This is a genomic window from Pseudarthrobacter sp. AB1 (assembly GCF_014926485.1).
Taxonomy (GTDB): Bacteria; Actinomycetota; Actinomycetes; order Actinomycetales; family Micrococcaceae; genus Arthrobacter.
On sequence record NZ_PZKO01000015.1, the window covers coordinates 1 to 42,623 of the forward strand.

The following is a 42,623-nucleotide window of genomic DNA, read 5'->3' on the forward strand; positions in this document are numbered from 1 at the left end:
TTGACTGGTGCAACAGCGCCGGCGTCGATACCGCGTTCATCGACCCGGGATCACCCTGGCAGAACGGCTTCATCGAATCCTTCAATGCCCAATTCAGAAGGGAACAACTCACCGGCGAAATCATGGACACCATGGCCGAAGCGAAGTATTTGGCCGACGAATGGAAAGCTATCTACAATCATGAACGGCCCCACGGATCCCTGGACGGCATGACGCCGAAAGACTACTGGGAAACGTGGACCGAAAAAACCACATTAGCTATCGCATAGACGCTGGACTGCTAACGGGGGCCCAACCAGGGCGGCGACCTCCCTCACACTCCCGCAACTGCTGAGGAAGCGTCGGATACGGTTCCCGCGCTTGTAAGTCATCCGGTGCCTGCCCGGACGGAAACCGGTGCTGCGCACCGTTTCCTCCGGCCACTAATTCCCTCAATCGGGTCTGCTTGGAAGACAGGCCGGGGGCAACGATCTCTTTCACGGGCCATGACGCCCAGCCGAAAACCGGAACCACCCCGGCCCCTCCCAAGGCGGCTCTTCAAGGTTCCCGGGGAATGGTCTGCTGAGATGAACGCTTATGCTGCCATCCGGGCTGCACTTCTCAAGAGAATACGCGATTTGTAATTGCTTGGGTTGCGGTAACCGCGGGCGGTTCGTTTGATGTGTTTTATCGCGGTGTTGTTGGCTTCTACCTTGGCGGTTGTTGCGCCGGTGACGATGAGGACTTCGATCTCGGCCCACCAGCGGCACACCGTCCGGTAGAGCCTGTTGGTCTCGGGCATCGCGGCGCGTTCCACGAGGTCCGCCAGGGCGGTCTTCGCGGCGGCGGCTTCTTCGAGGGAGCCGGTCTGCAGCAGGGTGCGTAGTTGTTCCTTGACGTGCCAGGCGGCTTGGAGGCTGCCGGTCGGATCGTCGGCGGCGAACACGCCCGCCAGCCGGTGCTGTCCGCGTTCTGAGAGGTTCTCATTGGCCTTCAGCAGCAGCATTCGGTTCGCCCACGCCGGGTCCGTGGCCCTGCCCCGCCGGCCCCGGACCTGCTGGGACAGGCCCTGACGGACGGCGGTGAGCATCTCGTTGGCCAGCATCGTCACGTGGAAAAGATCCACCGAGACCGCCGTGCGCGGCAGCCACATCCGCAGCGCCTTCCGGAAGGCCGCGGACGGGTCGATCGCGACGACCTGCACCCCCAGCCGCCAGTCCAGCGGCCGGGCGAAGAGCCAGTCCCCGACACCCTTGTGGTCACGTCCGTCCACGATGCCCAGGACCTGCCCGGTGTCCAGATCCACGATGGTTGTCATCCAGGGCTCGTACCGGGTCCAGGCCTTCGTGCCGGGGTCCTGGAAGAACCGCACGGACCGGTACCGGTGCTCATCAATGCCCAGCATCCTGGGTGCCAGCAGGTCCACGTCCGGCAGGCGCAGGGCGGCGTCACCGATGACCTTCTGGACCAGCCACCACGAGATCCCGAACGCCAGGGCCGTCTCGGACACTGCCCGTCCCGAGGTGATGACCGCGTCCAGTACCGTCTGCCGCAGCCGCCGTGTCGACCGAGCCCGGCGCGGGACCTGCGGCGTCGCCTCACAGAACGATTTCCGCTCGCATAGGTACTCGTCACAGAACCAGCGCCGCTTGTCCCAGAGAAGCTCCACCCGGCCGGCGACCGGGATGTCCCGCAGCCGCTGGCACCGGCGGGAATGTGGTCTCCACCGTGATGTGGCGTGCCCCGTCCGGGAGCAGCACGGCGCCGGTGACGCGGTAATCGGGCAGGTTGAAGATCATGCTGGCAGCATCTTCGGCCGTCACAGTAGGCTCTAACAAGGCTCGTGGTTCCTGTTCAGGTTGAATGCGTAGATAACACTCATCCCAGCAGGACCACGAGTCCTCTGCTAGCTACAACACGAACCTATTTCCCCGGGAACCTTGAAGAGCCCCCAAGGCCACCGTAACCGACAGCCACCCACCTCAACAGGGGGTACTTAAGAGATACAAGCCGTGTTAACGGCAACGTTCTCCTCCGGCCACTAATTGCCTCAATCGGGTCTGCTTGGAAGACCGGACGGGGGCGACGATCTCTTTCACGAGCCATGACGCCCAGCCGAAAACCGGAACCACCCCGGCCCCTCCCAAGGCCACCGTAACCGACGACCACCCCACCTCAACAGGGGGTTCTTAAGAGATACGAGCCTCTTATGAGATACAAGCCCCCATGCCTGCTGTGACCAACGAAAGCGGCCCCAGCCAATCAGGCAGGGACCGCTTTCTCACGCTGTTGACAATCAGGCGTTACATTTCAGGAATCCTGGACGAAGGAAATTGTGCTACCACCCTGTCTTCGGCCACATATTTCTCTGCCTTTTGGCTCGGCGTCGACCTCGAGGAATCGCCAACTCCCTGTTGGACTTTGTGGCGCACTTCTCCTCGACCGTCATGGCTATAGTAGCCATATGCATATGAATCAGGGCCCTTCATTGGAAGACGATTCAGGACTACCCCGAGGACCTTTGCGCCAACCATGTCCAACGCACTCAGAGACTTTTGAAGGTCCTGTTGCCTTAGCTTGTGGGAGCCAACCACGACCACAACTCCTCCGACATGCTGTGAAAGAACGGCAGCGTCCGTCACTGGCAACAATGGAGGCGCATCGATGATCACCACGTCAAAGACCTGTTCAAGCCGCCTTAGAAGCTCATGCATCTCCACTGAACCCAACAGCTCACTTGGGTTCGGAGGAATCTGACCCGAGGTGAGCACATATAGGTTGTCCTGTCCCCAAGGCTGAAGCAAGTCATCTACATCCGCAGCACCCATTAGTGCCGTTGTTAGACCGGCGTTCCGCTCAAGACCGAGGTATTCACCAACAGTAGGGCGGCGCAAATCGGCATCAACCAAACATACGGACTCACCGGCCTCCGCTAGCGCTATGGCAAGATTTGTCGCCGTGGTGCTNTTTCCCTCTCCGGGTAGTGAAGAAGTCACCAGTACGCTGCGGGCTTCCCCGGACACATTCGTGAATCTAAGGTTTGTCCGGAGCTGTCGGAAAGATTCCGCCCTGGGGCTTTGCGGAGCCGACTGAGTCAGCAATGGTAATTTCACGGCTTCTTGATCGAATGCAATACCCCCCAGTAGTGGCGCATCCGTAACCTCACGTAGGTCAGATTCGCCACGTAGACGACTGTCCATCTTTGCGATCAGTAATGCAAGGATGCAGCCGAGTGCCAGTCCAGCACCCATTCCGAGCAAGAGGTTCATTTTCGTATTGGGAGCCGTAGGAGATGCTGGGGCCACGGCTGGCGAAATGACTGAGAGGCTAACGGGTGAGCTTCCACCGGTCTTGGGCTTTTCCAAACTCTCAACGGCGTTGATGAGGCTGTCTGCCACCGCCTGGGAAATAGCCGCCGCTTGCGCCGGGGAACCGTCGACAACCCCGATGTTAATGACTACAGTGTTCAACTCCGTCGAGGCTCGAACTCGCTGGGCTAACTCGGCCGGAGTTGTGTCTAAACCGAGACTATCAATAGCTGGCTGTAGCACTATCNGACTTCCGACTGTCTTCACGTACGACTGAACTCGGGCCTGACTGAACGTGTTCCCTTGCTGAAGTTCCGAGACGCTACCAGAGCTCTGAATCGNGACGAACAGCTGAGTATTCGCCGTGTACGTGGGCTTGACGACTATGGATACGATGCCGCCCACCAACGGGCCAATAAGAGCGGCCACCGCAATCAAGATCCAATAGCGGCGAACGATGCGCAGATAGTCGCGTAAGTCCAAACCGGGTCCCCCTGAGTCAATGACTGGAACCGCTGTTAGGTACGCCTCCAGAACGGCAATATTGCTGCAGTCGCATCAATTATACATGCATTGACCTCTCGGTCCCGCCTCGAAAATCGAGTTACAGCTGCGGATAAGGCCAATAAAAGCCAGCTTCTAGCTCAAACACATCGCTTGGGGCTCCATTAAGTGCAAGCACAATCATCCTGCAGTTGCGAGCTCCTGTCGTCTTGCCAGCCGCAGGAATCTAATCATCTCCCGTAAGTCCGCCCGCACAGTGGGTACCAAAAGAGAAAGTATATAGAGACACAACTGGATGGAAATAGTAATGCTAATTGACTGAAGCGGGTCCCCAACACTGAAATAGATCGATCCCAACAATCCGCCGCCGACTGAGACGCAACCGAGCGCTATGACGCGAAAACTCGTCCGCATTACCCCCATAAAGGAGATTTTGAACAAACGCTGGAGCCAAATCAGCAAGAAGGGCCAGGTGGCGATGAGACTCATAGAGTATGCCCAAGCGATTCCATCAATGCCCCAACGACTCCCAATGACCACGCAAATCACCGTCGCAGTTTTAGTGATCAGGTTGTATCTTAGAAGCGAGGCGGTGGCGCCGGCGGCAAGAAATGCCCAATAGCCAACAAAATTCATCGTTTGAAAAATACCGCCAAGGGCAAGAATACGTAGGACGTCGGCAGTCCGCTCCCATCCATTCCCGAGCGCGACTTCGACTATGGGCTCGCCAGCCACAATTACAATTGCAAACACCAACAATGACCCGTACGATAAGGCGAGATGAATAGACCTTATGAAACGTATGAACTTTGGATCGTGTATCTGCAACCGCGACAAAATCGGAAGAACCACGCTAGTGAGTGGGGCCAACAGCTGATTTACGGGGACCATGAGCAGCTGGAAAGCCCGGTTGTAAAATCCCAGTGATTGGGCGCCGAATCGAGCCCCAATCACCATTGAATCCGCGTTACTCGCAAAGTATCCCAGTATCTGGGAGAGAGCAAGATTCTTACCGAAGCCAACGTACTTCTTCAAACTAACGTTTCTCCGAGGTAATCCAGGGAACCATCGGGCTGCGGCAATTGTTACTGCTGTGATGGCGGCAACGATACACAGATGCTGTATGGCCAGCGCCCAATAACCCGCACCTTGCCACGCCAAGATAATAGCGACAGCCAAGCCTAGAATCTGCGCCGACGATTCAGCAATTGCAAGAAGTAGGAACCTATAATTCCGCACAAGCTGGACCCGAAATTGGGCTTGGACGCCATTTGCGACAAAAGTCACAGACATGACGACAAGGACCATCTCTAGGCGAGGGTCGTGGAATAACGATGACACTGTTCCGGCCGACAAAGTCAAAATAGCAGCAAACAAACAGCCGATGACAACATTCAGCCAAAAAAGGTTTGTCTTTTCGTTAGCAAGAAGTGTTTTTGCTTGGATTGCGGCGAAGGTAAGCCCGAAATCACGAAATAGATCGCCGAAGGCAACAACGGCGGTAATAATTGCTATTAGTCCGAAATCTTCAGGTGAAAGCAACCTGGACAATACCACAAGACCCGCCAACTGAGTGACGATTTTAATAGCTTGACTCGCCAACGTGACGAGCCCACCTCTAACCCCGGTAGATCCTAATGACATGTTGGTTCCGCCTTGCAAAGTTCATGGTTGGCTGCTGAAAGACTTCACGCATCCGCCAGTGGAAGAATACAGACACCAAGTACAACGCGAACTTGGCATTGAACAATTACGATTGCAGCGCGGGAAACTCTTCAGTTAAAGCAAAATTCTTCCGAGCATCAAGTACAACCACCTGTAGTCTACTCAGAATCTCATCACGCCTTGCTGCGTCATCGAACTGAATAAACTCAATGAGCCTAACAATATCGTCAGCCATCCCAACTCGCGGTTCGACAGCGTATTTCTCAAGTTCAAAAAATCTCAGCATTCCTTCGACTTTGCCCTGACTAGCTAACGTAATGGCTGGTGTACCCTGGCCCAACGAAAGAATCGCTAGGTGCATACGACCGGTGACGACAACGCTCGCCTTAGAAGCCAGCCACGCTACGTTCTCAGGTGACCACAATCGATCTACGAGAAAAACATCCTCCCCAGGATAAGCCTCCTTGAGTCTCACAGCGGCTGCAAGATCGTCGTCGCCCTTTCGTATCACGTGGGGAAGAATGACAACAGAATACCCGTCGCCAAGTAAAGCCTTCGTAATGTACCGATATTCAGAATCAAGATCGAATCGTCGAGCAAGGAGCCCGCTCGTGTTGATTACCGCGATTCTCCGGCCGCAACGCTCTTGACTGTCAACCCAGTCCTTGGCCTCCCCTGCGGGAAGTCTGTCTTGCAGTGCAAAGACCGTGTCCGCCGAAAGGACCGTGTTCTCACAAGCCGTTGATTGTATACGTTCGAAGGAAATGGGATCCCTAAGATTAAGGATAGTTCGCTTTGAAACTCTCTCCAGTGCGCGTTGGGCAATGGAATTAGCGCGACCGTTCCAACTGAAACCTAGGATTTGGCTGGGAACATCCAACGACCCTGCCATCATGAGAAGCTGGCTCCGGAGGACCGAGTCACGCCGCGAATATCCACCATCCATAATGTCAGCACCGACCACGCTCAGGCTGGAAGCATTCTGAAGCAGCTCCAAGAATCTCATTCTGGCGCGTATCCGCCCTAATGGCCACCCACTCAACAGACCCCTCAAAGGAACCATGGAGACCCTCGACTTGAACAAGTCGGAAATTTTCAGATCCGAATCGCTATTTACAACGGCGACTATATTTCCTGTAACGTTTGTTAAGAACGAATCAAACATGGCCTGATCACCCAAATTGCCATTCCCAATTGTTGGAACGACTATGGAGAACTCTTTCGACCGTGCACCTTTCGCTTTTATTTGTTTGAAAAACACAAGTGTCACTTCGTCTACCATTCGAGATAAGCAAAGGTAGGATCGAGATTCAAAAATGGTTATCAAAATGCCGGCTATTCTCTTTTTCACATTTACCAATATCCAAACTAGTCGAAAACTATGAACAACGCACATCCCGCTTCGGAAATCACTAACATGACATCGCGCCGAAATCGAGGAATTGCGCAGCCCCTCAGATTAGGCAACGGATCGGTCCAAGGAAATTGGACTACATATGAATCTGCATCAAATCCGGAATATTACGCCTCGGCGATCGTGCTACTCGGTAATCACCTGGTGCATAGCCAATTGCGACCATCATCACTATCTGTTCAGCGTCCTCAAGGCCAGTTGCAGAACGTACAGCAGCAGCTTGGCTGTTCAAGACAGACATGTTTAGCATGCAGGTTTGCAGACCAATGCCATGCAAGGCGTATACCAGGCTCATAGCAAAGACTCCACCCTCGATCCATGGCTGATTGCGTTCGCTGGCACCTGAGAACATGCGCGTATCAACGGTAATCAGAGCCACGCAGGGCACTTCACTCCTGAACCCCGCATTTCCATTCTGAAATGCGAGAACGCTCTGGACTCTGTCGCCCAAGTAGAACCGAACCTGCCAAGGCTGCCGATTGCAGACAGAAGGAGTCGTGGCCGCTAGACCAACCGCCCTGTTCAACACTTCAGGGCTCACAGGCCTCTTTGAGTCAAATTGCCGCACAGATTTACGGCTGTTGAAAAAAGTGTCAACGAAATTGACGTCCCAGTCCGGCTGGGGGAACGAATCTGATCGGGGTGCCACTTCACTGTCGACGCCGTGACCAGCGTTCCACTGTTTGAGCGCTTGAGAAGCCTGTTCAGCAAATCGTGCGTAAGGCGCATCCGGTTCCATCACGGTAACAACAGGGAGCAGCGTGGAAAGCCTGGCCATAACGTCAGCGCCGAACTTGGAACGCGGACTGCGAAGGGCCAAGCCCTTTTCGACACGATGGTAGTCCTTAGTCAACTGACACTCCAAGTTCCGCCCTCGGAGAGAAGTGCCAGCGTGTCCATCCTGAGGAGCAGCGTAACGAAAGTAACGCCGGGAATCCTTGTGGAACTCTGACGGCCCTTTGAGGACCGCAAGGAAATGCTTCAAACGACGAATGGAATCCTCAGAAACTAGGCTGCTAAGGACGTGTCTGGTCATTGGTGGGTCTCCTAGGGAAGTCGCGACAGTAGTCCAACTCGGACCTACTCATTACGGCGCCGGCATCGTCGCAGACTGACATATTGTATCTCGATCCTCAAGCCGTCGCCTTGAGTGTCTCCATAGAAACTGCATTACGGCACCCACCCGAAAGCGGTGAAAGAGCTGATTCAAGAGTACCGTGCTATTCTCGCAATCATTCGCTGACTGAGAAGGCGCTCGTAGACGGGTCATAAAGTCTCTGTAATTCGTTCGCGAATTGAGCGTCACCATATTTTGAGAACGCCCAACGCTGAGCCCTTGCAGAAACTGAGCGCCGTAATTCGCTGTCTTTCAGAGCACTTGATAGTGATTCCAGAAATTCGGACGTATTATCAGTGACATTCAAATAAAGATCATTAGAACCAATGCCTTCAGCGCCCACCGATGTAGATAGAATTGGCACACCCCATAGCATCGCCGTAATGTTCTTAAACTTTACCCCAGCCCCGTTCAGCATTGGCGAGATAAATACATCCGCATCTTTGTAGTAGGGCGCCAAGTCTTTGACTCGCCCGGTAACCACAATGTCGACGTGATTCTCCGTTAGTTCCACAAGATCAGGCTGCGGTCCCGCGCCGGCTATCATTAGGACGCAATTCGGAATCTCCGCCTTGAGATCTTCCCAGACTTCATTTATAAACCACACTATTGCTTCGTGGTTTTCTATTCGAGAAAGCGCCCCCGTGAACAACACTATTGGCGGCGCAGGTGTTGTCTTAGACTTAGTCTTAGTCTTAGTCCTAGACCACTCCAACATTCCACTGTCCATCAAAGGTGGATTGATAACGCGAATGTCTGCAGTCGAACAGATTTGCCGTACCAAATCAGCATCCTTCTGACTGAAAACAACAACTCTATCTACAGCTTCAAAACGCCGACGCTCTGCCAGTCTACTAAAAATAAAGCGGCCAAAATAAAAAATTCGATTACGAATTGAGGTCTCCGATTTTAACCGGCGACCCCATCGCTGCGAGAGGACATCATGGGCAACAAGAACTTGGATGGCTGCGGGAGCTATCTTGCGAAAGTATCGCGATAGACTAGCCGTTTCAGTCCACTGGAACTCTACAAACTCTACGTCTTTTACCAGAGAATGAATTTGCTGACTGCGGCGCACTCCCCGTTCTGTATCGATTCCCAGTGAAACGCCTCGAATGTATTTTACAGTAAGCAACCAAGCGAGATTCATTTTAGTTGGCCGCTGGATGGCTCGATCAATCAAAGAGATCTTGTAAGACTCATTGGAGCTTAAAAGCGACGCCTCTTCATTATCCGCATTGCGAGGTGCAATAACCTGGAGCGACGAAGTTTCCGAGAGTTGAGCATAGTGCCGATATACGTATTCACCACCGGCGTGTGGAATTCGCGCATATGGAACAAAAAGCGTAAGCGACAAAACACTCGGGCCGCAATATGTTGTGTTCATTTCAAAGGCTCCCTGGCGATTTCCTAATTCTAAGGCGCTAGTCAGTCGTTCAACGACGCTTTGGCGACTACAGTGCTACTCGTTAATGAAGACATCACGGAACTCGGCTTCCGTATGAGCGGAAATGATTTCGACTCCCGTAATCGGTCTTTGTTCTCCAAGCTTTCCAAACAAGGCAACCACCGACAGCAGGACGCACACCGCGCCTAAGTTTAGGATGTAGTAGATCAGACCACCCTTGAGTAGCCAGTTGTAGAGCCCATATGCCATCACCGCTGACAGAAGTAATGACGTCGAGGAACGATGCGTCATGTTGTGTGCAAAAGCAATCCACACCCCAACCGCTGCCAGGCAAACGACTGCTATACCGGTCCCCAATGAAAATACCAACTCTGAATAGCCTCCGATTGTTACGGGAGTTGTCCATGCAGACGAAGCTGGATCCGCACCTATTATTTCCGCGGAAATGGCCCGCTCAAAAGAATAGGAAAACGAAACGTCACCGCCCGTATACTTTCTGAAGTAGTAGGAGACGTCGTTTACTATACCGTTTGACATGTACCAAGCCGGTCTTCCCTCAAGGGCTAATTGTGCAGGTTGTGCCCCGACTACGGTCACCCTGTCTAGAAGCTGGCGCCACAAGGGTGCAGCCGAGTTTTGATAAGTAGAATAGGAACTCGCAACAAAAAGACCATAGAGGACGGGAGGTACGGAGAGCCACCAGTATTTTCGAATGAAGATCCCCAGGGGAACAGGCGATGGCCTAATCAAGAAATATACAATGAGCATTGTAAAAAGCATTGCAAGCATGCCGCTCTTGAAGCCAGAGAGAAGTGCTGACACGATGTAGAAGCCTGTCGCTAATTGCCAGGGACGGTATTCTCTCCAAGCGACACCCAAAAAATGGGCATTCACAGAGGCACACATCCAGGCAATTGGAATGCCGAAAAGAAACATCCGGCCTGGTATCCCAAATAGACCTGACGACGTGAAATCGAATCGCTCGATCTCTATCGCGCTGGAGAAAATTGGAATTCCGGATGCAACCAAATGATACAATCCCAAGGTGCCAGCGGCAAGCACGACGGCCATAACGGAAGAGTCCGAAAAAGTCACAGTTGTCGGCGACGTATGTGCGGTCAGCCGTCTTGAATAGGCATATCGGTTACAACTCAGGTAGCCAAGCAGGAGCCCGGCCACGCCTAATCCATATTGGTTGACCACTTCCCAGGAAGTCACTCCGTCGACCGCCAGAAGGCATAGACCAACGTATACAAGGGACAGGTTGTAACCCAAGAATACAATCATATTGAACTTGACCTGAAGCAGCGCAATCAATGCCACAATGGCTAACACTACGAGACAGGTAACGTTGAACAGGATATCGAAATTGTTCAATTAATAACTCCGCCTGTAGGCCTCCATCGAATTCCATCCAGTATCCCGAGGAAAACTGCGGTCCCAGACCGACGGCCATTTTTGAGCCAAGTACTTAGAGCAAAGATCAAACGGATGCCAACTATCGACGGCCACCAAAAACGCAAAATTCGATGTTTTCGAAATAGCACAATAGCGCTGCGTGTTCCGTGCCTGTACGTGATCTCGGATTTTCGTCGACCTTCCTCGCTTCCGGTCGTTAATCCGCCAGAGTGGCTGACAAATATATCACTCAGGACCTGGACTTTTGAGACGGGTTCAATCTTTCTCATCCTCAGGGTCAAGTCCGCTTCCTCTCCATACAGAAAGAAATCTGACGAAAACCCTTCCAGTCTTTCCCAGGTGCCTGCCGCAACGGCCAGGAAATGTCCGCCTGGGTAGGTCAAGCTGAACTTTGGCAACTTGGCACCTTCAGTCAATTGGCGGCTTTTCCCGGTCACGAAACTAACGGCGCCCAACCCACTGAGGTTTCTTGCGCCGTGGCGTGTTGGAGTAGCAAAAAGAGTGTCTCGGTTATCACGAACTCTTCGCATGGCACTAGACAAGTCCCCCGACAAAATGACGTCCGGGTTCGCAATCACGACAACTTCTAGGCTATGAACCTTCAGGGAGTCCCAACCGAGATTATTGCCACGACCATAGCCAGCGTTGACAGTGCTTCGTACGATTTCGAAGCCAGCCAAGCCAGGTGGCATATCCTTCAAGGAACGCTCGAGGCGGTTGAACTCTTCATTATCGCAACTATTGTCGACAACACAAACATAGGTCTCGCAACCCGAATCAACGGCGACCAAAGAATCCAGGAACTGCTTAACCTGAGAAGATGAGAAATAATTTACGACTATCACCCCGAGCCGAATCTCGTCCACCTCCAACCCCATTTCTGTTTCTAATTCCATTTGCCGGTCCATTACCGGCATCTTGCCTGCCCCATAACGAGTTCGTCCAGAACCCAGCATCGAGGATGCTACCGTCGAGAAGATTCAGCCCATCGTTGTGGGCGCAGTCAGGCGCAGGGAACGAACCGCGACTCCGAAAGTCATTAGTGGCCGACTTGTGGCACTTCCCTACTCTGGTCCCGCTGCCTGGAAAGCCGTTTGCCTTTCAACCTTCTGAATGAACTCTCCTACCCATTCGTGAAGGCTATTCTCGAAGTTACTTCGAGAGAATCGTTCTACGTGCTCAGCAATAGCTGTTCGATCCAATGCCCGCGCGCGGATAATCGCATTCAATAGCGACTGATCATCATCCGGTACGAAGTGAGCACCAGTTAGTCCTTCCAAAACCGATTCGCTCGCACCGCCTATCGAGTTTGAAACGACAGGAGTTCCTGTTGCGATGGCCTCTACAGGCATAATCCCAAAGTCCTCTACTGGCGGAAAAATGAAGACTGCTGCTCTTTGGTACAAGGCTCGGAGCAAACTGTCCGATGGACTAAGAACGAAATGGACGCTGACTCTTGCTCTGGCCGCGAGGTCCCGCAGGCGCTGCTCTTCAGGTCCCGCACCAGCGATGACTACCGGCGTGTGTGTCAGGTCGCCGGCTCGAATAGCCAAATCCAGCCGCTTGTATGCGATGAAGCGGGACGCGCCCAGCACGAACTCGGAAGGCAGACCATCTAGAAGCAATTTTTCCGCTTCGCTCAAATAGATTGACCAATCGCGTACTCCCCGAATTTCTTCCACCGCAACTGGTGGATAAATCACCCGCGCATCCCGTCCCCAGTGCTTCAGGATTCGCCGACGGACGAACTCGCTGTTGGCAGCTATCCCAGCCGCTTCCTGAGCTCGTCGACGATCCAACGGTTTGAGCATGGCCGAAGCCGCCCTCGCCAGCAAACCCTCTCCGCGCTTATCGAAGTCGGGTTCCCAGATGTAACGAGCCGGCGTGTGGACATACAAGAGCTTTGGCGTTCCCGGAGCGACTGCCACATGGTGAGCAAATAGGTGAGTGCTGACGATGGCAATATCCCAGGTCTTCGCCCGTGCCTTGGTCATGCGCCACACAATCGGCATAAGCGGAAGCGACAGAACCTTACGCCCATTGAATGGGCGTAAGGAAAGCAACGTCTCCATCACGCGGCCCTGCCCGGGCACGGCAACACTTTGATCCCGCCAGAGGCACAGGAGATCGGCTCCACCGAAGGCCTGGCGGATGGCGTTGGCCACATTCTCCGAACCACCTATCGACGCAAACCATTCATGGACCACTAGAGCCCGTAACATTTCCGGTCGTCTGTTGTCGTCGGACATGCTCACCCATCCCCTCTTGGCCGCACAGCAAGCATCTTCCGCTGTTCCCATGAATATCTCACACATCATGCCTTGGCTTCCCATCGCTCTTCGGGTCCCGAGGACTCCACACCGAAGGATTGCTGACGAATGGGCATGCAGATGTTTGTCCCCATTGTCCCAGCAGTTCTCTGGTCCGATTGTTACTTGGTGAAGCCCCTAATCGGGTGACCCACCATTTTCAGTTCTTCGACCCTCGGACTGGCCTAGTAGCATTCGAATCGGACATCGAACACTTCAGTGTGGGGGAAGAGTGGGAGCAGTGCACGAAACCATAGTGCGAAGAACGCTGGGGCGCGACGAGTGGCGACGCAAATATGCCGTACGCCTTCGGATATTCGATGGAGCGGTCATTATTTGGGCGGTAGCGGGAGCCTTCGGCGTCCGCTTCGGCTTTGCCGACATTGGGGAGGGCCAGATCCGGGATGTCGACTACTTACTCCTCTCTGTACTACTGGCATCGGCTTGGTGGATCATGCTCGGCGTTTGGGGATCTCGCGAATCCAAAGTTCTAGGATCCGGGGCTGAAGAATACAAGCGCATCGTCGCAGCCTCTGTATGGCTGTTTGGTTTCACCGCAGTGGTCTCGTACGCGCTTCGGATCGACACCGCCCGCGGATTTGTTGGACTCGCATTCCCAGCCGGCGTATTCGGCCTCGTCGTCGCCAGATGGCTGGTCCGACAACACCTAAGCCTGGAAAGGAAGCACGGTCGAAGTGCTTCTCGTGTCCTAATCATTGGCGGACCCCATTCGGCTGCCCACCTGGTTCATTCGCTCAGAAGTGCACCTTCCGCTGGGTACCTTCCGGTAGCGGCACACTTGCCCGGGGGGATCCAGTCCGGGTATTTGCACGGAACGGATGTCCCCATAACGGGTGTCGAGCCAGATTTTGAATCAATATTCTCGGTGATACTCGATAACCACGTGGACGCCGTAGCGATCTCTGCTGGGGTCAACCTGCATCCGCATGATCTTCGACGTCTTGGTTGGGAGCTAGCTGCCCGAGATATTGGAATGATTCTGGCTCCGGCACTGACAGATGTCGCAGGACCCCGCATTCACACGCAACCTGTTGCGGGGCTTCCACTAATTCATGTGTCCACGCCCAAGCTGACCGGCGGCAAAAAGGTGGCTAAGCGGGCTTTCGACATCGCCACTGCAGGAACGCTTGTATTATTGCTGAGTCCCGTATTTCTCCTACTTGCAATTCTGGTTTGGCTTACGAGCCAAGGTCCTGTTTTCTACCGGCAGGAGCGAATAGGTCTTCGTGGAACAACGTTTGGGATGCTGAAGTTCAGGTCGATGAAGGTGAATGCTGATTCTGAATTGCGCGCCTTACTTCAGGCTCAGGGATCCAGCGGCAGTCCGCTATTTAAGATTGACAACGACCCTCGTATAACGGGCATTGGGCGCGTACTCCGAAAGTACTCGTTGGACGAGCTGCCTCAGCTCCTGAATGTTTTGGGTGGCAGCATGAGTTTGGTTGGACCTCGCCCTCAACGTGAAGGTGAAGTTGCCCTCTACGACGACGATGCCCAACGTCGGCTCTACGTTAGCCCGGGCATGAGCGGACTCTGGCAGGTCAGTGGGCGCTCCAATCTCAGCTGGGAAGAGAGCATCAGGTTGGACCTTTACTACGTCGAAAACTGGTCCTTCACGGGCGATCTCGTAATCCTCATGAAGACCTTTAGAGCTGTATTCGCCAGTACCGGGGCGGTCTAAAATTCTGGGGCAGCGGAGGCCACGTATCCCGCTGACACCCCGTGAAAGCTACTGCGGGCGCGCGAAAAGCCCGGATAGAGGACTTAACAAGCTATGAACGATAGGCCCGCAATGTTCCGCGCCGCAGTAGCGACACCGCTCTCTGGCGACCGTCGTTTACGTTGGACCAAGGCCACTCAGCGAGTGATACTGGTTACGGTGATCGGTCTCGCTTTCGCGTTGGCTGGCTCAGCATGGTGGCTGGGTGCTAAGGCAACGACAGTCAAGGAGGAACTCGAACAGGCCATCGGTCTTGTTCCGCAATTGCAATCCGAAATCTTAGACGGACGTTCGGATGCAGCCGCCACCACGGCGAAGAGGCTGGGCTTACACACGGCCGCCGCAAGAAATGCAACCGAAGACCCGATCTGGACTTTGGCCTCTGCTGTCCCCTTGCTCGGAGACAACTTGTCCGCGGTTGCTGAAGTCGCTCGATCAGCCGATGACGTGTCCGTCCTAGCCGTGACACCTCTTGTGAGGGTCTCTGATTCATTGAGTTGGGACACGTTACTACTCGGAGGATCACGCGCTGACCTCAATTCCTTGCGAGAGGCGTCGCCGTCTGTGATGTCGGCGGCGCACGCGGTCCGAGTCTCCGCTCAGCGACTCAACGGGATAGACGCTAGCCTGCTGCTGCCTCAAGTGTCAGAACCGCTGGTTATCGCACGAGAGCAGCTCATGTCAGTTACGGGTGCCCTCGATGCCTCGGCGGCCGCGTCGCAGCTAGCACCTGGAATGTTGGGGGGCGAAGGCTCGCGCAACTATTTGCTCATCATTCAGAACAATGCCGAGAGTCGCGCCTCTGGCGGTATACCCGGGGCTCTCGCCGTACTAACCTTCGACAAGGGCAAGCTGGCTCTCGGCTCACAAAGCAGTGCTGCGGATGTCGGAATCATGTCGCCGATAGTTACGTTAGACCTTGAGCAGCAACAGATCTACTCCGGGCGCATGGGCAAGTTCATGCAGGACGTGAACCTAACGCCTGACTTCCCTACAGCGGCCAGCACCGCTCAGGCAATGTGGGAGAGGAAGACCGGGCAGCGTGTTGACGGCGTAATTTCGATTGACCCAGTGGCAATGGGCTACATCCTGGATGCCACGGGCCCCGTGGAGATCACGGATTCCGAGCTCGTGGCACTCGCATCCGTGGGCTTGCCCACGGAGCTGACGGGCAAGAACGTCGTCCAGACCTTGCTCTCGGACGTCTACGCCAAGATCAACCAGCCCGCCCTCCAGGACGTATATTTCGCCGGGGTCGCACAAGAGATCTTTGCTGCGCTGTCAGACAGCAAAGGAAATGCGAAGGGCCTGATCCACGGGCTCACCCGCGGTACGTCGGAGGGCCGAGTTCTGATCTGGTCCGGACTCCCAGCAGAACAGACTGTTCTAGCCAAGTACGCAGTGAGCGGATCGGTAAGCGGCCCCAGCGTTGCACCCGCGCAGTTCGGCGTCTACTTCAATGACGGAACTGGAGCCAAGATGGACTATTACGTCAAACGCACAGTCCAACTAATCAAGGAATGCGCCAGGGAGGGCTACCAACAGACTACGGTTCGCGTCACAAGCACCAATGTGGCACCGGCGGACGCGGCGACTTCCTTGCCGGCCTACGTCACGGGTGGAGGGGTCTTTGGGGTGCCTGCCGGATCAGTACAAACCAACATCGTGGCGTACGGGCCGGTTCAGGCGAATATGGAAACGGCTAAATTGGACGGGCAAAGAACCGATTTCGCTGCCCACCGGCACGCCAATAGGCCTGTTGGAGTACTGGCCGTCAAGCTAGCGCCCGGTGAAAGCAAAACCGTGGAGTTTACCTTCGGGAAGATTGTCCAGCACACGGAACCTAACCTGGTTGTCACACCCACGGTGCAAGCTGTCAAAGACGTGATCCTGCCGACACAAACCTTGGCGTGCGGCTAGCGGGGATGGCTGGCGCGTTAACACTATGTAAACCATCTTGATTGCATTGCTCACAGCTCAACACAAGTGGTAACGTCTTTTTGGGATATATATCCGGGATTTTCGCACAGGTCTCGTGCGGAGAGGAACCTCCTCAATCGGGTACACCAAAAACTTTACGTCTCCGGGGGGACACTAATGAAAAAAATACTCGCAGCACTCGCACTTGCCGGCTCCATCGCCTTGATCGGCTCGGCACCCGCCATGGCAACCACGTATCCGGCCCTTCCGCCGCAGGCCGCCGTTTCTGACGGCACCGTTGGTCCGGGCGAGCAGTTCGTCTTCCGCGGCCAGGGCATGTTCGCCGGCGAATCACTGACCATCACCGTGACACCGGGCAACCCGCCCGCAGCCGGCGGTGCCACGATTGGCGCCACCTCGGTTTCGGCAAAGATCCCGGTGTTCTTGGCGCCCCAGACCTTCGCCGCCACCGCTGATGCGCAGGGCGCGTTCGCGTTCCCGCTCACCATCGCCACGTCCGGAACCTACTCCGTCACGGCAACGGGTAACACCTCTGGCATCACTGTTGGCCCCGTCACGGTTGTTGTCGACCCGAGCTTCGCCAGCAACGGCGCAGCACTCGCCAACACCGGCGGCGGCGCAGCACTCGCCAACACCGGCGCCGACTCAGGCCTGATCCTGTGGACCCTGGTGGGCGCAGGCGCGCTGGCCGCCGGCGCAGCATCGGTAGTTGTAGTTCGCCGCCGCGCCAAGACCGAGGCCGCAGCGTAACCGCAGCACTTCACAAGCACCAAAGAGGGTGGGTGGCTCTCCGGGAAACCGGAGAACCACCCACCCTCTGCCTTTAACTGTTCACACGTGTGGTATCTATAAGAGTTATGGGGAGACATTGGCGCAGATCACGACCACGGTTCGACTTCTCTGTACCCCTCCCCCGCCCCGAGTCGCTCCCATACGTACTCTTGGCGCTCTTGACTGCAGCCGCCCTCGGAACCGCTGCCCTCGCCCTGCTGAAAACCACCTGAGAGCCCTTTGAGAGGCCCAACGAACCCGAGGCTCTGGCGCACTTTGCTGGTAGCCATGCTGGTGCCGCTGGCCCTGGTGGCATTCTGGCCCAGCCCCGTCGATCAACCTCTGCAGGGTCAGCTCACTAGCGTCCTGAAATTCCTACACACCCACGGAATTCCTGCGTGGTTCAATTACCACTTCGTCGAAGCCTCCGCCAATGTAGCGCTCTTCATTCCGGTCGGCTCGGTAGCTGCCCTGGCATATCCCAGAATCCCGTGGTGGCAGATCGGATTTTTTGGACTGGTAATCTCCGGCTGCATCGAACTGGGCCAGCTGCTGTTTCTTCACAGCCGGTTCGCGAGTGCGCTGGATCTTGTCACAAACACTGGAGGGGCCGTCATTGGCGCTCTCTTGGTCGCTGTGGCCATTAAATGTCTACAGGCCCGCCGCTGGTAAGCGGCGGGCCCGTAGGGCGTTACAGAAGCATCAGGACTTAGCCAACGAAGGCCTTCAGCCACGTCTTCAAGTCCTCGCCGAACTCCACGCGCTCGGAAGCCAGCGTGATGACTGCCTTGAGGTAGCTCAGCTTGTCGCCGGTATCGAAGCGCCGGCCCTTGAAGACCACGCCGTACACGCCCGAGCCTTCGCCCTCACCGGCAGCCAGAGTCTGGAGGGCATCCGTCAGCTGAATTTCTCCGCCGCGGCCAGGCTCTGTGTTCTCCAGGACGCCGAACACCGAGGGGTGAAGCACGTACCGGCCGATGACGGCCAGGTTGGACGGCGCCTCGCCGGCAGCCGGTTTCTCCACCAGACTGTTGACGCGGACAAAGTCCTCGCCCTCGATGGCAGTGATGTCTGCACAGCCGTAAGCGCTGATCTCTGAGGGGTCCACCTCGATGAGGGCGATTACCGATCCACCGGTCTTCTGCTGCACCTCGATCATGGTGGTCAGGAGGGACTCGGCCTCATCGATGAGGTCGTCGCCCAGCAGTACAGCAAAGGGCTCGTCGCCCACGTGCTGACGCGCACAGAGCACAGCATGGCCCAAACCCTTGGCTTCGCCCTGGCGGACGTAGTGGATGGGGCCCAAGTCGGACGCCTCATGCACCAGGTCCAGGCGACCCTGATCGCCCTTCAGCTCCAGCGCGCGCTCCAGGCCGGGTTCACGGTCGAAGTGGTCCTCAAGGGCACGCTTGCTGCGCCCCGTGATCATCAAAATGTCGTCGAGGCCGGCCTTGACGGCTTCCTCAACGACGTACTGGATGGCCGGGCGGTCAACCACCGGCAACATTTCCTTCGGCATCGCCTTGGTTGCAGGCAGGAAGCGCGTCCCCAGGCCGGCAGCAGGAATGACGGCTTTTGTAATAGATTTCCCCATAGTCATAGGTGCACCTTACAAATCGTTGGCAAAAAAGCGCAATTTGATTTCGACAGGCTCAATCACCGGGCCTGGGTTTCGGGCCCGCTCAATCACCGGGCCTGGGTTTCGACGGTTTCGACAAGCTCAACCACCGATGCCGGTGAACTTTGGCTCTCGCTTCTCCTGGAAGGCACGGAAACCCTCGGCGTAGTCCGCGCTCTTGCAGAGCCGCGCCTGCTCGGCGTTTTCCTCGGCCATTGCCTCCCACAGTCCCAGCCGCTGGTCGCGGATGTGCGCCACCAGCTCCTTGCTCGCAGAGAAGGCGCCTGTCGCTCCCGTGGCAACCCTCGACACAATTTCCCTGCTATTGGGCAACAGTTCATCCGCCGGCATGGCCCGGCTGAACATCCCCTGCGCCACGGCCTCTGTCCCCGATATGAGCTCGGCAGTGTAGATCAGGTCCAGCGTCCGGTGCATGCCCAGCCGCTCCGTGAAGTACCAGTGCCCACCCGAATCCAGCGTGGCCCCCAGCTTGGCAAACGGCGAGCCGAACTTCGCATTCTCCGCCACATACACCACGTCCGTGGCCAGCAGCAGACCCAACCCCACACCAAGGCAGGCACCGTGCGCAGCGGCGAACGTCGGCGCCGGGAACGCGCTCATCTTCTGCAGCAACGGCTGCACCAGCCCGCCCAGGTACGCTTCGGCGTCGTCCGTTTCCGGCGTGACGTTCGAAATGTCCCGGCCCGCGCAGAACGCGCGGCCCTCTCCCCTGAGCAGCAGCGCCCGCACCTCACCGCGCGAGGCGGCGGCAGCAGCGTCGTCGTACGCCTGTGCTAAATCCGCGAGCGCCTGCTCGTCGAGTGAGTTCAGCTTGTACGGCGCGTCCAGGACGATTTCGGCGACGTTGTTGGCGATGGAGAGGGAGATCATGTCTTCTCAATTCTGTCAGTACTGGGTTTCGACAAGCTCAACCACCGGACGTTGGCTCAATCACCGAGGGGTTTCGACGGTTTCGACGGTTTCGACAAGCTCAACCACCGAGACCACCGGGGCCTCGTTAGACGTCGAAGTCGACTGTTACGTCTTTGCTGGTGGGGTGGCTCTGGCAGGTCAGGACGTACCCCTTGTCCAGTTCATCCTGCTCCAGCGCGTAATTCTCGTCCATGGTCACGGTGCCGGTGACCAGTTTGGCGCGGCACGTGCCGCACACTCCCCCGGCGCACGCGAACGGCACGTCCGGCCGGACCCGCAGCGCGGCGTTCAGGATGGACTCGCGGGCGTGTGTAGGGCTGGCCACCTCGCCCTGCAGGCCGTCCAGCTTAAACGTGATCTTGTACGTCTCCTTTGACTCGTCCACCACCACGGGACGGCCGGCGTTGCCTTCCGGGCGGTCCGGCTTCCCGCTCGTGAACAGTTCGAACCGCACGTGCTCCGGCTTCACCCCGCGCTCGGCCAGGGTGTCCCGGCACAGCTGCACCAGCTCGAACGGCCCGCACAGGAACCACTCATCCACATCGTCCGCGTGGATGGCGGTGCCGAGGAGCTGCTGGAGCTTCCCGGCGTCGATCCGCCCACTGAGCAGCGGCGCGATCCGCTGCTCGCGGGAGAGCACGTGGTGGATGGCCAGCCGCTGCGGGTACCTGTCCTTCAGGTCCGCCAGCTCCTCCAGGAACATCACGTCCATGGCGGCCTTGTTGGCGTAGATCAGGTCGAAGCGGGTCTCCGGGTTGGCGGCCAGCAGCGTGCGGGCGATCGCGATCACCGGGGTGATGCCGGACCCCGCCGCGATGGCCACGAAGCTGCCTCCCCCAATGGAGGCAGTTTCCCCCGCGAGCTCCTCCGGGTGGTTCATGGAATTCATGACGTTCTGCTCCACAGCCTTGCCGTCCCGGCCGTGCTTGGACACAAACGCGCCCATGGGGCTCATGACCTCCAGAGTGTCCCCCGCCTTCAGCTCCGCGTTGGCCCACGTGGAGAACAGCCCGCCCAGGTCCTGCTTCACGGCCACCCGGATCTCGCTGCTGCCGTCCGGGAAGCTGCGCGGCTCGGCACAGATGGAGTAGCTGCGCCGCACCTCATGCGGCTCACCGTTCTCATCCGCCAGCGTGGTGCGCAGGGCCACGTACTGGCCGGGCAGGTAGTCGAACTGGCCGGCGAGCTCTTCGGGGACGCCGAAGGTCACCTCGATGGCGTCCTCGGTCAGCCGGCGCACCTCCGCGACGGTGAGGGTGTGGAAGGACGGACGACGGCGGCCGCTGGCTAGCGCCGATTCGGCGGCGGTCTGGCGCACAACAGGCATGGGGCTTCCTTACAGGACTTTGAAGTAGTCGAACGGTTCCAGGCAGTCCTTGCAGACGTACAGCGCCTTGCAGGACGTGGAGCCGAACCGGGTGAGCTCCTTGGTGTTCAGGGACGAGCACTGCGGGCACTTCACGGCCATCTGCAGGCGGACGGGGCCGTGGTGGCCGCCGGCTGCTGCCATGCCCGACGGCGGGGCGATGCCGTACTCCTTGAGCTTCTGTTTTCCGGCGTCCGTCATCCAATCCGTGGTCCAGGCCGGGGCGAGCACCAGGTCCACCTCTGCTGTGTAGCCCTCCTTGGCGAAGGCTGTCTTCAGGTCGTCGCGGATGGCGTCCATGGCCGGGCAACCCGAGTACGTGGGGGTGATGGTGACCGTGACGTTGTTGTCTTTTATTTCCACGCTGCGCAGGATGCCCAGATCCGCGATGGTGAGCACGGGGATTTCCGGATCGCAGACCGTGGCGGCGATGTCCCACGCCTGCTGCCGGGGCGTCAGGGTCCGCGTTTCGAAGTCCGAGATGTACATGGCGGTCACCAGCTCGCGCCGGGATACTCACGGGCCAGCACCTGCATCTCCGCGAGCAGGTAGCCCAGGTGCTCGGAGTGCTGGCCCTGCCGGCCGCCGCCCGGGGCCGCCGCTACGTCCGGCACCTCCAGCTCGGCTTCTTCGAGGATCTCCCCGGTCAGGCGATCAAAGTCGGCTTTCAACGCTGAAGGCTCGACGGCGGCGCCCGTTTCAGCCAGGCGGTTGGTCAGCTCGTCGTCCGCGAAGAGCTCCGCGACGTAGGGCCACATCTGCTGCAGGCCCCGGATCATCCGTGCACGGGATTCGTCGGTGCCGCCGGCCAGGCGCAGGACCCACTGGGCGCTGTGGTCCCGGTGGTAGTCCACTTCCTTCACGGCCTTGGCGGCGATGGCGGCAAGTGTGGCGTCCGTTGATTGCGTGAGCCGGCGGTAGAGCTCGAACTGGTAATAGCTCACCACGAACTGCCGGGCGATCGTCGCCGCGAAGTCGCCGTTGGGCTGCTCAAAGATCGCGGCCGACCGGAACTCATGCTCACGACGGAAGTACGCCAACTCGTCCTCGGTCTTGACGGTGCCGTCCTGCCCCAAGCAGGCGCCCGCGTAGGTGAGGAAGCTTCGGGCGTGGCCCAGCTGGTCCAGGGCGATGTTGCCCAGGGCCACGTCCTCCTCCAACTCGGGGCCGCGGGAGATCCAGTGGCCCAGGCGCTGCGCGAGGATCAGGCCGTCGTCCCCCAGGCGCAGCGCGTACTCGGCCACGTCCTCGGTGGGCTTGGCCAGGCCGGTGCGGACCTCAAGTGCGATGTCCTCCGGGCGCAGCGCGTTGCCGGGCGTGATGCGGGTGGCGCTGTCCGTGCCAGGGGCCACGCCGGCGAGGGACCCGCTGCGAGCTTGCGAGCTGTGGGAGCCGGTGGGGATCACAGGTGCTTCACTCCCTCGCTCTTGGTGTAGTACGTGGCGTGCCGGTAGTCCTTGCCCTGCGGGGACTCAAAGAAGGAGCCCTTGGAGTCGGGATCGCTGGCGGCAATGGCGTCGGCCGGGACCACCCAGATGGACACACCCTCGTTGCGGCGGGTGTAGAGGTCGCGGGCGTTGCGCAGGGCCATGGCGGCATCCGGCGCGTGCAGGGACCCGGCATGGACGTGGGACAGGCCGCGGCTGGACCGGACGAACACCTCCCAGAGGCCCCATCCGGTGGTTGAGCTTGTCGAAACCTCCGGGCGCCGGATTTCGACAGGCTCAATCACCGGCTCTCCCCCGTTGGTTGACGGGATTTCGACAGGCTCAATCACCGGATTGTTTGCGTCGCTCATGCTGCCATTTCCTTCGTCTTTGCTGACTGTTTTGCTGCATAAGCGGCCGCTGCGTCGCGGACCCAGGCGCCGTCGTCGTGCGCTTCCCTCCGGCGCTCCAGGCGCTGGGCGTTGCAGGGGCCGCGGCCAGCGAGGACTTCGTGGAACTCGTCCCAGTCCAGCGGGCCGTGCTCCCACTTTTTGGTGTCCTCGTTGAAGCGGATCTCGCTGTCCGGGAGGGTCAGGCCCAGTACGCGGACCTGTTCCACCATCATTCCCACGAAGCGGCTGCGGAGTTCGTCGTTGCTGAAGCGCTTGATGTTCCAGGCCATGGACTGCTTGGAGTTGGGCGAATCGTCGTCCGGCGGGCCGAACATCATCAGCGCCGGGGCGTACCAGCGGTCCACGGCGTCTTGGGCCATCTGCTTCTGCTCCGGGGTGCCGTGGGCGAGCTCCAGCAGGATCTCGAAGCCCTGGCGCTGGTGGAACGATTCCTCCTTGCAGACGCGCACCATGGCGCGGCCGTAGGGGCCGTAGGAGGCGCGGCACAGCGGCACCTGGTTGCAGATGGCGGCGCCGTCCACCAGCCAGCCGATGGCACCCATGTCCGCCCAGGTCCGGGCCGGGTAGTTGAAGATGGACGAGTAGCGTGCCTTGCCGGCGATGAGGTCCGCCATCATCTTGTCCCGGCTTTGGCCGAGCGTCTCCGCGGCGGAGTACAGGTAGAGCCCGTGGCCGGCCTCGTCCTGGACCTTTGCCATCAGGATGGCCTTGCGCTTCAGGCTCGGGGCGCGGGAGATCCAGTTGGCTTCCGGCTGCATCCCGATGATCTCCGAGTGGGCATGCTGGGAAATCTGGCGCAGCAGGGTCTTGCGGTAGGCGTCCGGCATCCAGTCTTTTGGTTCAATGCGGGAATCCTCGGCCATGACGCGGTCAAAGTTGGCCTGACCGTCTGCTTCTTGGCTGTCCGCGTTGCGCGGGGCGTTGGCTTCCATGGTTGCTCCTATGCACCTGCCTGGATTTGGTCCGATTTATTTACCGACCGTTCGTTCAGGATATGCGGAGGACGCGGAGGGCGTCAAGGAGCGGGCCTGCTGTTGCTGGCGACGCGCATACCCCTTGCCGACTCGCACATTCCCTGACGCGGCCCATATTTCGTGCGCGTCAGAGCATATGCGGGTCGAGAGTTGTGGTGCGCGTCGCCCGTAGGTTGGTTTTCCACATGGCGGCGGCTTGATCTGTCGCACAAGGCGCGCAACTGGCATCCTCGGTACATGACCGACCTTCCACCGCTTCTCTTGGCCCGCGACCGCATCGAGCACGGACTGACCGTCAAGGACCTCGCCAAGGGCGTAAAGGCCGGTTCGCTTGTCCGGATCCGGCACGGCGTCTATACCGACGGCCCCGCGTGGACACGACTGAAGCCGTGGGAGCAATACAGGCTCCGCATCAGCGCGGCGGCGGAAACCTTCGAGCGTCCCACCGTTTTCGCCCGACATTCCGCAGCTTCTGTCTGGAGCATTCCCACTATTGGCCTGCCCCATGCAGTCCACGCCCTGACGATGAAGAACGACGGCGGCCGGTCCCGCGCCGGAGTTGTCCGCCACTTCGCTGATCCATCGGCTCTGGCAGTGATCCAGCGGGAGGGCCTGCTCGTCACCGGCCGCATCCGCACCGTCCTCGATCTGGCCGCATTTACGCCGTTCACGGAGGCGGCGGCGCCGCTGGACCATGTGCTGAAACCGGACCGCGCCCTGCGACTACGGGCCGTCACCAAGGATGAGTTGATGGCGAGCATCGGCACGAACTACTCCGCGGCGGCCGGGCGAAGGATACTGGCCGCCCTGGCCTTCGCGGACCCTTTGTCCGGTTCGGCAGGAGAGTCCTACAGCCGCGCACTGATCCAGGTGGCCGGTTTCGAAACCCCGGTCCTGCAGCAAGCCATCCACGACAAGGACGGACTTGTTGGCTATGCCGACTTCTACTGGAAGCTGGCCAAAGTGGTGGGCGAATTCGATGGCGTGGAGAAGTACGTCAAACCGGAGTTCCTCAAAGGCAGGACAGCCTCGCAGGCCGTGGTGGAGGAAAAGAAGCGCGAGAACCGGGTCCGGGCCACGGGGTTCAACGTGGTGAGGTGGGACTGGGCCGATCTGATGGAACCCGGGAAGCTGGAACGCAAGCTGGCAGCGGCCGGCGTGCCCCGCCGTCGTACGCGTTCTGCGGAATTCGACGCGCTAAAGTCCCCGTGACGCGCCTCTGCCGTGGCGACGCCCGTATACCGGTGTCGCCAGGGCATTTGCGTAGCGCCAACCATTTTGCGCGTCGCCGGGCCGTCTGCGCGTCACCGGGCGGACACGACCCACCTTCCAGCGCGGCCGATGACTGCCGGCGCATGGTTGCAGAGTGCCCAGTACGCCGAGCCTGCGGCCAGTGAGGCCACCACGGCGAGGGCGGGGCTGAGCTCAACCACCAGGGGGTAGACCAGCCAATGCACCAGGTAGATGTGCAGGGACGCGCCGGCCAGCAGAACCGTGAGGCGCCGCAGCCCTGCCGGGACGGGAATGCTGGGCAGCCACAGGAGCAGGAGGATCCCGGCAATGACCGTCAGTTCACGGTAAGGGTTGTCGAAAAATCCCGGGATGGTCACAGCGGCCACGAGGCTCAGGCCGCATCGCTGAAGGACGTGGCGGGCCCGGGCAACCGCCCATCCCAAAGCGAAGAGCCAAAGCGCCGGCGTGGTGTGCGGAATTCCCGGCTCAAAAAGCTCATACCGGGTGAGCAGTCCGGCGGCGAGCAGTGCAAGCGGAAAGAGGAAAGGAAGGCGCTTTTCGGCCCGGCTGACCCAGGGCAGGGCGAGTAATGCCGTCATGCTGACCAGCAGGTAGACGAGCACTTCGACGAACCAGAAATGCCACTGCGTGGTCACCTCCTCGGGTCCGATAATCGCGTTGAGCAGGACGATATTCGCGAGGCTGTACTTGTCCGTGACAAGGTAGGCGAAGCCGATGAAGGCCACGCTGGGGATGATGATCCTGGCCAGGCTGGCTGCCTGTTTTCGCAGGCGGGGCACACGCTCCCCGGCAAGCTGGAACCGGGCAAAGTTGAACCCCGCCACGGCCATCAGCACGTGGGCGGCACCCTGCCAGTGCAGGAATCCGATATGGGTACTGACAATCAGGAAAATCGCGGCCGCCCGCAACACGATGCTGGTTTCAAGCCGGGCGAACACGCGGCGCCGCTTCCGCGTCCGTGGCTGCTCAAGGCGGGCCCCCAGCACTCCCACCGGGGTGATGTGCCAGTCCGTTGGCAAGTGTCCCAATGCCTGCTCGAGCCGCACCGACGCTGCCACATACGACAGGGAGTCCCCGCCGAGCGAAACGAACGTGTCGCCGTCGGAAATGTCTTCCAGCTCCAGCGTGTCCTCAAAAATGCGCACCACACTGTCCCTCGGGCCCGCTCCGGAGTTCGTGCTGGATGCCGGGTCCCGAACTGCGGGGCCGCCCTGTTGGGAGAGCGCCAGGACGGCAGGGTAGTCCGGCTTGCCGGACGCCAGCCGCGGGAGTTCCTGCACCGCGTGGACTTCCAGGGCAGCGCGCGGCAGGCCGATGCCCTGGGCGAGGAGTTTACCCACCAGCGCCGGGTCGTGTTCACCTTCGACGGCGACCACGAGCCCCAGGTCAGTGCCGGCACTCGCAGCCTGAATGCCAAGATCGGCAAGGATCCGTTCCACCTGTCCAAGGTCGACGCGAAGACCCACGATCTTGACGAACCGGCTGCGCCTTCCGACCACCTCGTACAATCCGTCCGCGTTCAGGCGGGCCAGGTCCCCGGTGCGGAGTTCATCCACCGTCCGCCCGAGGCCCAGGTCCTCCGGCGTCCCGGCGTATCCCAGCATCACGTTGGGCCCGGAATAGACCAGCTCCCCATCCTCCAGTCCAGGGACCGGGTCGATCCGGAAGGCCCCGCCCGGGACCGGGATTCCGATGGCGCCGGGCGACGCGCCTGCCAGCCGCGGCGGGAGGTACGCCATGCGCGCGGTGGCCTCCGTCTGGCCGTACATCACAACGAGGTCCCAGCCGCTCCGTGCACCCAGTTCGGCGTATCGCCGGACCAGGTCAGGGCCGAGCCTGCCGCCGGCCTGCGTGACATACCTGAGCGTGGGCAGATTCATTGCCGCGAAGCCCACCCGTTCGAGCAGATCGAAAGTATAGGGAACGGCCGCGAATGACGTGGCCCCCTCGCGGCGGAACAAATCCCAGAAGCAGGGGTCCACCACGGACAGATCCGTCAGGACCAGGCTGGCGCCACGCAACAGGTGGCTGTTGATCACTGACAGTCCATAACAGTAGGACATGGGCAGCGTGGTCATTGCCCGGTCATCTCCGGTGATGCCGAGGTATTCCGCGATGGATTCCGCGTTGGCGTGCAGGTTTTGATAGGACAGCCGCACGAGCTTCGGTGAGCCGGTGGACCCTGAGGTGCTCAGCAGAAGCGCCAGGTCCGGGTGCAGAGTGTGTCCGGTGCCAGGTCTGCGCTCCTCCAGGACCATCTGGCCGTTCGCGGAACGAAGGACAACGTCCGGATCATAGGCCGCGACGAGGGACTCCAGGGCAGCAGGCTTGTCCGCGGGCAGGAGGATCAGCGGATGACCGGCAGCCATGGCCGCCAAATACCCCACCAGCGAGTCGACGTCGTTACCGGCCGTTAGGGCCACCAGCCGGCGTTCGGTCCCGAGGCGCCGGCCAAGCTCCCCAACACGGTCAGCCAGTTCCCGGTACGTCAGGACACCACTGCTGGTGGCAACGGCAGTCCTGTCACCGTTGTCCGCAAGGTTGGCGGCAAAGTGCAGGCGTTGAAGGTCAAGTTGGGTGCTCATAGCGTGTGGTCCATAGGGCGTCTTCGGGGAGATTAGGGGAACCTAACTCGAAAACAGTACACCGGGCCTTGGTGAATTAAGAAACCAAAGTGTGCCGTATTTCCACAGTCGCTGGCGTAATGCGGCCGCCTGGGACCGGCGCTGGGGTGCCCGCGACGGCCAGAATCCCTCGGGTTGTGCGGACGTGTCATTTCACGGTGAGAGTGCCTTTCATGTTGCCGTGGAAGATGCAGTGGTACGGGTAGGTTCCAGGCTCGGCCGGGGCGGTGAAGCTGCCGGCGCCGACTTTGATGGCGGTGTCGAATGCCGCGCCCGTGTCAGCGGTGATGGTATGCGCTTCTATGTCTTCGTTGACGACGCTGATCGTCGCTCCGGGGCTTACGGTTTCGGATCCCTGGTATTTGAAGCCCTTGATCAGGATTTTTGCTGCGGCTGCGGCCGGCGAAGATCCGGGACTGGAGTTGGAGGGGGCGGCGGCTTGGGCGGTGGGCACCGCTGAGGCTGATCGTTCCGTCATTGTCGGTGCCGCAGTCGTGCCGGACCCGGACATGCCGGGGGTTCCACAACCGGCCAAAGCCAGCAGCGTAACTGCTGCCGCTGCCAGTCCGAGAAACTTACGCGTGCTGCTGGTTGCCTTCATGGTCAAACCTTTCGTCGGCTGCAGGATCAATCAAGGTCTGTTTCAGGCTTTGAGTTTGGCGTAGATGACGTAGTTGTCGTCGAAGAGCCCGGTGGCGGGGTCGTAGCCGTCGCAGGTGATCAGCCGGAGTTCGGCTCCGGGGGTGTTGCCGTAGACCTCGAGGGTGGGGAACCCGTTTTTGCTATAGAGGGCTCCGCGGTCAACGGTGAACACGGCGGTGCTGCCGTCGGTTCGGGAGACGTTGATCTCGGTACCGGGTGTGAGTTTGCGGAGGTCCGCGAAAACACCCTGGTTGCCGCCGAGCGCGTTGACGTGGCCCAGCATCACGGAGGGCCCGCGTTCCCCGGGCGTTGGTGAGCCGTTGTACCAGCTCGCTGGTGCGCCGTTGCCGGTGTCCTGCGGGACTTCCAGGGAGCCGTTCTCCCGCAGGCCCAGGTGGAGCAGGTCGGTCCGGACCCCGATCGCCGGAATGCTCAGGGTGACCGGAGCTGAAGCACCCAACACCGGAAGCTGTTGGCCGGCCGTCGCCGGGGCAGCCGCCGACGGCGCGGCGGGTGGGGACGGGGCCGGCGGCGGGCTGGCCGGCACCGAAGACGAGGCAGAGGCGGCGGCGGAAGGCAGGGCGCCGGCGTCGGGAGTTCCCGATGTTCCGGCGGCGCAGCCGGCCAGGGCCAGCAGGAGCAGAACCCCGGCCGCCGCGGGGGCCAGGAAGCCCCCGCGGCGGCCGTGGTCCGCGGTTCTCACAGTATTGATCCGCTCAGCCTGGGCTTAGGCTGCTGCGTTGGCGTTGCGGCGGCGCACTGCGTAGGCTCCACCGGCGAGAGCGACCAGGACCAGGCCACCGCCGAGGGCGAGGGCTCCGGCGTCGTTCCCTGTCTCCTGGGCGACGCCGGTGTCAGCNCCGCCGGCGGGCATCTTCATCTGCCCGGCCGTCAAGGTCCCGCACAGGGCAGGGGACGTCGCGGCCAGCGGCAGGGTCGGTGCCAGGTCTGACTTGGCGGCCTGGCCGGCCGCGCTGAGCGCGGCGGGGTCAAGGCCGTGGACCACAACAACGGCCGTACCGGCAGCCAGGGCNGCCTTGGTCTCGGCGTTCAGCTCAAACGTGCGGTCAACGGTGTAGGAGGCGCCCTGCCCGGCGACCTTAAGATCCAAGCCCGCAGCCGGGCTGGTGTCCCCGCTGGTGGAGAGAGTGGTGACGATACCGCCATAGAACGGGGCACCTTCGGTGGTCGAAACCACCGCGTCGCCGTCCTTATCCGCCGACGGTGCCGGACACGTTCCCTGGGCTCCGCCATGAATGTGCTGGACGTGCGGGTACGGTGCATCCATAAACGTCGAGGCCAGGCCCGAAACGTTCAGGACAACGTGGGCCTGGTTGCCGGTGACGTCAACAGTGACGGTGCCCGAACCCGCGCTGCCGTTAATCTGGCCCAGAGTCGACTGGTAGGACTGATCCGCTGCCATCGCGGGGGAACTGGAAAGGGCCAGGGCGGCCAAAGCCAGGGTGGGGACAGCCATAAAGCGAAGTGTCTTATTCATTGAAAGATCTCCTCATACACGCGCATGTGATGTTGGCACCCCCCGAAGAAGGGGGCACGGGTACTTCGGAGCCGCAGCGGAAAAGGATGGGAACGGATGTGAACCCGGACACACCAGTGTTTGGTTCCGCACGGCCCGGCAGGGGGCGGCTGGCCTTGCTCAGGGCGGGGGACCCGTCTTGGATCAGGCAGCTGCAGCCCTACGGCGGCCCTGGGCAGCTGGCGGCGATCCCGGCCGCCGCGTCCGGTGTAGGGCGTAGCCGGCCACAGCCAGCCCGCCCGCAACTGCTTCGGCCACCGCAGCGAGGACCTTGGCCGCGTACCAGACGGGTTCATACATGGCAGGCAGAGGCCCGAGAGCAGGGACCTGGACGTACCGGTAGAGGATGACCGCGGCCAGGGATGAGAACCCCACCACTGCGGCGGCCGCGAAGGCGGCCGGTGAACCCTTGAGCAGCACAAACGCCGCGGCCGCCACTGAGGCTCCCGCCTGGACCAGGAACAGGGTGCCTTGCCCCAGGCCTCCGGGCGCGGCCTGCTGGTAGCCCGGGGCGAGCTGGACATGGACCACGGCACTGATAACCAGGGCCGCCGCGACACAGCCACGCAGCACCCAAACGGTGTTCTTCCGTGCGGCGGGGCTTAGTTCCGGCCGGTTCATTTCACAACCAGCGTCCCGGTCATTTGCGGATGAAAAGTACAAATGATCCCGTACTCACCGGGAACAGCCGGTGCCTGAAAGATCACCGTCGCGCCCGCCGGGACCTCGACGTCGAAACCGCCGTTGTCTTTGGCCGTGAGGGTATGCGGGGCGCTGTCCGCGTTCGTTACCGTGACCGTCGCTCCCGGTTTTACGGATGCCGGAACTTCGTAGGCGAAGTCCCTGATGGTGATGACGGCGTCACCGGACTGTGCCGGCGCATCAGGGGACGGGGCGGAGGTACTGCTGCCGGCCGGTGGTGCCGGGTTCCCGCTCTGCACGCCGCATCCGGTGATGCCGGCGAGCGACACGGCTACCGCTACGGCCAGAACACGATTGATGGTTCTCATGGGAATCTCCTCGACGGGCGTGTTGTTGTTCCTCCGCGCACGCCCGGTGGCGAACGTCAGGAAACTACCCCGCGCAGATTATTCGCCGCCGACGGCGCCACGGACTGCCCGGTACGCCATCTCTGCGGTCCGGGCGCAAGACCTGCCGGGCCAGGCTACGCCGGTTCGAGTTCCGTTCGGAGCCGCGTCAGGCCGTCTTTGATGCGGGACTTGATGGTGGGCAGCGGTGTGGAGAGCTGTTCGGCGACCTCGCGGTAGGTCAGGCACCCAAGGTAGGCCAGGACGATGGCCTCGCGCTGGAGCGGGGACAGGCAACCCAGGGACTGGTGAAGGGTTTGGGCGTCCATCTTGTTGATGACCGTCTCGGATACTTCCTCATTAGCCGTGTTCTCGGTGTAGCCGGCCCAGCGCCTGTCCCGGATTTTGCTGCGGTGTTGCGAACGGACTCTGTCAACCGCTCTGCGGTGCGCGATCGTCATGAGCCATGCCATGGGGCTTCCCGCGATGGGGCTGTATTGCGACGACTTTTGCCAGACCATGATGAAAACTTCCTGGGTTACGTCCTCGCTTAGCTCGCGATCGATGAGCACGCGGCGGACCAGGCCGAACACCCGCGCCGACGTTTGATCATAAAAATCGCTGAATGCCTGATGATCACCCTGCGCTGTGCGCACAAGGAGTTGCGCCAGGGCATCCCTGGCCGTCTCAGGGGACAAGGGACGTTGTGGCTCGCTCAAACTGTTCATTGTGCCTTCAGCCGTCAGGTGCGACCGCCCCCAGCGGGCAGCCCTGGTCCAGCAGGTATTGCAATCAGGCCAGCCGTCACCGGGGACTGCAACCGGGCCTTCGGCCAAGTCGAGACAGATCCCACCTCGCACCGTGCGCATCGTGGCCTTCACCGGCCAGAGCCTGCGAAGAGGCGCCAAACGGGTTATTCAGCAAGTTGGAGAACGCATGTTCTCTGCCTTGCCCCTTACACTAGAGAACGATCGTTATCCATGCAAGCGAATAGGAAGAAACACTCTCTGTGTCCCCACACGAGTCAGCCGGGAAGGCCCTTGCCCCCGGTAAGCCGGATGATGACGCGGCCAGAGAGCTCGTGCTCGCGGCCGCGAGCCAACTCTTTTATGCCCGCGGGTTCACAGCGGTGGGGATGGATGAGTTGCGGGCCGAATCCGGCGTCTCGCTCAAGCGCCTGTACCGTTTGTTCCCGGCCAAGGAGGCCATCGTGGAGGACGTCCTCCACATCTGGAGGGACATCTGGACCACCGGAGTCACCGCCCAGGTCGAGGCAGCACAGAATCCCCGCGAACAGCTTCTGGCGGTTTACGACTTTCTGGCCAGCTGGTTCACATCAGAGGGATTCCGCGGGTGCGCCTTTATCAATTCCTTTGGTGAGGTCGGAGGGGCATCCGGACGCATCACCGACATCGTCAGGGAACAGAAGAAGCACTTCCAGGACTACCTGGCCCAGCTGGCCGCAGGGGCGGGAGCACCCGCTGCGCTTGCTCCGCAGCTGGCCATACTGGCGGAAGGGGCAATCACAACAGCGGCGATCTCCGCCAGCGCAGAACCGGCCCGCCAAGCCCGCGCAGCAGCGGAAATCCTCATTGACGTCGCCTTCCACAACTCCCGCACCAACCGTTGATCGCGGCTGGGATGTGCTATTCAGTGGTGGTCGGGGGTCCGGTATTCCCGGGCGGAGCTCGGCGGCGCATAGTCCCTGCAACCTGCCCCGGCACCTTCGGCCTGCCGAGTCCCGAAGACTGGATCCGTGAAGCTGCCGCATGAAACTACTGGAATTGCCCCATGAACCCGCGGGAGCTGGCCAACCTGGCCCACTTGCGCCGGGCCCGTGACCTGATCGACCGCCCCTATGTGACCGATGCCTGCATGGAGGTGGGCTCAACGTCCCTGGGTTCGTTCAGCTCGCGGTTCACCGAGATCGTCGGCATGACGCCCAGCGCTTACCGGGCCCGCGAACACCACGCCGTAAAAGCGATGCCCACATGCATAGCCCGGCAGCACACCCGGCCCGCGCGCAAGCTGAGCAGGATTGAAGAAGCCTCGCCTAGCCGCTGCCATATCGAGCGCCAAGAGCTGCTCACCAAGTGCTCGTCTAACCCGGGCGCCCGCGCGGCAATGCGTTCCGCGACCCGTCGGCAACATGCCCGCATCAACAGGGGCTGACGGATTTCGACTAGGTCCGACTAGGTCAATCATCGGGCCGTCCGGCCCCACCTCAGGGGTCAGCCGGCGGTATGCCTGCCTCGTCGTTGGCGCAACTCCGGCACATTCAATTCCGGCACGGCCCGGAGCATGAACCGGTCGAAATGCGGAACGGTGAAGGCCGCGTAACCGTGGTTCGGCGTGTAGAGCAGCCCCTTGTCAATCAGCTGCGACCGGGTAGGACGGCCAGCGCTGGGTCACCCTGGGCAGCGCTGCCCAACCCGATCTTGAGATTGTCCTGTCCCCGCCGCACGCCGGCCGCTCCCAGGCCGACGGGGACGCCATCCAGGAGTAGGTCACCAGGGCGTTATGCCCATGCTCGTGTTCAGCACGGACGATCTCGACGCCGCCTTCGAGGCCGCCCGGGCCTCCGGCGCCGAGGTCCTGCAGGAACCCATCGTCCAGCCCTGGGGCCCACGCGACTGCGCCTTCCGCGACCCGTCCGGGAACATGATCCGCATCAACCAGGGCTGACGTTCAGTGCGACGCGCAACGTCGCTACCGACGCCCATATTCCATTACGCAGTCCATATTCCGGCTGCGCCAGGGCAGCTGTGGGTCGAAAGCGAACAAGCGCGTCGCCAGCACTTCTCCACATAGCCGCTTCTGCCTCTCCCCCAGAGGGCGCGCAGCTGGCAACGTCGGTTATATGAGAGACCTTCCGCCGTTTGTCCTGTCCGGCGACCGCGTCCTTCATGGGCTGACCCCGAATGAGGTTGCGAAGCGTGTGAAGGCCGGCAACCTGGTCCGCGTCCGGCACTGCGTCTACACGGATGGGCTCACCTGGAAAGGGCTGAAGCCGTGGGAACAGTATCGCCTCCACGTCCAGGCTGCTGCGGAAACGTTCGAGAAACCCACGGTCTCCGGGCCGCCGGGTCCAATGTGGTGAGGTGGGATTACGCGTTCTGCCGTTTTCGACGCGCATACCCGACCCTGACGCGCATATTCCCTGGCGCCACCGATATTTAGGTGTCGACAAGGAATATGCGCAGCGCCAGGTCCGGCTTACGTTCAGCTCGTGACTGCTGTGCCGGCTAGCCGGAGCCAGGTATCCACCACGGTGTCCGGGTTCAGGGAGACCGAATCGATGCCTTCCCCGACCAGCCACTCCGCGAAGTCCGCGTGGTCGCTGGGACCCTGGCCGCAGATGCCCACATACTTGCCGCGATCCTTGCAGGCCTTGATGGCCATGCTCAGGAGCTTCTTGACGGCAGGATCGCGTTCATCGAAGCCGCCCGAGACGATCGCGGAATCCCGGTCCAGGCCCAGGGCCAGCTGGGTCATGTCGTTGGAGCCGATGGAGAAGCCGTCGAAGTAGTCCAGGAAGTCGTCCGCCAGCAGCGCGTTGGACGGGATCTCGCACATCATGATCACCTCGAGGCCGTTCTCGCCACGGACCAGGCCGTTCTCCGCCAGCAGGTCGATGACACCGCGGGCTTCGTCCAGGGTCCGCACGAACGGGATCATCAGCTTGACGTTGGTCAGGCCCATCTCGTTGCGGACGAAGGACAGGGCCTCGCACTCCAGGTCGAAGCAGTCCCGGAAGGACGGCTCCAGGTACCGTGAGGCGCCGCGGAAGCCGAGCATCGGGTTCTCTTCGTGCGGCTCGTAGGCCGGCCCGCCGATGAGGTTGGCGTACTCGTTGGACTTGAAGTCGGACATGCGCACAATCACCGGCTCCGGCGCGAAGGCCGCCGCGATGGTGGACACACCTTCAGCCAGCCGCTTGATGTAGTACTCGCGCGGGCTGTCGTAGGCGGAGATCCGTTCCCGGATTTCCGCGGCCACGTCCGCCGGCTGGTCCTCCAGGTTCAGGAGCGCCTTGGGGTGGATGCCGATCTGGCGGTTGATGATGAATTCCAGCCGGGCCAGGCCCACCCCGTGGTTGGGCAGCTGCGCGAATGTGAACGCCTGCTCCGGGGTACCCACGTTCATCATGACCTTGACCGGGGCCTCGGGCAGCTCGGTGATGGCGGTTTCCTCGATGCTGAAGTCCAGGAGCCCTTCGTAGATGGTGCCGGTCTCGCCGTCGGCGCAGGAAACGGTCACCTCGAGGCCGTCGGTGAGGGAATCCGTGGCACTTCCGGTGCCGACGACGGCGGGAATCCCCAGTTCGCGGGCGATGATGGCCGCGTGGCACGTGCGTCCGCCGCGGTTGGTGACGATGGCGGAGGCCCGCTTCATGATCGGTTCCCAGTCCGGGTCGGTCATGTCCGCGACCAGGACGTCGCCGGTCTTGAAGGCGGCCATCTGGTCGATCGCGGTGAGGATGCGGACGCTGCCGGCACCGATGCGCTGTCCGATCGCGCGGCCCTCGGCCAGTACCCGGCCGGTCGCGTTCAGGCGGAAGCGGCTCAGGCTACCGGCGGCCCTGCGGGACTGCACAGTCTCCGGGCGTGCCTGCAGGATGTACAGGCCGCCGTCGATCCCGTCCTTGCCCCATTCGATGTCCATGGGGCGGCCGTAGTGGTTTTCGATGGCGACGGCGTGCCGGGCGAGCTGCTCGACGTCGTCGTCGCTGAGGCTGAAGCGGTTCCGCAGCGAGGCCTCCACCGGCACGAAGTCGATGGTGCGGCCGATCTCGCGGCTCTCCGTGTAGGTCATCTGGAGGGCCTTCTCACCCAGGCCGCGCTTGAGGATGGCGGGGCGGCCGGCCTGCAGTGCAGGCTTGTAGACGTAGAACTCATCCGGGTTCACGGCGCCTTGGACCACGGCCTCGCCCAGGCCGTAGGAGGACGTGACGAACACGGCGTCCTGGAAACCGGACTCGGTGTCCATGGTGAACATCACGCCGGAGGCCCCGACGTCGGAGCGCACCATCCGCTGGATGCCGGCGGAGAGTGCCACCTCGGCGTGTTCGAACTTGTGGTGCACGCGGTACGCGATGGCGCGGTCGTTGTAGAGGGACGCGAACACGTCCTTGATGGCGATCAGGATGTTCTCGATGCCGCGGACGTTCAGGAAGGTTTCCTGCTGCCCGGCGAAGGAGGCATCCGGGAGGTCTTCCGCGGTCGCGCTGGAACGGACGGCCCAGGACAGGTCCTCGGAGCCCCCGTGCTTGTCCACCAGCTGCTGGTAGGAGTTCCGGATCTGCGCCTCGAAGTCCGGCCGGAAGGGCGTCTCGCGCATCAGCGTCCGGATTTCCTGGCCCGCCGCGGCGAGGGCCGTCACGTCGTCGGTGTCCAGGCCAACCAGCCGGTCCACGATCTTCTGGTCCAGGCCCGAGTCAGCCAGGAAGCTGCGGTACGCGTCGGCTGTTGTGGCGAAGCCGTCCGGCACCTGCACGCCGGCGGAGGTCAGGTTCTGCACCATCTCCCCGAGGGAGGCGTTCTTGCCGCCTACCCGGTCCAGGTCCTTGAGTCCGAGTTCTGAGAACCACAGTATGTCTGTCGTCATGGTTGCTGATCCTTTGCAGATGATGGCATGCGGGGGCGCCGCCCCGCTCGCGGCTGTAGCCGGTTGGTGGGCGCGAATCCTGTCTACAGTGACAGGTTCAGAGCGCTCTTCCAACATGACGTGCGCCACATGGGGCTTGTGAAAATTTTCCCTAATGCTTGAGGTTCATGCGCTGTAGGATGGTGGCGGCCATTTCCTCCACGGAGACCGTCGCCGAATTCAGGTACGGGATCCGGTGGGAAACGTATAACTGCTCGGCGCTGCGCAGCTCGAAGCCGCACTGCCGCAGCGACGCGTAGGGTGAGCCGCGGCGCCGTTCGGTGCGGATCTGGCTCAGCCGCAGGGGGTTGGAGGACAGCCCGAAACACTTCTCAACAAATGGCCGCAGCGGCTTGGGCAGCCCTTCCCGCTGAAAATCCTCGTCCACCAGGGGGAAGTTCGCGGCGAAGATGCCGTGTTGGAGCGCCAGGTACATGGTGGTGGGCGTTTTGCCGCAGCGGGACGGGGCCACCAGGATGACTTGCGCCTTCTCCAGCGCCCGCAGGCTCTGGCCATCGTCGTGTTCCATGGCGTACTCGACGGCGGCCATCCGGGACTGATACCGCTCCGCGTTGCCCAGGCCGTGGGCCCTGCCGGGTTCATGGCTGGCCTGGGACCCGAGGGCCTCCTCCAGCTGTCCCACATGCATCCCGATAAGATCCACGATGATCCCCCGGCACTTTGCAATGGCCTGCCGGATGTCGCTGCTGACGGCCGTGGAAAAAACGATGGGCCGCGGACCGGTAGCGACCAGTTCGTCGATGGTGCCCACCACGGTCCTGGCTTGTTCGACGGTGGTAATGAACGGGACCGTGATGCGGTCAAAGTTATTGGCGGGGAACTGGGTCAACAAGGTATTGCCGAGCGTTTCCGCGGTGATGCCGGTGCTGTCCGAAAGGAAGTAGACAGGCCGAATCTCGTCATTGGTCATGAACGCATTCTCCACCGGAGAGCCGACACGGAAAAATCATCCGGTTGAAACACCCCCGCAACCTGGGCGGCGCATGCTGGGCAGACGGGGACAACCAGCAGGGGGCACAGCATGATTACTGACCAGGTTCAGGCACTAAGAATCCAACCCGGCGACCACATCGAGGCGTGGCACAACGGCAAGCTGTTCCACAAAGGGCAGGTGACCGACGTCGTGCGTTCACTGGAACTGATCTGGATCATGGACGCCAGGACCGGCACACGGAAGCTGCTGGACCCGGACGCTCTGGAGATCATCCGGGTGCGGGACTAGCGTGGTGCCTGGTGGGCCGCCCTGATGCGTTCCTGGGCGGGACGTCGCAGGTTCCGCTGCCCACCCGTCCCCTTACCGAGCGCCGCCACTGCGCTGATGGCCAACTTGTGAGCACCCTGCGTTCGGCCTAGATTTGGGCATGACCAATTCGCCCGAACACGAACTGCTCCTTGAGCTGCAGGACCTGATTATCGGCACGGGATCGGTGGCCGACTTCCTGGGCGGGCTGTCCATCATCGCCGCATCCGCGCTGAGCCGCAGCGCCGGCGCCACGGTGGAATGCGGGGTCACCCTCAAGCTCGCCAGGCGGACGGCAACGGTGGGCGGAAGCACCGAGCGGGCCATCCACCTGGACCGCATCGAACAGGCCGTGGGCGAAGGGCCGTGCCTCGCAGCGTTGCAGGCGGCCACCCCTGTCCTGCTGGCCGATGTCAGCACTGACACGCGCTGGCCCACCTACCAGAAACGCCTGATGGAGGAGGGCATCCACAGCGCCCTGGGCGTCCCCCTTGAACTGGGTCAAAACGCCGCCGCAGTCCTGAACTTCTTCGCGCCGGCCACCGGCGTGTTCACAGAGGACACCATCACTGAGGCAGCCAGCTTCGCCGCCGTCGCCGGCAGCGCCGTCCGCCTGGCCGTCAGGGTGGGAACCGCCGAAAGCGCCGCGGATGACCTCAGCGCGGCGATGATGAGCCGCACCGCCATCAACCTTGCCAGCGGAATAATCATGGCACAGAACCGCTGCAGCCAGTCCGAGGCCATGTCCATCCTGATGAACGTCTCCAGCCACCGGAACCAGAAGCTCCGGGACGTGGCCGACGAGATCGTCCGGAAGGTCTCGGGCGAGGAAGCCACCACCTACTTCGACAAGTAGGCGTAGTCAGCCCCGTCCAGCGCTCAGCCTTAGGTTCAGCCGGGCTCAGTGTGCACACGCAACCTGGTCCGGGCCTGGCTGTAAAAAAGCGAGTACTCACTACTCGTGTCCTTGCCCGCCGGGCCTTTTATGATGAGGGCGTACCGACACATGAGGACTGGGGCATGATGATCGATCAACTGGTGGACTGGCGCGTCTCAGGCGCCCTGCTGGACATCCGGGGACACTCGGAAGCGGCATCGGCGTGCACCCTTGCCCGGATTGCGGCTCCCGCGGTGAGCGAGATGGCAGGTTCCGAGGTGGAGAGCACTGTGACCATCGTGCGGCCCGACGGAACACCTTCCACTGCGGCAACCACCGACGGCGCCGGCGGCCTTTCCCGCTGGGACCAGCTCGCCGGACGGGGCCCCACCTCGCGGGCACTGGGCGGCCGCCTGACCATCATTCTCAATGCCCACGCCCTGGACAAGCGCTGGGATGAGTACCCGGCCACTCTCAGGGCAGCCGGCTTCCGTTCCGCCTTCGCCGTGCCATTGCCGCTGGAACGCGGCTACCGGGCCGCACTGACGTTGTATACGGCGGAAACGAACGTGTTCACCCCGGTTGTGGCCGCCCAGGCGCTGGCTTTCTCCGACGTGGCGGCCAAAAGCCTGGCCCTGGCACTGCAGGTCCGGGCGGGCCTGGCCCAATCCGCGGATCTCCGCGCAGCCATGGCCAGCCGCACCGCGATCAACACCGCCTGCGGCGTGATCATGGGCCAGAACCAGTGCTCCTACGAGGCGGCGTCCCAGATCCTCACCGCCGCCTCGAGCCAGCAGAACCTGACCCTCCGCGACGTCGCCGAAGGGATGCTGCGCGCCCTGCCGGGCGGCGTACCGGCCACACACTTCCAGCACCGCACCTAAGCCGGCTCCCGCCGTCGGGCATTGCACCGTGGGACACTGCACCGTCGGGCATTGCACCGTGGGACGCGCCGGACGGTCAGCGCAGAACGACCGTGCGCCCGCCGTCGAGCATTACCCGGCCTTCACAGTGCCACCGGACCGCGTTGCTGAGCGCTTTGCTCTCAGCGTCACGGCCCACGCGGACCAGGTCATCGGCCGTGTACGTGTGGTCCACGTCGATGACCTGCTGAGCGATGATCGGTCCCTCATCCAGTTCGGCGTTGACGTAGTGCGCCGTTGCGCCCACGGTCTTCACGCCGCGGTCGTAGGCCTGGTGGTACGGCTTGGCGCCCTTGAAGCTGGGCAGGAACGAATGGTGGATGTTGATGGTTTTGCCCGTCAGCTGGGCCGACAGCTCATCGCTGAGGACCTGCATATAGCGGGCCAGGACCACCAGTTCCACCTCGAACTCGTCCACCAGCTCCAGCAGGCGGGCTTCCTGCGCAGGCTTGGTCTCCTGGGTGACCGGGAGGTGGAAGAACGGGATGTTGTGCCACTTGACCAGCTCTTCGTGGTCCGTGTGGTTCGAGACCACGGCGACGATTTCCACCGGAAGATCACCCGTGCGGGCCCGGAACAGCAGGTCGTTGAGGCAGTGCCCGAACTTGGACACCATCACCAGGACCCGGCGCTTGCGGCCGTGCGGTTCCAGCTGCCAGTTCATGGCCCACTCAGCGGCCAGCGGCTCGAAGTCCCGGCGCAGGTCCTCGGTGCTGAAGGCCGTCTTCCCGGCCGCGAAATGCACCCGCATAAAGAACTGCTGTGCCTGGCGGTCACCGAAGTGATTGGTGTCGATGATGTCGCAGCCGTGATCCAGCAGGTACCCCGTGATCGCGTGGACGATCCCCGGGGACTCGGCGCAGTTGACCGTCAGAACGTGTTCGGTTGTCACTCCCGTGAAGCCTTCGCCGCGGCCAGGTGGGGAGTTTGGGGGGAAACGGTGGTCTTACTGCTCACGTGCTGCTCCTCGAATCAATGCTGGCTGGAGTGCCGTTGGGGATGATGCGTGGCCCGCTTCATTGGGGACCGCATCGAGGTTGTTGAAGCTGTAAAGGTGGATCCCTGCGATGCCGGGCTGGCTTTCGAGCCCGGCCACCAGGGTGTGGGGTGAGTAGCGGTCGCCGCTAAGCAGCTTGCGCGCCAGCGTTCCTTTGCTGCTGAGGAACTTCAGGGAACTTCCGACGCCGATCTGCGTGGCAAGTGCCAGCAGTTTGGTCCGCGGGACGGACCCCGCCACACCCGCCCAGACGGGCAGGTTCACGCCTTCACGGCGCAGGAGCGCCGCGAAGTCAAGGATTTTGGGCGCATCGAAGCACATCTGGGTGACCACGTGGGTGGCCAGGAGCTGCTTGTCCTGCAGGGCCTCGAGCAGGTCCAGGGCGGCCACGGTCGGGTGGCCTTCCGGGTAGCCTGCCACGCCGGCGCGCATCCGGCCGCCGGTGTACTGGGCGATGTCTTCAAGCAGCGGCAGGGCGGACCCGTACGGGCCGGCGGGCTGCTTCCGGTCGCCGCCGATCACAAACACCTCGCCGATGCCCGCGCCGTCGCAGTCCCGCATGATCCGGGTCAGTTCGGCCCGGTCATGGATGCTGCGCGCGGCCAGGTGCGGGATAACGGTGTAGCCGAAGTCGCTCAGCTCCACCGACGTGCGCATGGTCCGCTCGACGCCGTGGTGCGGCAGGCACGTCATGGTCAGCGTGGTGGTCAGCGGAACCCGCGCCCGGACCTGGTCAACGATCCCGGTTGAGGGGATGATTTCGATTCTTGTAGGGAGCATCTTCGGTCCTTTCCTGATATCGAAGGGTCAGCTGGCGTGGGCTGCCAGCAGTGAGCTGGCTTCCTGGCGGGTGCTGCCGGAGGACTCGATGTGGGCGAGCTGGGCGGGGATTTCCCAGCCCTTCTTGCGCATCGCGGTGGCCCAGAGCCGGCCGGCCCGGTAGGAGGAGCGGACCAGGGGTCCGGACATGACGCCGAGGAAGCCGATTTCCTTGGCTTCGTCCTGGAGGTCCACGAACTCCTGAGGCTTGACCCAGCGGTCCACCGGCAGGTGCCGCTCGGACGGGCGCAGGTACTGGGTGATGGTGATCAGGTCACAGCCGGCCTCGTGCAGGTCCCGCAGCGCCTCGGAGATCTCCTCGCGGGTCTCGCCCATGCCCAGGATCAGGTTGGACTTGGTCACCATGCCCAGGTTCCGGCCCTGGGTGATGACATCCAGGGACCTCTCGTACCGGAACGCGGGCCGGATCCGCTTGAAGATCCGGGGCACGGTTTCGACGTTGTGCGCGAAGACCTCCGGCTTCGAAGCGCAGATCGCCTCGATGTGCTCGGGCTTGCCGGAAAAGTCAGGGATCAAAAGTTCGACGCCGGTGCCCGGGTTCAGCTCGTGGATCTTCCGCACCGTCTCGGCATAGAGCCACACACCCTCATCGGCCAGATCATCCCGGGCCACCCCGGTGACGGTGGCGTAGCGCAGCTGCATGGCCAGGACCGAGCGGGCCACCTTCGTGGGCTCAAACACGTCAAC

Annotated in this window: 39 protein-coding genes and 2 pseudogenes; 13 read left to right on the forward strand and 28 right to left on the reverse strand. The window is 61.1% G+C overall.

Annotated features, from left to right (window positions below; all coding sequences use genetic code 11):
* Positions 1-269, forward strand: a 269-nt coding sequence (locus DAD99_RS04745; RefSeq protein ID WP_193340567.1) for an integrase core domain-containing protein, incomplete at its 5' end; no start/stop codon positions are given.
* Between the two features lie 305 nt (positions 270-574).
* Here DAD99_RS04745 and DAD99_RS04750 read toward each other — a convergent pair.
* The 9 genes from DAD99_RS04750 to DAD99_RS04790 all read right to left on the reverse strand — a co-directional run bounded on the left by DAD99_RS04750 (position 575) and on the right by DAD99_RS04790 (position 13,063).
* On the reverse strand, positions 575-1,759 hold the full coding sequence (locus DAD99_RS04750) for an ISL3 family transposase (RefSeq protein ID WP_309233202.1): 1,185 nt from the start codon (positions 1,757-1,759) through the stop codon (positions 575-577).
* 523 nt (positions 1,760-2,282) lie between these two features.
* The gene (locus DAD99_RS04755) at positions 2,283-3,716 is read right to left on the reverse strand and encodes a polysaccharide biosynthesis tyrosine autokinase (protein ID WP_375372175.1); all 1,434 of its coding nucleotides are present in this window, start codon (positions 3,714-3,716) and stop codon (positions 2,283-2,285) included.
* Between the two features lie 255 nt (positions 3,717-3,971).
* Positions 3,972-5,435: a lipopolysaccharide biosynthesis protein gene (locus DAD99_RS04760; RefSeq protein ID WP_193340569.1), complete on the reverse strand. Its 1,464-nt coding sequence runs from the start codon at positions 5,433-5,435 to the stop codon at positions 3,972-3,974.
* 106 nt (positions 5,436-5,541) lie between these two features.
* The gene (locus DAD99_RS04765) at positions 5,542-6,807 is read right to left on the reverse strand and encodes a polysaccharide pyruvyl transferase family protein (RefSeq protein WP_193340570.1); all 1,266 of its coding nucleotides are present in this window, start codon (positions 6,805-6,807) and stop codon (positions 5,542-5,544) included.
* A gap of 139 nt (positions 6,808-6,946) precedes the next feature.
* Positions 6,947-7,723 carry a nitroreductase family protein gene (locus tag DAD99_RS04770; RefSeq protein ID WP_193340571.1) on the reverse strand — a complete coding sequence of 259 codons (777 nt, stop codon included), beginning with the start codon at positions 7,721-7,723 and terminating at the stop codon, positions 6,947-6,949.
* Positions 7,724-8,102: 379 nt separating this feature from the next.
* Positions 8,103-9,374, reverse strand: coding sequence for a glycosyltransferase family 4 protein (locus tag DAD99_RS04775; RefSeq protein WP_193340572.1), 1,272 nt, complete (start codon positions 9,372-9,374; stop codon positions 8,103-8,105).
* Positions 9,375-9,449: 75 nt separating this feature from the next.
* Positions 9,450-10,772: a hypothetical protein gene (locus DAD99_RS04780; protein ID WP_193340573.1), complete on the reverse strand. Its 1,323-nt coding sequence runs from the start codon at positions 10,770-10,772 to the stop codon at positions 9,450-9,452.
* Positions 10,769-11,710 carry a hypothetical protein gene (locus tag DAD99_RS04785; protein WP_193340574.1) on the reverse strand — a complete coding sequence of 314 codons (942 nt, stop codon included), beginning with the start codon at positions 11,708-11,710 and terminating at the stop codon, positions 10,769-10,771. Before DAD99_RS04785 ends, DAD99_RS04780 begins: the two co-directional genes overlap by 4 nt.
* A 168-nt stretch (positions 11,711-11,878) precedes the next feature.
* Positions 11,879-13,063 (reverse strand): glycosyltransferase, encoded by a 1,185-nt coding sequence (locus DAD99_RS04790; protein ID WP_227007675.1) that lies wholly within the window; start codon positions 13,061-13,063, stop codon positions 11,879-11,881.
* A gap of 301 nt (positions 13,064-13,364) precedes the next feature.
* On the opposite strand from DAD99_RS04790, the gene DAD99_RS04795 reads away from it, so the two are divergent.
* The 4 genes from DAD99_RS04795 to DAD99_RS04810 all read left to right on the forward strand — a co-directional run bounded on the left by DAD99_RS04795 (position 13,365) and on the right by DAD99_RS04810 (position 18,248).
* Positions 13,365-14,825: a sugar transferase gene (locus DAD99_RS04795; RefSeq protein ID WP_309233201.1), complete on the forward strand. Its 1,461-nt coding sequence runs from the start codon at positions 13,365-13,367 to the stop codon at positions 14,823-14,825.
* 93 nt (positions 14,826-14,918) lie between these two features.
* Complete coding sequence (locus tag DAD99_RS04800; RefSeq protein ID WP_227007676.1) at positions 14,919-16,784, forward strand: DUF4012 domain-containing protein; 1,866 nt, start codon at positions 14,919-14,921, stop codon at positions 16,782-16,784.
* A gap of 177 nt (positions 16,785-16,961) precedes the next feature.
* Positions 16,962-17,555 carry an LPXTG cell wall anchor domain-containing protein gene (locus DAD99_RS04805; RefSeq protein WP_193340575.1) on the forward strand — a complete coding sequence of 198 codons (594 nt, stop codon included), beginning with the start codon at positions 16,962-16,964 and terminating at the stop codon, positions 17,553-17,555.
* Positions 17,556-17,864: 309 nt separating this feature from the next.
* Positions 17,865-18,248: a VanZ family protein gene (locus DAD99_RS04810; protein WP_193340576.1), complete on the forward strand. Its 384-nt coding sequence runs from the start codon at positions 17,865-17,867 to the stop codon at positions 18,246-18,248.
* 37 nt (positions 18,249-18,285) lie between these two features.
* Here the strand turns inward: DAD99_RS04810 and galU are convergent, their stop codons facing one another.
* The 7 genes from galU to paaA form a co-directional block, all read right to left on the reverse strand.
* Positions 18,286-19,176 (reverse strand): UTP--glucose-1-phosphate uridylyltransferase GalU, encoded by an 891-nt coding sequence (gene galU, locus DAD99_RS04815; protein WP_193340577.1) that lies wholly within the window; start codon positions 19,174-19,176, stop codon positions 18,286-18,288.
* Between the two features lie 120 nt (positions 19,177-19,296).
* Entirely contained in the window at positions 19,297-20,085 is a 789-nt protein-coding gene (locus DAD99_RS04820; protein ID WP_193340578.1) for an enoyl-CoA hydratase/isomerase family protein, read from the reverse strand.
* Positions 20,086-20,212: 127 nt separating this feature from the next.
* Positions 20,213-21,454, reverse strand: a complete 1,242-nt coding sequence (gene paaE / locus DAD99_RS04825; RefSeq protein ID WP_193340579.1) for a 1,2-phenylacetyl-CoA epoxidase subunit PaaE — start codon at positions 21,452-21,454, stop codon at positions 20,213-20,215.
* A gap of 9 nt (positions 21,455-21,463) precedes the next feature.
* Positions 21,464-21,982: a 1,2-phenylacetyl-CoA epoxidase subunit PaaD gene (paaD, locus tag DAD99_RS04830; RefSeq protein ID WP_193340580.1), complete on the reverse strand. Its 519-nt coding sequence runs from the start codon at positions 21,980-21,982 to the stop codon at positions 21,464-21,466.
* 5 nt (positions 21,983-21,987) lie between these two features.
* Positions 21,988-22,845: a 1,2-phenylacetyl-CoA epoxidase subunit PaaC gene (gene paaC, locus DAD99_RS04835; protein ID WP_309233203.1), complete on the reverse strand. Its 858-nt coding sequence runs from the start codon at positions 22,843-22,845 to the stop codon at positions 21,988-21,990.
* A 50-nt stretch (positions 22,846-22,895) separates the two neighbouring features.
* Positions 22,896-23,291, reverse strand: a complete 396-nt coding sequence (gene paaB, locus DAD99_RS04840) for a 1,2-phenylacetyl-CoA epoxidase subunit PaaB (RefSeq protein WP_227007677.1) — start codon at positions 23,289-23,291, stop codon at positions 22,896-22,898.
* Positions 23,288-24,265 carry a 1,2-phenylacetyl-CoA epoxidase subunit PaaA gene (paaA, locus tag DAD99_RS04845; protein WP_193340582.1) on the reverse strand — a complete coding sequence of 326 codons (978 nt, stop codon included), beginning with the start codon at positions 24,263-24,265 and terminating at the stop codon, positions 23,288-23,290. Before paaA ends, paaB begins: the two co-directional genes overlap by 4 nt.
* 279 nt (positions 24,266-24,544) lie before the next feature.
* On the opposite strand from paaA, the gene DAD99_RS04850 reads away from it, so the two are divergent.
* Positions 24,545-25,519: a hypothetical protein gene (locus tag DAD99_RS04850; protein WP_193340583.1), complete on the forward strand. Its 975-nt coding sequence runs from the start codon at positions 24,545-24,547 to the stop codon at positions 25,517-25,519.
* A gap of 92 nt (positions 25,520-25,611) precedes the next feature.
* On the opposite strand, the gene DAD99_RS04855 is transcribed toward DAD99_RS04850, so the two are convergent.
* From DAD99_RS04855 to sigK, 7 genes are all read right to left on the reverse strand, one after another.
* Positions 25,612-28,146, reverse strand: a complete 2,535-nt coding sequence (locus tag DAD99_RS04855; protein ID WP_193340584.1) for an AMP-binding protein — start codon at positions 28,144-28,146, stop codon at positions 25,612-25,614.
* A 187-nt stretch (positions 28,147-28,333) separates the two neighbouring features.
* On the reverse strand, positions 28,334-28,786 hold the full coding sequence (locus DAD99_RS04860; RefSeq protein WP_193340585.1) for a cupredoxin domain-containing protein: 453 nt from the start codon (positions 28,784-28,786) through the stop codon (positions 28,334-28,336).
* 42 nt (positions 28,787-28,828) lie between these two features.
* The gene (locus tag DAD99_RS04865) at positions 28,829-29,530 is read right to left on the reverse strand and encodes a sortase domain-bontaining protein (protein ID WP_193340586.1); all 702 of its coding nucleotides are present in this window, start codon (positions 29,528-29,530) and stop codon (positions 28,829-28,831) included.
* 24 nt (positions 29,531-29,554) lie between these two features.
* Positions 29,555-30,325, reverse strand: a complete 771-nt coding sequence (locus tag DAD99_RS04870) for a hypothetical protein (protein ID WP_193340587.1) — start codon at positions 30,323-30,325, stop codon at positions 29,555-29,557.
* 183 nt (positions 30,326-30,508) lie between these two features.
* Positions 30,509-30,985: a hypothetical protein gene (locus DAD99_RS04875; protein ID WP_193340588.1), complete on the reverse strand. Its 477-nt coding sequence runs from the start codon at positions 30,983-30,985 to the stop codon at positions 30,509-30,511.
* Positions 30,982-31,374 carry a cupredoxin domain-containing protein gene (locus tag DAD99_RS04880; RefSeq protein WP_193340589.1) on the reverse strand — a complete coding sequence of 131 codons (393 nt, stop codon included), beginning with the start codon at positions 31,372-31,374 and terminating at the stop codon, positions 30,982-30,984. The genes DAD99_RS04875 and DAD99_RS04880 overlap by 4 nt, the downstream gene beginning before the upstream one ends.
* A gap of 155 nt (positions 31,375-31,529) precedes the next feature.
* Positions 31,530-32,111 carry an ECF RNA polymerase sigma factor SigK gene (gene sigK, locus DAD99_RS04885; RefSeq protein WP_193340590.1) on the reverse strand — a complete coding sequence of 194 codons (582 nt, stop codon included), beginning with the start codon at positions 32,109-32,111 and terminating at the stop codon, positions 31,530-31,532.
* Positions 32,112-32,401: 290 nt separating this feature from the next.
* Between sigK and DAD99_RS04890 the strand changes: the two genes are divergently transcribed.
* The 4 genes and pseudogenes from DAD99_RS04890 to DAD99_RS04905 all read left to right on the forward strand — a co-directional run bounded on the left by DAD99_RS04890 (position 32,402) and on the right by DAD99_RS04905 (position 34,492).
* On the forward strand, positions 32,402-33,022 hold the full coding sequence (locus tag DAD99_RS04890) for a TetR/AcrR family transcriptional regulator (protein WP_193340591.1): 621 nt from the start codon (positions 32,402-32,404) through the stop codon (positions 33,020-33,022).
* A 161-nt stretch (positions 33,023-33,183) separates the two neighbouring features.
* Positions 33,184-33,441, forward strand: a pseudogene (locus DAD99_RS04895) (helix-turn-helix domain-containing protein); the annotation flags it as partial.
* 343 nt (positions 33,442-33,784) lie between these two features.
* Positions 33,785-34,077: pseudogene (locus tag DAD99_RS04900) on the forward strand (VOC family protein); the annotation flags it as partial.
* A gap of 175 nt (positions 34,078-34,252) precedes the next feature.
* Positions 34,253-34,492 carry a hypothetical protein gene (locus DAD99_RS04905; protein ID WP_193340593.1) on the forward strand — a complete coding sequence of 80 codons (240 nt, stop codon included), beginning with the start codon at positions 34,253-34,255 and terminating at the stop codon, positions 34,490-34,492.
* A 122-nt stretch (positions 34,493-34,614) separates the two neighbouring features.
* Here the strand turns inward: DAD99_RS04905 and ppsA are convergent, their stop codons facing one another.
* Positions 34,615-36,999, reverse strand: coding sequence for a phosphoenolpyruvate synthase (gene ppsA / locus DAD99_RS04910; protein ID WP_193340594.1), 2,385 nt, complete (start codon positions 36,997-36,999; stop codon positions 34,615-34,617).
* Between the two features lie 151 nt (positions 37,000-37,150).
* The gene (locus tag DAD99_RS04915) at positions 37,151-37,969 is read right to left on the reverse strand and encodes a pyruvate, water dikinase regulatory protein (RefSeq protein WP_193340595.1); all 819 of its coding nucleotides are present in this window, start codon (positions 37,967-37,969) and stop codon (positions 37,151-37,153) included.
* Positions 37,970-38,080: 111 nt separating this feature from the next.
* On the opposite strand from DAD99_RS04915, the gene DAD99_RS04920 reads away from it, so the two are divergent.
* From DAD99_RS04920 to DAD99_RS04930, 3 genes are all read left to right on the forward strand, one after another.
* Entirely contained in the window at positions 38,081-38,281 is a 201-nt protein-coding gene (locus DAD99_RS04920) for a hypothetical protein (RefSeq protein WP_193340596.1), read from the forward strand.
* 139 nt (positions 38,282-38,420) lie between these two features.
* A complete protein-coding gene (locus DAD99_RS04925; protein ID WP_193340597.1) occupies positions 38,421-39,155 on the forward strand; it encodes a GAF and ANTAR domain-containing protein in 735 nt (244 codons plus the stop codon).
* Between the two features lie 164 nt (positions 39,156-39,319).
* Entirely contained in the window at positions 39,320-40,060 is a 741-nt protein-coding gene (locus DAD99_RS04930) for an ANTAR domain-containing protein (RefSeq protein ID WP_193340598.1), read from the forward strand.
* Between the two features lie 76 nt (positions 40,061-40,136).
* Here the strand turns inward: DAD99_RS04930 and purU are convergent, their stop codons facing one another.
* From purU to DAD99_RS04945, 3 genes are all read right to left on the reverse strand, one after another.
* Positions 40,137-40,991, reverse strand: a complete 855-nt coding sequence (gene purU / locus DAD99_RS04935) for a formyltetrahydrofolate deformylase (protein WP_193340599.1) — start codon at positions 40,989-40,991, stop codon at positions 40,137-40,139.
* A 54-nt stretch (positions 40,992-41,045) separates the two neighbouring features.
* On the reverse strand, positions 41,046-41,876 hold the full coding sequence (locus tag DAD99_RS04940; RefSeq protein WP_193340600.1) for a methylenetetrahydrofolate reductase: 831 nt from the start codon (positions 41,874-41,876) through the stop codon (positions 41,046-41,048).
* 27 nt (positions 41,877-41,903) lie between these two features.
* Positions 41,904-42,623, reverse strand: a 720-nt coding sequence (locus tag DAD99_RS04945) for a lipoyl synthase (RefSeq protein ID WP_193340601.1), incomplete at its 5' end; no start/stop codon positions are given.

Excerpts from the sequence above, each read along its gene's own strand:
- DAD99_RS04810 (WP_193340576.1), top strand. The coding sequence starts at position 17,865 with ATGCTGGTGCCGCTGGCCCTGGTGGCATTCTGGCCCAGCCCCGTCGAT.
- DAD99_RS04905 (WP_193340593.1), top strand. The coding sequence starts at position 34,253 with ATGAGAGACCTTCCGCCGTTTGTCCTGTCCGGCGACCGCGTCCTTCAT.
- DAD99_RS04920 (WP_193340596.1), top strand. The coding sequence starts at position 38,081 with ATGATTACTGACCAGGTTCAGGCACTAAGAATCCAACCCGGCGACCAC.
- paaD (WP_193340580.1), bottom strand. The coding sequence starts at position 21,982 with ATGTACATCTCGGACTTCGAAACGCGGACCCTGACGCCCCGGCAGCAG.
- DAD99_RS04880 (WP_193340589.1), bottom strand. The coding sequence starts at position 31,374 with ATGAGAACCATCAATCGTGTTCTGGCCGTAGCGGTAGCCGTGTCGCTC.
- DAD99_RS04860 (WP_193340585.1), bottom strand. The coding sequence starts at position 28,786 with ATGAAGGCAACCAGCAGCACGCGTAAGTTTCTCGGACTGGCAGCGGCA.
- DAD99_RS04800 (WP_227007676.1), top strand. The coding sequence starts at position 14,919 with ATGAACGATAGGCCCGCAATGTTCCGCGCCGCAGTAGCGACACCGCTC.
- DAD99_RS04820 (WP_193340578.1), bottom strand. The coding sequence starts at position 20,085 with ATGATCTCCCTCTCCATCGCCAACAACGTCGCCGAAATCGTCCTGGAC.
- DAD99_RS04805 (WP_193340575.1), top strand. The coding sequence starts at position 16,962 with ATGAAAAAAATACTCGCAGCACTCGCACTTGCCGGCTCCATCGCCTTG.
- DAD99_RS04855 (WP_193340584.1), bottom strand. The coding sequence starts at position 28,146 with ATGAGCACCCAACTTGACCTTCAACGCCTGCACTTTGCCGCCAACCTT.
- DAD99_RS04930 (WP_193340598.1), top strand. The coding sequence starts at position 39,320 with ATGATGATCGATCAACTGGTGGACTGGCGCGTCTCAGGCGCCCTGCTG.
- paaB (WP_227007677.1), bottom strand. The coding sequence starts at position 23,291 with ATGAGCGACGCAAACAATCCGGTGATTGAGCCTGTCGAAATCCCGTCA.
- galU (WP_193340577.1), bottom strand. The coding sequence starts at position 19,176 with ATGACTATGGGGAAATCTATTACAAAAGCCGTCATTCCTGCTGCCGGC.
- DAD99_RS04775 (WP_193340572.1), bottom strand. The coding sequence starts at position 9,374 with ATGAACACAACATATTGCGGCCCGAGTGTTTTGTCGCTTACGCTTTTT.
- DAD99_RS04940 (WP_193340600.1), bottom strand. The coding sequence starts at position 41,876 with ATGCTCCCTACAAGAATCGAAATCATCCCCTCAACCGGGATCGTTGAC.
- DAD99_RS04925 (WP_193340597.1), top strand. The coding sequence starts at position 38,421 with ATGACCAATTCGCCCGAACACGAACTGCTCCTTGAGCTGCAGGACCTG.
- ppsA (WP_193340594.1), bottom strand. The coding sequence starts at position 36,999 with ATGACGACAGACATACTGTGGTTCTCAGAACTCGGACTCAAGGACCTG.
- paaA (WP_193340582.1), bottom strand. The coding sequence starts at position 24,265 with ATGGAAGCCAACGCCCCGCGCAACGCGGACAGCCAAGAAGCAGACGGT.
- DAD99_RS04790 (WP_227007675.1), bottom strand. The coding sequence starts at position 13,063 with ATGTCCGACGACAACAGACGACCGGAAATGTTACGGGCTCTAGTGGTC.
- DAD99_RS04850 (WP_193340583.1), top strand. The coding sequence starts at position 24,545 with ATGACCGACCTTCCACCGCTTCTCTTGGCCCGCGACCGCATCGAGCAC.
- DAD99_RS04760 (WP_193340569.1), bottom strand. The coding sequence starts at position 5,435 with ATGTCATTAGGATCTACCGGGGTTAGAGGTGGGCTCGTCACGTTGGCG.
- DAD99_RS04915 (WP_193340595.1), bottom strand. The coding sequence starts at position 37,969 with ATGACCAATGACGAGATTCGGCCTGTCTACTTCCTTTCGGACAGCACC.
- DAD99_RS04875 (WP_193340588.1), bottom strand. The coding sequence starts at position 30,985 with ATGAACCGGCCGGAACTAAGCCCCGCCGCACGGAAGAACACCGTTTGG.
- paaE (WP_193340579.1), bottom strand. The coding sequence starts at position 21,454 with ATGCCTGTTGTGCGCCAGACCGCCGCCGAATCGGCGCTAGCCAGCGGC.
- DAD99_RS04785 (WP_193340574.1), bottom strand. The coding sequence starts at position 11,710 with ATGGAATTAGAAACAGAAATGGGGTTGGAGGTGGACGAGATTCGGCTC.